This is a genomic window from Sphingobacterium sp. 1.A.5 (assembly GCF_002734235.1).
Taxonomy (GTDB): domain Bacteria; phylum Bacteroidota; class Bacteroidia; order Sphingobacteriales; family Sphingobacteriaceae; genus Sphingobacterium; species Sphingobacterium daejeonense.
In genome coordinates, this window is sequence record NZ_PEBA01000065.1 from 1 (window position 1) to 57671 (window position 57671).

The 57671-nt window shown below is 37.1% G+C and carries 52 protein-coding genes, 5 tRNA genes and 1 pseudogene (1 of these 58 running past the window's edge); 23 read left to right on the top strand and 35 right to left on the bottom strand.

Features of this window, described 5'->3' with window-relative positions:
* The 6 genes and pseudogenes from CRT24_RS18815 to CRT24_RS18840 all read right to left on the bottom strand — a co-directional run.
* Window positions 1-229, bottom strand: a pseudogene (locus CRT24_RS18815) (transposase); the annotation flags it as partial.
* Between the two features lie 145 nt (window positions 230-374).
* A tRNA-Val gene (locus tag CRT24_RS18820) sits at window positions 375-449 on the bottom strand.
* Window positions 450-458: 9 nt separating this feature from the next.
* A tRNA-Val gene (locus CRT24_RS18825) sits at window positions 459-536 on the bottom strand.
* Window positions 537-712: 176 nt separating this feature from the next.
* The gene (locus CRT24_RS18830) at window positions 713-1036 is read right to left on the bottom strand and encodes a DUF6686 family protein (protein WP_099372648.1); all 324 of its coding nucleotides are present in this window, start codon (window positions 1034-1036) and stop codon (window positions 713-715) included.
* Between the two features lie 288 nt (window positions 1037-1324).
* Entirely contained in the window at window positions 1325-2041 is a 717-nt protein-coding gene (locus CRT24_RS18835; RefSeq protein WP_099372649.1) for a DUF1080 domain-containing protein, read from the bottom strand.
* Window positions 2042-2165: 124 nt separating this feature from the next.
* Window positions 2166-2687 carry an NADPH-dependent FMN reductase gene (locus tag CRT24_RS18840; RefSeq protein ID WP_099372650.1) on the bottom strand — a complete coding sequence of 174 codons (522 nt, stop codon included), beginning with the start codon at window positions 2685-2687 and terminating at the stop codon, window positions 2166-2168.
* A gap of 215 nt (window positions 2688-2902) precedes the next feature.
* Between CRT24_RS18840 and CRT24_RS18845 the strand changes: the two genes are divergently transcribed.
* Genes CRT24_RS18845 through lepB form a run of 5 tightly spaced genes read left to right on the top strand, consistent with a single transcriptional unit; the run spans window position 2903 to window position 7573 of the window.
* Window positions 2903-3700 carry a ParA family protein gene (locus CRT24_RS18845; RefSeq protein ID WP_099372651.1) on the top strand — a complete coding sequence of 266 codons (798 nt, stop codon included), beginning with the start codon at window positions 2903-2905 and terminating at the stop codon, window positions 3698-3700.
* 1 nt (window position 3701) lies between these two features.
* Complete coding sequence (locus CRT24_RS18850; RefSeq protein ID WP_099372652.1) at window positions 3702-4622, top strand: ParB/RepB/Spo0J family partition protein; 921 nt, start codon at window positions 3702-3704, stop codon at window positions 4620-4622.
* The gene (locus CRT24_RS18855; RefSeq protein WP_099372653.1) at window positions 4622-5368 is read left to right on the top strand and encodes a DUF5683 domain-containing protein; all 747 of its coding nucleotides are present in this window, start codon (window positions 4622-4624) and stop codon (window positions 5366-5368) included. Before CRT24_RS18850 ends, CRT24_RS18855 begins: the two co-directional genes overlap by 1 nt.
* A 15-nt stretch (window positions 5369-5383) precedes the next feature.
* On the top strand, window positions 5384-6127 hold the full coding sequence (gene dapB / locus CRT24_RS18860; RefSeq protein ID WP_099372654.1) for a 4-hydroxy-tetrahydrodipicolinate reductase: 744 nt from the start codon (window positions 5384-5386) through the stop codon (window positions 6125-6127).
* A gap of 3 nt (window positions 6128-6130) precedes the next feature.
* Window positions 6131-7573, top strand: a complete 1443-nt coding sequence (gene lepB, locus CRT24_RS18865; protein ID WP_099372655.1) for a signal peptidase I — start codon at window positions 6131-6133, stop codon at window positions 7571-7573.
* Window positions 7574-7637: 64 nt separating this feature from the next.
* On the opposite strand, the gene CRT24_RS18870 is transcribed toward lepB, so the two are convergent.
* A complete protein-coding gene (locus CRT24_RS18870; RefSeq protein WP_099372656.1) occupies window positions 7638-8354 on the bottom strand; it encodes a pyridoxine 5'-phosphate synthase in 717 nt (238 codons plus the stop codon).
* Window positions 8355-8462: 108 nt separating this feature from the next.
* Here CRT24_RS18870 and cdaA point away from each other — a divergent pair, with 108 nt between their 5' ends.
* The 3 genes from cdaA to CRT24_RS18885 all read left to right on the top strand — a co-directional run bounded on the left by cdaA (window position 8463) and on the right by CRT24_RS18885 (window position 13195).
* Window positions 8463-9257: a diadenylate cyclase CdaA gene (cdaA, locus tag CRT24_RS18875; RefSeq protein WP_180269172.1), complete on the top strand. Its 795-nt coding sequence runs from the start codon at window positions 8463-8465 to the stop codon at window positions 9255-9257.
* 104 nt (window positions 9258-9361) lie between these two features.
* Complete coding sequence (locus CRT24_RS18880; protein ID WP_099372657.1) at window positions 9362-10270, top strand: DUF1338 domain-containing protein; 909 nt, start codon at window positions 9362-9364, stop codon at window positions 10268-10270.
* A gap of 3 nt (window positions 10271-10273) precedes the next feature.
* On the top strand, window positions 10274-13195 hold the full coding sequence (locus tag CRT24_RS18885) for an FAD-binding and (Fe-S)-binding domain-containing protein (protein WP_099372658.1): 2922 nt from the start codon (window positions 10274-10276) through the stop codon (window positions 13193-13195).
* A gap of 78 nt (window positions 13196-13273) precedes the next feature.
* Here the strand turns inward: CRT24_RS18885 and CRT24_RS18890 are convergent, their stop codons facing one another.
* From CRT24_RS18890 to CRT24_RS18910, 5 genes are all read right to left on the bottom strand, one after another.
* Window positions 13274-14119, bottom strand: coding sequence for a DUF2911 domain-containing protein (locus CRT24_RS18890; RefSeq protein ID WP_099372800.1), 846 nt, complete (start codon window positions 14117-14119; stop codon window positions 13274-13276).
* A gap of 87 nt (window positions 14120-14206) precedes the next feature.
* Complete coding sequence (locus CRT24_RS18895; RefSeq protein ID WP_099372659.1) at window positions 14207-15481, bottom strand: sugar MFS transporter; 1275 nt, start codon at window positions 15479-15481, stop codon at window positions 14207-14209.
* 204 nt (window positions 15482-15685) lie between these two features.
* Window positions 15686-16111 (bottom strand): hotdog fold thioesterase, encoded by a 426-nt coding sequence (locus CRT24_RS18900; RefSeq protein WP_099372660.1) that lies wholly within the window; start codon window positions 16109-16111, stop codon window positions 15686-15688.
* Entirely contained in the window at window positions 16101-16637 is a 537-nt protein-coding gene (locus CRT24_RS18905; protein WP_099372661.1) for a DinB family protein, read from the bottom strand. The genes CRT24_RS18900 and CRT24_RS18905 overlap by 11 nt, the downstream gene beginning before the upstream one ends.
* Complete coding sequence (locus CRT24_RS18910) at window positions 16618-17850, bottom strand: HAMP domain-containing sensor histidine kinase (RefSeq protein WP_099372662.1); 1233 nt, start codon at window positions 17848-17850, stop codon at window positions 16618-16620. Before CRT24_RS18910 ends, CRT24_RS18905 begins: the two co-directional genes overlap by 20 nt.
* Window positions 17851-17928: 78 nt before the next feature.
* On the opposite strand from CRT24_RS18910, the gene gltX reads away from it, so the two are divergent.
* Together gltX and CRT24_RS18920 are read left to right on the top strand one after the other, a co-directional pair.
* The gene (gltX, locus tag CRT24_RS18915; RefSeq protein ID WP_099372663.1) at window positions 17929-19458 is read left to right on the top strand and encodes a glutamate--tRNA ligase; all 1530 of its coding nucleotides are present in this window, start codon (window positions 17929-17931) and stop codon (window positions 19456-19458) included.
* Window positions 19459-19480: 22 nt separating this feature from the next.
* Entirely contained in the window at window positions 19481-20359 is an 879-nt protein-coding gene (locus CRT24_RS18920; RefSeq protein WP_099372801.1) for a sugar phosphate isomerase/epimerase, read from the top strand.
* Window positions 20360-20429: 70 nt separating this feature from the next.
* On the opposite strand, the gene CRT24_RS18925 is transcribed toward CRT24_RS18920, so the two are convergent.
* The 3 genes from CRT24_RS18925 to dapF form a co-directional block, all read right to left on the bottom strand.
* Window positions 20430-20909 (bottom strand): hypothetical protein, encoded by a 480-nt coding sequence (locus CRT24_RS18925; RefSeq protein ID WP_099372664.1) that lies wholly within the window; start codon window positions 20907-20909, stop codon window positions 20430-20432.
* Window positions 20910-21229: 320 nt separating this feature from the next.
* Window positions 21230-24112 carry a DEAD/DEAH box helicase gene (locus tag CRT24_RS18930; protein ID WP_099372665.1) on the bottom strand — a complete coding sequence of 961 codons (2883 nt, stop codon included), beginning with the start codon at window positions 24110-24112 and terminating at the stop codon, window positions 21230-21232.
* Window positions 24113-24189: 77 nt separating this feature from the next.
* Complete coding sequence (gene dapF, locus CRT24_RS18935; RefSeq protein ID WP_099372666.1) at window positions 24190-24978, bottom strand: diaminopimelate epimerase; 789 nt, start codon at window positions 24976-24978, stop codon at window positions 24190-24192.
* A 192-nt stretch (window positions 24979-25170) separates the two neighbouring features.
* Here dapF and CRT24_RS18940 point away from each other — a divergent pair, with 192 nt between their 5' ends.
* The 10 genes from CRT24_RS18940 (at window position 25171) to CRT24_RS18990 (ending at window position 37554) form a co-directional block, all read left to right on the top strand.
* Window positions 25171-26712, top strand: coding sequence for a Do family serine endopeptidase (locus tag CRT24_RS18940; RefSeq protein WP_099372667.1), 1542 nt, complete (start codon window positions 25171-25173; stop codon window positions 26710-26712).
* A 161-nt stretch (window positions 26713-26873) separates the two neighbouring features.
* Complete coding sequence (locus tag CRT24_RS18945; RefSeq protein WP_099372668.1) at window positions 26874-27308, top strand: low molecular weight protein-tyrosine-phosphatase; 435 nt, start codon at window positions 26874-26876, stop codon at window positions 27306-27308.
* Between the two features lie 14 nt (window positions 27309-27322).
* Window positions 27323-27670, top strand: coding sequence for a hypothetical protein (locus tag CRT24_RS18950; protein ID WP_099372669.1), 348 nt, complete (start codon window positions 27323-27325; stop codon window positions 27668-27670).
* A gap of 3 nt (window positions 27671-27673) precedes the next feature.
* Complete coding sequence (locus CRT24_RS18955; RefSeq protein ID WP_099372670.1) at window positions 27674-28435, top strand: peptidylprolyl isomerase; 762 nt, start codon at window positions 27674-27676, stop codon at window positions 28433-28435.
* 2 nt (window positions 28436-28437) lie between these two features.
* Window positions 28438-29202, top strand: a complete 765-nt coding sequence (locus CRT24_RS18960; RefSeq protein ID WP_099372671.1) for an exodeoxyribonuclease III — start codon at window positions 28438-28440, stop codon at window positions 29200-29202.
* Between the two features lie 375 nt (window positions 29203-29577).
* Window positions 29578-30609, top strand: a complete 1032-nt coding sequence (gene proB / locus CRT24_RS18970; RefSeq protein WP_099372673.1) for a glutamate 5-kinase — start codon at window positions 29578-29580, stop codon at window positions 30607-30609.
* A complete protein-coding gene (locus tag CRT24_RS18975; RefSeq protein WP_099372674.1) occupies window positions 30609-31868 on the top strand; it encodes a glutamate-5-semialdehyde dehydrogenase in 1260 nt (419 codons plus the stop codon). Before proB ends, CRT24_RS18975 begins: the two co-directional genes overlap by 1 nt.
* 2 nt (window positions 31869-31870) lie before the next feature.
* Window positions 31871-32254 carry a hypothetical protein gene (locus CRT24_RS18980; RefSeq protein ID WP_099372675.1) on the top strand — a complete coding sequence of 128 codons (384 nt, stop codon included), beginning with the start codon at window positions 31871-31873 and terminating at the stop codon, window positions 32252-32254.
* 547 nt (window positions 32255-32801) lie between these two features.
* A complete protein-coding gene (locus tag CRT24_RS18985) occupies window positions 32802-36047 on the top strand; it encodes a SusC/RagA family TonB-linked outer membrane protein (protein WP_099372676.1) in 3246 nt (1081 codons plus the stop codon).
* A 4-nt stretch (window positions 36048-36051) separates the two neighbouring features.
* Entirely contained in the window at window positions 36052-37554 is a 1503-nt protein-coding gene (locus CRT24_RS18990; RefSeq protein WP_099372677.1) for a RagB/SusD family nutrient uptake outer membrane protein, read from the top strand.
* A gap of 85 nt (window positions 37555-37639) precedes the next feature.
* On the opposite strand, the gene CRT24_RS18995 is transcribed toward CRT24_RS18990, so the two are convergent.
* Window positions 37640-38776, bottom strand: coding sequence for an acyl-CoA dehydrogenase (locus tag CRT24_RS18995; protein WP_099372678.1), 1137 nt, complete (start codon window positions 38774-38776; stop codon window positions 37640-37642).
* 259 nt (window positions 38777-39035) lie between these two features.
* On the opposite strand from CRT24_RS18995, the gene CRT24_RS19000 reads away from it, so the two are divergent.
* Window positions 39036-39671, top strand: a complete 636-nt coding sequence (locus tag CRT24_RS19000) for a peroxiredoxin (protein ID WP_099372679.1) — start codon at window positions 39036-39038, stop codon at window positions 39669-39671.
* 402 nt (window positions 39672-40073) lie between these two features.
* Here CRT24_RS19000 and CRT24_RS19010 read toward each other — a convergent pair whose 3' ends face one another.
* The 3 genes from CRT24_RS19010 to CRT24_RS19020 all read right to left on the bottom strand — a co-directional run bounded on the left by CRT24_RS19010 (window position 40074) and on the right by CRT24_RS19020 (window position 42295).
* Window positions 40074-41147, bottom strand: coding sequence for a S1C family serine protease (locus CRT24_RS19010; protein WP_232046181.1), 1074 nt, complete (start codon window positions 41145-41147; stop codon window positions 40074-40076).
* Window positions 41148-41162: 15 nt separating this feature from the next.
* The gene (locus tag CRT24_RS19015) at window positions 41163-41744 is read right to left on the bottom strand and encodes an RNA polymerase sigma factor (RefSeq protein WP_099372682.1); all 582 of its coding nucleotides are present in this window, start codon (window positions 41742-41744) and stop codon (window positions 41163-41165) included.
* 191 nt (window positions 41745-41935) lie between these two features.
* Window positions 41936-42295, bottom strand: a complete 360-nt coding sequence (locus CRT24_RS19020; protein ID WP_099372683.1) for a DUF4870 domain-containing protein — start codon at window positions 42293-42295, stop codon at window positions 41936-41938.
* Window positions 42296-42410: 115 nt separating this feature from the next.
* Here CRT24_RS19020 and CRT24_RS19025 point away from each other — a divergent pair, with 115 nt between their 5' ends.
* Complete coding sequence (locus CRT24_RS19025) at window positions 42411-42638, top strand: (4Fe-4S)-binding protein (RefSeq protein ID WP_099372684.1); 228 nt, start codon at window positions 42411-42413, stop codon at window positions 42636-42638.
* 70 nt (window positions 42639-42708) lie between these two features.
* On the opposite strand, the gene CRT24_RS19030 is transcribed toward CRT24_RS19025, so the two are convergent.
* From CRT24_RS19030 to CRT24_RS19060, 7 genes are all read right to left on the bottom strand, one after another.
* Window positions 42709-42785, bottom strand: a tRNA-Asp gene (locus tag CRT24_RS19030).
* A gap of 52 nt (window positions 42786-42837) precedes the next feature.
* Window positions 42838-42911, bottom strand: a tRNA-Asp gene (locus CRT24_RS19035).
* A gap of 53 nt (window positions 42912-42964) precedes the next feature.
* A tRNA-Asp gene (locus tag CRT24_RS19040) sits at window positions 42965-43038 on the bottom strand.
* Window positions 43039-43111: 73 nt separating this feature from the next.
* Window positions 43112-44185, bottom strand: a complete 1074-nt coding sequence (gene prfA / locus CRT24_RS19045) for a peptide chain release factor 1 (RefSeq protein ID WP_099372685.1) — start codon at window positions 44183-44185, stop codon at window positions 43112-43114.
* Between the two features lie 89 nt (window positions 44186-44274).
* Entirely contained in the window at window positions 44275-44604 is a 330-nt protein-coding gene (locus CRT24_RS19050; RefSeq protein WP_099372686.1) for a multidrug efflux SMR transporter, read from the bottom strand.
* A gap of 69 nt (window positions 44605-44673) precedes the next feature.
* Complete coding sequence (locus CRT24_RS19055) at window positions 44674-45237, bottom strand: Crp/Fnr family transcriptional regulator (RefSeq protein ID WP_099372687.1); 564 nt, start codon at window positions 45235-45237, stop codon at window positions 44674-44676.
* The gene (locus CRT24_RS19060; protein ID WP_099372688.1) at window positions 45219-45974 is read right to left on the bottom strand and encodes a UDP-2,3-diacylglucosamine diphosphatase; all 756 of its coding nucleotides are present in this window, start codon (window positions 45972-45974) and stop codon (window positions 45219-45221) included. Before CRT24_RS19060 ends, CRT24_RS19055 begins: the two co-directional genes overlap by 19 nt.
* Before the next feature lie 102 nt (window positions 45975-46076).
* Between CRT24_RS19060 and CRT24_RS19065 the strand changes: the two genes are divergently transcribed.
* Entirely contained in the window at window positions 46077-48224 is a 2148-nt protein-coding gene (locus CRT24_RS19065; protein WP_218962667.1) for a prolyl oligopeptidase family protein, read from the top strand.
* 307 nt (window positions 48225-48531) lie between these two features.
* On the opposite strand, the gene CRT24_RS19070 is transcribed toward CRT24_RS19065, so the two are convergent.
* The 9 genes from CRT24_RS19070 to lptC form a co-directional block, all read right to left on the bottom strand.
* A complete protein-coding gene (locus CRT24_RS19070; protein ID WP_232046182.1) occupies window positions 48532-49761 on the bottom strand; it encodes a thioredoxin family protein in 1230 nt (409 codons plus the stop codon).
* A gap of 101 nt (window positions 49762-49862) precedes the next feature.
* On the bottom strand, window positions 49863-51044 hold the full coding sequence (locus tag CRT24_RS19075; protein WP_099372690.1) for an aminopeptidase C: 1182 nt from the start codon (window positions 51042-51044) through the stop codon (window positions 49863-49865).
* 129 nt (window positions 51045-51173) lie between these two features.
* Window positions 51174-52229 (bottom strand): TerC/Alx family metal homeostasis membrane protein, encoded by a 1056-nt coding sequence (locus tag CRT24_RS19080; RefSeq protein ID WP_099372691.1) that lies wholly within the window; start codon window positions 52227-52229, stop codon window positions 51174-51176.
* Between the two features lie 3 nt (window positions 52230-52232).
* Window positions 52233-53207, bottom strand: a complete 975-nt coding sequence (locus tag CRT24_RS19085; RefSeq protein ID WP_099372692.1) for a polyprenyl synthetase family protein — start codon at window positions 53205-53207, stop codon at window positions 52233-52235.
* A 53-nt stretch (window positions 53208-53260) separates the two neighbouring features.
* Window positions 53261-53827 (bottom strand): DUF3109 family protein, encoded by a 567-nt coding sequence (locus CRT24_RS19090; RefSeq protein ID WP_099372693.1) that lies wholly within the window; start codon window positions 53825-53827, stop codon window positions 53261-53263.
* A 3-nt stretch (window positions 53828-53830) separates the two neighbouring features.
* Window positions 53831-54622 carry a DUF3108 domain-containing protein gene (locus CRT24_RS19095; RefSeq protein ID WP_099372694.1) on the bottom strand — a complete coding sequence of 264 codons (792 nt, stop codon included), beginning with the start codon at window positions 54620-54622 and terminating at the stop codon, window positions 53831-53833.
* 30 nt (window positions 54623-54652) lie between these two features.
* The gene (locus CRT24_RS19100; RefSeq protein ID WP_171017518.1) at window positions 54653-55168 is read right to left on the bottom strand and encodes a DUF2480 family protein; all 516 of its coding nucleotides are present in this window, start codon (window positions 55166-55168) and stop codon (window positions 54653-54655) included.
* A gap of 65 nt (window positions 55169-55233) precedes the next feature.
* Window positions 55234-57333, bottom strand: a complete 2100-nt coding sequence (locus CRT24_RS19105) for a SurA N-terminal domain-containing protein (protein WP_099372696.1) — start codon at window positions 57331-57333, stop codon at window positions 55234-55236.
* Window positions 57334-57437: 104 nt separating this feature from the next.
* Window positions 57438-57671: the 3' portion of an LPS export ABC transporter periplasmic protein LptC gene (gene lptC, locus CRT24_RS19110; protein ID WP_257214097.1), read on the bottom strand. The gene runs 333 nt beyond the window's last position; the window shows 234 of its 567 coding nt (coding positions 334-567); the start codon falls outside the window, past its right edge; the stop codon is at window positions 57438-57440.

Below are 57671 nucleotides of genomic sequence, written 5' to 3' on the forward strand. Positions count from 1 at the left end.
TATGTAGCGTAACTTTCTGGCCTCGAATGGGAAAGTCTGAAATTTCAGTAGAAGGCATAAAACCCTTTGACTCCAACTTGCTGTTCTCATAGCCTGTCGGAGCAATATTAAGTTCATCTAAATAAATATGGAGTTGATTGTCGACCTGATCGACTTCTAAAATCTGGAAGTATTCCAAAAGCCCTTCCGGCATCAATAAGGATAGTAATTTACGTTCGGCTTCTTGCAAGGGATATTTGTATTAAGGACGCTAAACTAAGAAATTTTTAACACTCCCCCCAAGAATTCAGCTTGATCCCCTTGAACCAGCTGAGCTCCAAAAAAACACCAAAAACGAAAAAAGCACCAATTTCTTGATGCTTTTCTTTCGGTAGTGGAGGCTACTGGATTCGAACCAGTGACCCTCTGCTTGTAAGGCAGATGCTCTGAACCAGCTGAGCTAAGCCTCCTTTTATTTTTGGTGGAGAATACTGGATTCGAACCAGTGACCCTCTGCTTGTAAGGCAGATGCTCTGAACCAGCTGAGCTAATTCTCCTTTTCGCTGTTGCGGTGTGCAAATATAGGGGTTAATTCTGATTTACAAAATATTTTATGGATATTTTTTGGGGCATTAATAGCAAATAATTCAAAGCCAAATAATTAATTTGAAATTATCGAATAATAAGTTGGATTAGCAGAGCAAAATTTGAATGATATAAATCGTGTAAATACTTATTGAAGGTATGAATAAATTCTTTCCATGTAATATGCCTCATCTAAGGACCTAACTAATTCCGCCATCTCAATCTGGTTAAAAGAGAAATTTATTCCTTGATAAGGACTGTTCAGAAGTATTCTTTCTCTGCCATCAGGAAAAGAAATAGGCTCATTTTCTTTGAAAATGTCTTTTACAATTCTTCTAAAAGTGAAAAAATCTTCTTTACTAAAATTGATAAGAATATTATTAAAACAAAGGTGGATGATGTTTTGATTTTCAGGCATACTGATGAAGCCCAAGTCATTTTTTGAAAGAATTTTTAGGCTACATTTATTCATATTTGCCAATGGAATTATTGTGCCTGCATTACCCGCACGCCTATCTCATGCGGGTAAACAGGACTTCTGTATAATTGAAACTGTTTTTTCTTTGCGGTAGTAAAGGTATATATTATTTAGAATGATTATAAATAATATGTTGTTTATGACATTGGGATTATATTTTATCGTAAAGGTTAATTCCAGATGTATTGTTAGAATGTATTAACCTTACTCAATCTCTTTGGAAAGCAATTTTTTTGTTAGGATTAAAGGTTGGTGAGGACACCAACCATGGCAAAGTCTTTTTTACAATTCTTTGATTGCGATATTCCTGAAACTAACTGAGTCTGTATGGTTTTGGAAGGCGATTTTTCCTTTAGGGTATGTTGCAAAGGCTGGGTAATTCTTCATATTGCTGTTTGCAATTTTTTGTTTGAAAGCTGGTGTATTGATACTGTCCTGAAAGGTTATTTTGTCGTTGAGCCAAAATGTTACCTGGCCGTTTTGCTGTTTGATCTTGCCTTTGTTCCACTCACCGTAAGGGTTTGGTTTTGAATTTGAGCCGATGCATTCTACCGAATACAAGCATCCTGCCCAATGAGTTGAGTCAACTTGGTGCCTTGGTTCAGCCTTGGCATTATCGAGAAGTTGCATTTCTAGTCCTGTCGCAAATGTCGCTGCATAAGTGCTGTCTTCTTTAACATTGATAAATACACCACTATTGCCCCCTTTTTTTACTTTCCATTCAAAGTCAAGTTCGAAATTTTCATATTCTTTGTCACTTATCAAGTCTCCAAATTCTCCTTTACCTTTAGGGTCACAGATCAACTCGCCATTTTCGACTTTCCATTTGGACTCTAGAATGCCTCTGTTGTACACATGCCAGCCATCCAGATCTTTGCCATTGTAAAAAGTAGTAGAGTCATTGGAGGTTTCCGTGCTTTTATTCGTGTTGGGTTGGTTGCAGGAAGCAATTCCCAATGATAGTGAAAGTGCATAGATTGAAAGGTTCTTGATTGACATGCTGATTGATTTTTATGTTATAAAATTAAATGTAGAAATAAAAATCAATAATATCTGGGTACGAACCTCAGTTATGGGATGTATAAAGAAATTATGACAAACGATGTGGTAGAATTGAATTATTCTAATACCTTGCTATCTCATCTATTTGTTCCAGGATGAATTTTAATGAAAGGGGGTCGTGAAATTCCTCCTCTGTATTCAATTCAGTTTGGATCAGTGGGATATGTATTTTTAGGGGCAGCACATGCATTCTGAGGTAATTGCATACTCCTGTGAAGTGGTCTACTCCCCGAACATTTCCATATTTCCCGGTTGCTACTCCCACTAATGCTGCTTTTTTATGGAAGAATGACGAGGGAAATGCGCAAGCATCAATAAAGACTTTTAGGACTCCGGGATAGCTGCCATTATATTCGGGTATGATAAAGACAAAAACTTTGGCCGCGGATACTTTTTCTTGGATCTCGGCGAATGCTTCACTACGTTTTCCATAAAGGTCTGTTACAATAATATCAGAAGGAAGATCTTCCAGTGAAAGAATTTCAAATTCTTCACCACGTTTCATCAATTCTTTTTGATAGAATTTAGCAACTTTTAGGGAGTTTGAGTGTTTTCTGTTTGTGCCTGAGATAATTAAATTCATTGTTTGTTGTTACTTGTGAAAAGCAATAGTGTTCGGTATAAATACCTAAATCTATTTTTCGTATCTTAGCATCCTGAGTTGGCAGAATGTGTTTCGCTTCAAAATTAACAAATTTAACATCATTTAAGTGTCTAATATCAATAAGGTGTGTTAATTTGCATGTCGAAGCGGAGTAATGCCAATTTGAATTATTTTCAAAAATTTGAGGAATCACAATGGGAAAGATTATTGCCATAGCCAATCAAAAAGGAGGAGTTGGTAAGACAACCACCTCCATCAATCTTGCTGCGAGTTTAGCTGTGTTAGAGTATAAGACCTTGTTGGTGGACGCGGATCCGCAAGCAAACTCAACATCTGGTATTGGATTTGATCCTCGAGCAATCAAAGCGAGCATTTACGAGTGCTTAGTAAATGACGTAACAGCCAAAGAAGCTATACAACAGACAGATACTCCGAATCTTGATTTATTGCCAGCGCATATCGACTTAGTTGGTGCTGAGATTGAGATGATCAACTTGGATGAGCGTGAATATAAAATGAAACGTCTTTTGGACGAAGTTAAGGATGACTATGATTTTATCATCATTGACTGTTCTCCTTCCTTGGGTCTTATTACAATCAATGCTCTTACAGCGTCGGATTCAGTTATAATTCCTGTTCAATGTGAGTATTTTGCATTGGAAGGATTGGGTAAATTGTTGAATACCATAAAAATTGTTCAAAACAGGTTGAACACTGAGTTAGAGATTGAGGGGATTTTGTTGACGATGTATGATGTACGTTTGAGGTTATCGAATCAAGTTGTGGAAGAGGTACGCACTCACTTCAATGATTTAGTTTTTGACACAATTATTCAGCGTAATACACGTTTAAGTGAAGCTCCAAGTTTTGGAATCTCAGTGATTATGCATGATGCTTCATGTAAAGGTGCGATCAATTATTTGAATTTAGCACGCGAGATTCTACAAAAGAATGGATTATTAAAAGAGAATAAGCAAACTGTAACAGTATAGTATGGCAGCACAACAGCGGAAAACAGGATTAGGTAGAGGTTTGGGGGCATTGCTTCAGCAAGAAGCAGTTGAAAGTCCTAAGAAACAGACTGCTGAAACTCCTGCAAGTAAAACACCGAGCTCTCCTGCCGGTAGCATAAACTTCATAAAAGTAGATCAAATATCGATAAACCCATTTCAGCCACGTACAGATTTTGACGAAACTGCCCTTCGCGAATTATCAGAATCCATTGAAGTTCAGGGTTTAATACAGCCTATCACTGTGCGTCAAGTTGGTAAAAATGAATATCAATTGATTAGTGGTGAGAGAAGGTTAAGGGCGTCTAAACTAGCTGGTATTACTGAAATTCCTGCATATGTTCGTACAGCGAACGACCAACAGATGTTAGAAATGGCATTGATCGAGAATATTCAGCGTGAAAACCTGAATGCTATTGAAATTGCACTTAGTTTCCAACGGATGATTGAAGAGTGCAGTTTGAAGCAGGAGGAATTGGGAGATCGTGTTAGTAAAAACCGTTCTACGGTAACCAACTATTTACGTTTATTAAAACTCCCACCCGTTATTCAGGCGGCTATTCGTGATGGGGATCTTTCCATGGGTCATGCTAGAGCATTGATTAATGTTGGTGAGATCGAGAAGCAATTGTTTATTTTCAAGGAAATCGTTGAGAAGGGCTTGTCTGTTCGAAAGGCAGAGCAGTTGGTTCGTGAGGTGCAACAAGCGAAAGATAAAAAACAAAAGGGCAAGAAGGAGGCTGCACTTAATTTTCAATATCAAAAGATTGAAGATGATTTGGCTTCAAAATTTGCCACTCGCGTTAAATTGAACGTGAAATCTACTAAAGGAAAGGGAGCGATTGAGATTCCTTTCAACTCGGAAGATGATTTGAGCCGAATTTTAGAGTTGCTAGACTGGTAATGTATAAATATTTATTGCTCGTTGGGATGATTTTATCTTTTACTTGCTCAAAGAGCCAAGTAAAGGATACTATTCCTGACTCTACAAAAATGGTTCAGGTTCAGGATTCTCTTAAAAAGGGAGAACAGGATACCACAAAAAAGGAAACTCGCGCTGAGCGTCGGGCTCGCAAAAAGGCCGAAAAGGAGCGTGAGAAGTTTTACTATAAGGATATTTTGAAGGATTCTGCTCGATTGGAAATTGAAAGATTAAGTCGAGTAGCCTGGAAAAGATCATTGATTTTGCCGGGATGGGGACAATACACTAACGGAGGCTTATGGTGGGTTAAAGTACCGATTATCTATGGTGGTTTTGTTGGGGGAGCCTTGACTTTCAATTATTGGCAATGGTACTATAAGGAATTCTTGGGTGAGCTCCAATATCGAGAGGAATTTGGGCAACCTTCAAACCATGAATCTTTGGGGATCAACAGTAATTGGACTGTCCAAGGATTGGTTCAACAAAAAGATTACGCGCGAAGGAACCGAGATTTGACTATCTTAGTTACTGTGGGGTGGTATGGATTGAATGTTGTTGAAGCCTATGTAGATTCTATTTTGAAAAATCGTTGGAATATAAGTAATGACCTAAGCTTTAAATTAACACCTACTTTTATTCCTAATTATGCATATACACCAGGTATTGGTGCATTCTCGGGTGGAGGTTTTGCCTCTCCAGGGGTTAAGATGACCATTACCTTAAAATAAAAACCAATTAACTGTATGAAAATCGTTTTATTAGGATACGGAAAAATGGGGCAATTGATTGAACGCTTCGCCATGAAAAGAGGGCATGAAGTTGTTTTGATCGTTGATGAAAGCAATAGAAGTTCCATTACATCCGAGGATTTGGAAGATGCTGATATGGCCATTGATTTCAGTACTCCTGCTGCTGCCCTAGAAAATATTAGTTTATGTTTTGAGTCAGACCTTCCACTTGTTGTTGGTACCACTGGATGGTATGAGCACTTGGAGGAAGTAAAGGAAACTTGTCTAGACGCTGATCAATCTTTGTTGTATGGCTCAAACTTTAGTATTGGAGTTAATATTTTCTTCCATATCAACAAGATGTTGGCTAATGCTATGAATCCGTATAAGCAATATGATGTTCAAGTTGAGGAAATTCATCATATTCACAAATTGGATGCTCCAAGTGGAACAGCGATTACAATAGCTGAGGGAATTTTGGAGAATAGTGATGATAAAAAATCTTGGGTTAATTCTGTTGAGGGTTCTGGAGAAGAAATTATTCCTAAGGCGGATGAGTTGTTGATTGAAAGTTTGAGGATAGAGGAAGTTCCGGGCACCCATACTGTGTTATACAGTTCTGAGGTTGACCAAATCGAGTTTAAGCATACTGCTCATAGCAGAGAGGGTTTTGCTTTAGGTGCGGTTATTGCGGCGGAATGGCTTTTTGGTAAAAAAGGATTTTACCAAGTGACGGAAATGTTTGATTTTAATAAATAATATATGTGGTATATCATTTTAGCCATATACATCATAGGGTCTGCTTACGGTCTATTTTTATTATATAGAAAAGCGGGGAAACAAGGCTGGGAAGCTATCATTCCTATTTATGGACAATATGTGATGGCTCAGCTGGTTGGAAGGCCAACATGGTGGATAATTTGGCTTTTCGTTCCGATCGTGAATGTTTTTATTTTTTACGATCTGTTCTTGAATTTTATAAAGGCATTTGGTAAGAGAAGATTTTGGGAGAATGCCGCTGCGGTTTTAGTTCCTTTTATTGTATTGCCGATGTGGGGAAGAGATCCTAATGTTAAATATTTGGGTATCTCTACATCTGAGGAGTTCAAAAAGAAATACCCTTATAAAAAGTCTGTTGGCAGAGAATGGGCTGATGCAATCATCTTTGCGACAGTTGCTGCCACCTTAATCCGCGGATTTTTAATCGAGGCTTACATGATTCCAACGGGATCAATGGAAAGAAGTCTGTTGGTTGGGGATTTCTTGTTTGTAAGTAAGTTAAATTATGGTCCAAGAATTCCAATGACACCAATTGCATTTCCTTTTGCGCATCATACCATGCCAATTACTGGAGGTAAAGCCTATTCAGAGGTTATCAAACTTGATTATAAGCGATTACCTGGATTTCAGGAAATCAAGCGCAATGATGTCGTTGTATTCAACTATCCGATGGAAGCAGATGCTCCATTCAATAGACCAGTAGATAAACGGGAGAACTATATCAAGCGCTGTGTTGGTATGCCAGGTGACATTGTTTCTATGGAAAGAACAAAGTTATTCGTAAATGGCGAACCTGCATTTACTGACGATGATTTTCAGACCAACTATCTTGTTTTGACAGATCCTAATGGTTTGAATTTACAGCGGATAAAGGAAATGCGCATTGAGCTTGATCCTTTTTATACTGATCCAAATATGGGTCAATATGGAATGCATATGACGAAGGAGGAAGCTGAAATAGTGAAAAAATGGAGTAGCATTAAGGAATTCAAAGAGATAATCTATGAACCTGGTGATGCGAATCCTAATTTCACAGCATTTCCATTCTATACAAATGGTATTATCTGGAATTATGATAATTTCGGGCCAATTCAAGTGCCTAAGAAAGGCTGGACAGTCAAATTAGACAGTCTAACAGTTCCTCTGTATGAAAGAGCAATTACTGTTTACGAAGGAAACACATTTGATAAAAGAACTGATGGATATTATCTGAACGGCAATAAAGTAGACAGCTATACCTTTAAAATGGATTATTACTGGATGATGGGAGACAATAGACATAACTCTTTGGATTCAAGGGGATGGGGTTTTGTTCCAGAAGATCATATTGTTGGTAAAGCGTTATTTACTTGGTTGAGTTGGGATGAGGATGGTTCTTTCCTATCTAAAATCAGGTGGAATAGAATTTTTAGGCCTATTCATTAGGTAGCAAGAATAAAAAAAACGGGAGTCAATGATAAATTGACTCCCGTTTTTTTTGTGCTAAAGGCTATTTAAGGCAAGCTATATATCTTTTTATAGTTTCTTCTAATCCTAAGTATAAAGCATCAGCAATAAGTGCATGGCCGATACTTACCTCCAAGAGGCCTGGGATATTTTGTTTGAAATATTGTAGATTGTTAAGGTCAAGATCGTGGCCAGCATTTAGCCCTAAACCAACTTCTTGTGCTTTGATTGCAGCCTTAACATAAGATTCAATTGCTTGTTCTTTGTTTTTAGGGAAATCTGTAGCGTACGCTTCAGTATACAGTTCTATTCGATCGGTTCCTGTTTCAGCAGCTGCCTCTACCATATCTTCAACAGGGTCAACAAAGATAGAAACGCGAATGCCATGATTTTTGAACAACTTTACCATTTGTGATAGATAATCACGGTTATTTATGGTGTCCCAACCATGGTTAGAGGTTATTTGACCTTGTTCATCAGGGACTAATGTGACTTGAGCTGGAGTGTTCGCCAGCACAAGGTCTACGAACTTTTGTTCTCTACAATTTCCTTCGATATTGAATTCGGTTGAGATTTTTGATTTCAGGTCATAAACATCTTGATACCTAATATGTCTTTCATCTGGTCTTGGGTGAACGGTTATACCTTCTGCACCAAATCTTTCACATGCTAAAGCTGTCTCCAGGACATTTGGAACATTTCCTCCACGAGAGTTTCTCAGGGTTGCGATTTTATTGATATTTACTGATAGTTTAGTCATAGTTTAGTTCATTTTTACAAATTTACAGTTTTAGGGAGCCATATTCCTTATAAATTCTGATTTTAAATAGGTCTATCAATGGATAATATTTTTTAAATTGCAGGAAGTATGGATGGATTGGACTTTAATCTATTGAGTGGCTTTAGGCTGCTGGATTTCATTGATATATTGCTCGTTGCAATTATCATTTACTATGTCTATAGCTTAATCAAAGGTACTATTGCGGTCAACATCTTAATTGGAGTCGGTCTGTTTTATGGTATTTATTTGGTTGTTAAGCAAATGGAAATGCGCCTTTTGACCGAGATTTTCGGTGGTTTTATTTCCGTAGGATCCATTGCGTTGATTGTCGTATTCCAGCAGGAAATCAGGCGCTTTTTACTCCATATTGGTAAGAATATTTCCCTTAGACGTAAAAAATTCCTTTGGTCTATTTTTGGTGGCAAGAAATCCTCTCACAGGGATAATTCTGAATTTATTAAGCCTATTGTCGAGGCATGTCAAAATATGTCAAAATCTAGGACCGGTGCTTTATTGGTTTTTTCTAGGTATTTTGATGAAGAATACTATCAAACCAGTGGAACAATGATTGATGCGCCAGTATCTAAACGTTTGCTGGAAAGCATATTCTTTAAAAACTCTCCACTTCATGATGGAGCAGTTATTATTGTTGATGATCGAATAATGACCGCAAGTTCTGTTTTGCCATTGTCAGATAGTGAAGATCTTCCTCCACAATTTGGTTTGCGTCATAGGGCAGCGATTGGGGTTACAGAAGTATCAGAAGCTGTTGCTGTCATTGTATCTGAAGAAACAGGAGAGATCTCATTTGCTAAAGATGGCAATATCAATATGAATCTTACAGCAGACGAGTTAGAGAAGATTCTTGCGGAAGAACTGTAGTTTACTGAATATTATTTTTAGTTATCTGTTTTTTAGTGAACAAATGTTTTTGTTTGATAAATTTTAGATAACTTTATTCAAATTATAATACTAAAATTATTGTTATGCATTTCGACGAGAAAAAACCTATAGATATAGTGTTGAATGATTTGTTTGACCACTACCGTGAGAACGTTTCAGATGTTGATAAAATAACTGCAGCTCTTTTGGAACGTGGTGTCGTTCAATCCCAATCAGATATTGTTAATGATCATATTGCCTTTAGAACCCTTGGTGTACCAAACTTAGGAATCAATTCCTTCGAAAAGATATTTTTATCCTTTGGTTTCAAGAAAATGGACTATTATTATTTTGAGGGGAAGAAATTAGATGCTTATTGGTATGCTCCACCGAGTGATAACTATCCTCGAATATTCGTTTCTCAGCTTCGGGTTTCAGAATTGAGTCAAGCAGCACAAGATATTATTCTGAAATATACAGCACCTATTGTTTCAGACCCTGTTGATGATTTGGACCTGAACAATGGGCAGCAAGTTGCGGATTTTTTACAGAAGCCCTTATGGGATTTGCCGACATCGGAAGAATATGAAACTCTTTTGGCTGAAAGCGAATATGCCGCATGGGTAATCTATAATCGATATTATTTAAACCATTATACCATCTCTATCCATGAATTAAAGGATGGATATAACACCCTTGAAGAGTTCAATGCATTTTTGGAAAGCATTGGCGTCAAATTAAATACTTCTGGCGGGAAAATAAAAACGAGTGAGGACAACTTACTAAGACAGAGCAGTACTGTTTCTGCTCTATATGAGGCAAAATTCGCAGACGGCAAGTCTTTAGAGATTGCAGGGAGTTATGTTGAATTTGCGGAACGAAGTGTATTGCCCCAATTTAAGGATATCGCTAAAGAAGATATAAAACGAGAACATCGCCGTGATGGATTTGAAACCAACAATGCGGATAAAATATTTGAAAGTACATACACCTCACAAATTAAAGGATCATAGCTTATGGAAGAGCAGTTAACCCTGCTTTCAGAACAATTAAGTGGTGAGTTATTTTGGGATGAGAAGATGCGTCTGTTATATTCAACAGACGCTTCTGCTTATCGAGAAATGCCACTAGCAGTAGCTTATCCAAAAGATAAGCAAGATCTGTTGTTGCTTATTAAGTTTGCAAAAGAGAATAAAACCTCCTTAATACCAAGAACTGCGGGCACTTCTCTTGCGGGGCAAGTGGTAGGTAAGGGTATTGTTGTTGATGTCTCAAAATACTTCACTGAGATTTTGGAGGTCAACGAATCCGAGTCCTGGGTTCGCGTGCAACCTGGTGTTATTCGCGATGAACTAAATATGTTCCTCAAGCCTTATCAATTGTACTTTGGACCAGAAACTTCTACAGCTAATCGCGCAATGGTTGGCGGAATGGTTGGGAACAATTCCTGTGGCTCCAATTCATTAATCTATGGAAGTGCAAGAGAGCATACCTTAGAAGTGCAAGCTTTGTTAAGCGATGGATCTGAGGTGGTTTTTAAAGCATTGAGTTTTGATGAATTTGATTCCAAATGTCGCCAACAGGATTTAGAGGGGAAAATATATCAGCAGATTCGAAGTATACTGAGTAATTTCCAAAATCAAGTTGAGATAAGAGAGAATTTTCCTAAACCTTCCATTCATCGACGTAATACTGGCTATGCGGTTGATATGTTGTTGGAAACAGATCCATTTACTGCAGGAACAGAACCTTTTAATTTCTGTAAGTTAATATGTGGGTCAGAAGGAACCTTAGCTTTTATAACAGAGATAAAACTTCATGTTAATCCGTTGCCAATCAATCCTAGTGGTTTATTGTGTATACATTTTCATTCACTTGAAGATGCTTTAAAAGGGAACCTTATCATTCTAAAACATAGGCCATTGGTAAGCGAACTGATGGACCATTATATTTTGGAATGTACAAAGAATAACCTTGAGCAATCAAAAAATAGGTTTTTTGTAGATGGTGAACCAGCTGCGATTTTAATTGCTGAATATGACGGTAAGGATCAAGAGGAAATATTGGCTAGAGTAAAGTTGGTTGAGGAGGATTTATTAGCCCATGGCTTGGGTTATCATTTTCCATTGGTACTTGGAGAGGACAAGAAAAAGGTTTGGAATTTGAGAAAAGCTGGATTGGGTCTATTGAGCAATGTCCCTGGAGATGATAAGCCGGTTGCAGTAATTGAGGACACAGCAGTAGATGTTGAAGATTTGCCAAGCTACATTAATGATTTCGATCAAATACTAAAGAAATATAATCTCTATGCAGTTCATTATGCACATGCTGCTACAGGGGAGTTACATTTACGTCCTATTATCAATTTAAAAACTGAAGAAGGGAATAAGCTGTTTCGAGAAATTGCAACAGAGATTGCCCATTTGGTAAAGAAATATAGAGGTTCACTGAGCGGAGAACATGGGGATGGGCGGCTACGTGGAGAATTTATTCCATTGATGATTGGCGATCATAATTATAAATTATTAAAGGATATAAAAAACACTTGGGATCCTCAAGGGATATTTAATCCCGGAAAGATAGTTGATACTCCTGGGATGAACACTTTTTTGCGGTATGAACCAGGACAAACGGAAAGGCAAATAAAAACTGTTTTCCGGTATCCCAATCAAACTGTTCTTCAGCATGCAGAACAATGTAATGGATCTGGCGATTGCAGGAAGACTCATTTGTCTGGAGGGACCATGTGTCCATCTTATATGGCGACAAAAAACGAGAAGGATACAACAAGAGCTCGAGCAAATATTTTAAGAGAAATGCTGACGCACTCAGATAAAGCGAATCCATTTGACCATGTAGAGATCAAAGAAGTTATGGATTTGTGTTTGAGTTGTAAAGCCTGCAAATCAGAATGTCCCTCGAGTGTTGACATGGCAAAGTTAAAGGCTGAGTTTTTACAAGGCTATTATGACAGCCATGGAGTTCCTTTTAGATCCAGGATAATTGGGCATGTAGATTCAATGACTGAGTTGATGCAACCTATCGCTGGATTGTACAATTTAGTAGTTGGGAATAAGTTCACAGGAGACATCGTCAAGAATATTTTAGGATTTTCTCCAAATAGGAATATCCCGAAAATTTCATCTACTACACTAAGGAAATGGTTCCAACAAAAAGATAAGCCGTTTTCTGGAAATAAAACCGCTGTTAAGTCAGTTTATTTTTTCTGTGATGAATTCACGAATTTCAATGATGTTGAAATAGGGAAAAAAGCCATTCTTTTATTGGAAAAGCTAGGTTATGAGGTCTTAATGGTGCCGCATGCATTTTCAGGAAGAGCTTTATTGTCAAAAGGTTTGTTGCGGGATGCCAAAAAATTGGCCAACAAGAATGTAGAGATTTTCAAAAATCGATTGAATGCTGATACCAAACTTGTGTCCGTAGAACCATCCACCATCTTGACTTTTCGGGATGAGTATGTTGATTTAGTAGATGAACATTTGCTTGCGGATGCTGAAAGGATTGCACCCCTGGCCTTGACCATTGAAGAATATATCTGGGAAGAATACTTGTCTGGCAATATTTCTTCGACCCAATTTGTAAATCAGGAGGAGCAGATATTATTGCATGGACACTGTCAACAAAAGGCTTGGGGGCTTATGCCAATTGTCTCTAAGGTTTTGGAGATTCCTAGTAATTATAAGGTGAAGAATATTCCATCAGGATGTTGTGGTATGGCGGGTTCTTTTGGGTATGAGAAAGAGCATTATGATATTTCGATGAAGATAGGAGAATTAGTCTTGTTCCCAACTGTTAGGGAAAAGTCCGATTCTACCCTTGTTGCAGCTCCTGGCGCTAGCTGTAGGCATCAAATTATGGATGGAACGGGTGTAGCTTCAAAACATCCGGTTGAAATCCTTTATAAGGCTTTGAAATAGGTCAAATAGAATTGTCATTAAATAAAAAACGGGCATAGTAATCACGATGCCCGTTTTTTATAATGGATGTTACTTCAATTATTTTTTAGCTGCATTTAAAGCTTGAGTATTTAGTTTTACGTATTCTTGGTTATTAGCTGCTTTAGCCATTGCCAATCCTTCTTCTGCGGCTTTAATTGCACCAGCTTTATCTCCAGCTTTAGCAAGTACTAAGGATTTCCAATATTTTACGTGTGGAGCCTTTGTGTTGCCTTTATCGACTTCCTTCATCCATTCAACTGCCTTTTGCATATCTATATCATTTGCAAAGTAATACATGGCAGCCTGGAAATAAGGTTTCTTCTGTCCTTTCATGGCCTCGTCGATACTTGCAAGGATTTCTTGCTTTTGATCAACAGCGATATTGAAAGACACTTTTGTTTTTTCCCAGCTCAATGAAAGATCCAATGCTTGTTCATGAACATTGTCAAATTCAATGGTAAACGTTTCTACATGAGACGGCAGAGTTTGGGGCTTTACCTTTACTCTTAATACATCATCTGCTTCTTCATAGGTATATGCACCCCATTGTTTAGCATTGTTGTTAAAGACAATTGTCCATTCATCTTTTCCAGGGATAGTAAATAGGGCATAAGTTCCAGCAGGAAGTTTTTGTCCTTCGATGGAAACCTCGGATTGAAAAGTAATATTCGTGGCATCGTTTGCACCAGTACGCCAGATCTGATCGTAAGGCACTAAATCACCGAATACGGTCCTGCCTTTAGCACTAGGTCGTTGATAGACAACACTTACCTGTTCTATTCCCAAATCTTGAAGGATAAATTGTGTGCTACTCGGCTGCGGTAACTTTAACTGAGCTTCTGCTTGAAAAGAAGTGAAAACAAGCCCCGCCGCAACAAGGATAGTTAATGCTAATTTTTTCATAATCATTTTAATAGAATATCCGAAGATAAGAAACTCCCCTAAAAAAACAATGGAGTTAGATAACTAACTCCATTGTTAAGCTTTATTTTAAGCATTTGTTTTCTTTCTGACTTTATGCCCTGCGACTGCATAATATAAGATGTAAAGGTAACATGGTAATGCGATCCAGTATGCCTGATGAGAATTGGTTGCGTGTGCCAATTGGCCGTACAACAACGGAATAACAGCACCACCGGCAATACCCATTACTAAGATTCCTGATGCAGCACTAGTGAATTTACCAACACCTTTCAATGCAAGAGGCCAAATTGCTGGCCATACTAATGAGTTTGCCAATCCTAATAGACCAACTAATGTCAATGACACCATTCCATCTGTAAAAGCAATACCCACAGTAAGGATAATTCCTAGAATAGCACAAAGTTTTAATGCAGTTTCTTGTGCTAGGTATTTAGGGATAGCGATAATTCCGATGATATATCCGACTACCATTGCTCCCATTGTAAATGAGGTAAAGAATTTAGCAGTATTTAAAGGTATTCCCAAATAAGTTCCGTATGCAATAATAGTATCACCCGCCAAAACTTCAACTCCTACATAAGCGAATAATGCGATGAAACCAAGTAATACGTGAGGGAAATCAAATATACTATGTTTAGATTCAGTAAGATTATGGTGAGTTTCGTCTTCCTCTTCATCACCTTTCACTTCTGGAAGGTTAGATTTGGAAATCCAAAAACCCAAAAGAACTAATACCACCACTATACCGATATAAGGATTTACCACTTGGAGTGCAATTTTACCCAAAGCAAGGCTAGACTCTTCTGGTGTCATGCTTGCCAATTGGTTTTTCACGGCATCAGCTTCATCAAGTTTTAAGAAGTAACCCAAAATTATGGGAGCTAGTGCTCCTGCAAATTTGTTACATATCCCCATGATACTGATTCTTTTAGCTGCGGTTTCAACCGGCCCTAAGATTGTGATATATGGATTTGATGCTGTTTGTAGAATTGCAAGTCCACCCCCCATGATAAATAGTCCCAATAAAAATAGGATATAGGTTCTTGAATATGCAGCTGGAATAAACAAAAGTGCCCCAACAGCCATGATGCCTAAGGAAACAGCCATTCCGTTTTTGAAACCAAACTTGTTAAGTACCCAAGTAGATACTGGGGCCATAACTAAATAAGCGATGTAAAAAGCAAAAGTTACAAAATAGGATTGTACCTCAGTTAATTCACAAGCTATACGTAAATAAGGAATCAATAAAGAGTTTAACCAGGTCGCAAAACCAAAGATAAAAAACAAGGATCCAATGATGATCATAGGTCCTACGGTAGATTGATTATTTTGAGTTGTCATAAATTTGATTTACAGATTAAAAATAAGGTAGCCACAAGGCTAATAAAATAATTCGATATTTTAAAACGGAATTTGAAAGGCAATCGATTGCATTTGCTGTAAAAAAAGAGACACTACTAGCGTAATGTCTCCATAAAACCTAAACCGTATCTTAAAACCATATAGATATGATATTTGTTCAACACATGTTACAACAAATTGTTTTTAGATTTTCGGCTTTTTTATAACTGCAATGGTAAGTCTTGATATACAAACCAATTGATTTCTTTCATTGTGTATCTGAATATCCCATACATGGGTCGTTTTTCCGATATGATAAGCTTTACATGTCGCTCTAACGACCCCTTTTGTAACTGGTCTCAAATGATTGGCGTTGATTTCCAACCCTACTCCGGCGAATTCTTCAGCATCAATGACCATGTTTGATGCAATGCTACCTACCGATTCTGCCAGAACACAAGATGCCCCACCATGTAAAAGCCCGAAAGGTTGTTTTACTTTTTCGTTGACTGGCATTTCAGCAACCAAGGCATCAGGGGTGATCGACACCGCTTTTATCTCTAAAAAGCCGGTCATGTTAATTGCGAATAGACTATTGATTTCCTCTAAACTGTATTCTCTATACCACATCGTCGTTCAATTTTTGGTCTTTTAAGTAGCGTGCTTTTAAAATGATTACATGATGATTTAAATGTCCTGCGATAATATAAAGGAATGCTCTAACACTGATTAAACGGTCTGAAGCCATACCTTTTCTGTTTAATTCTGTTTCATCAAACGAATTGAACAGGTACATGTTTGCTTTGCGAAGGTGAATAAATTCTTCCGCAATATCAGCCAATTTGCGTTCATTATGTCTGCCATTGGCAACAAATTCATCTTGTTCAAATGGAGAAAGTGCCGTCATGTCATTTCTTCCAAATCTTAATGCCCTATAGGTCATGATTCTTTCACAATCAAGGATATGGCATAAAACTTCTCTGATGGTCCATTTTCCATCTGCATAGCTGAATGAACCCAATTCTTCAGGGATTGATGCAATAAATTCGGGGAATGTTTCGATTTGATCGTTTAGTTCTTCCATTACATCACCCGTTATGGTTTCGATGTAATCATTGAAAATGGCTGGATATTCGTCAGATTTGAGTGGGTTCATAGCGTAAATTACTTTTTAATACAATTCTAAATGTTGTACCTTTTCCTATTTCGGATTCTTTAACAAAAATTTGTCCTCGATGATAATATACCATTCTCTTAGTCAAACTAAGTCCTAATCCCCATCCTCTTTGTCTTGTGGTATATCCTGGTTGGAATATGGTTTCCCAATTGGACCTTGGGATTCCCTTTCCCGTATCGCTAATGTCTATAAAAATTTCTTCTTTTGCAATGTTTTCAGAAATGTTCACCGTTATCTTTCCTTCTCCTTCGATAGCATTTACGGCATTTTTCAATAGATTTTCAATGATCCAATCAAAGACTTGCACGTTCAATTTTGCCTCTACTTGTTGGTCCCCTGTTAATTCAAATGTCACTCTTTTACTTGTTCTAACTTTGAAATAGTTGACATAATCCTCGACGATCTTGTAGATCACTTGGGTAGAAAGTGATGGTGTTGATCCGATTTTTGAAAATCGGTCTGCAACAATTTCGAGACGTTTGACATCTCTTTCCATTTCATCCAATAATGAGTTGTCTCTGCCTTCATAAGTTGCCCTGGCTAACTCAAGCCAACCCATCATTGACGAAATGGGGGTGCCGAGTTGATGGGCAGCTTCCTTAGCCATTCCTACCCATACAAGGTTCTGCTCTGAGTCCCTGATGGAATTGAAAACAGTATAGGCTACTATTAAGAAGACTGCAATTAATGACAATTGGATATAAGGGAAAATCCTTAATTGACTTAAGGCTTTGGAATCATGGTAATATACGAGCCATTTTTCTCCATTGTCTAATGAAATCTGAATTGGGGGATGAGATTTCTTCATCCTAGCCAGTTGTTTTTCAAAATATGGTGGATCATAAACGAGATCGCTTGTTGAATCTTGTGTGGAAGGGTGAATATTTGTTTTTGTACTGTCGAGATCACGCCAGAAAATAATATCTCCGGATTCTTTGGTAATTATGGCTGGCAAGCTTAAACTATCTCTGACTGCATAGATAAAACTGATGAATTGATCGTCCACATCAGGCATCGAAACAATACTTTGCGTGCTCATTGCCCAAACTTCGGCTTTCGTACGTTCGGATTTAGACAATGATTTAACAAGATAATTGGTATAAAGAAGCGATGCTGCGGCGATTAATGCTGCAAATAAAAACAGAAAGAATTTCCATTGTTGTTTATTGTACCTGTACGGGTGTTGCTTCATAAATATTTAAGTGAACCAAAATAATCATTTTCAGATTGCTTCGAGAAAGAAAAGTAATAAATGCTTAATTTTGTGGTTATGAGTTCACAAAAAAACGTAAGGGTCCGTTTTGCGCCAAGTCCTACAGGCGGATTACATTTGGGTGGTGTCCGTACCGCTTTATTCAATTATCTTTTTGCTAAACATAATAATGGTGAGTTTATCCTTCGGATTGAAGATACTGACCAAACTCGTTTTGTACCGGGTGCTGAAGAATATATAATGGAATGTTTAGCATGGTGTGGGCTTAATCCTGATGAAAGTCCCAATAATCCAGGGAACTTTGGTCCTTATCGTCAAAGCGAACGTAAGCCTTCATACAGAAAATATGCTGAAGATTTGGTTGAAAAAGGATATGCTTACTATGCTTTTGATACTGCAGAAGAATTAGAAGAACAAAGAAAATTACAGCCAAACTTTAGATATGCTCATGATAATCGCATGAGTTTAAGAAATTCACTGTCTTTAGGGAAAGAAGAAACTGATCGTTTATTAGCTGAGGGGGCATCTCATACCATACGTATCAAGATGCCTGAGAATGAGGTCGTATCTTTTGAAGACATGATTCGTGGCCGTGTAAGTTTTGAAACGAGCTTGGTTGATGATAAAGTTCTTTTAAAAGCGGATGGAATGCCAACTTATCATCTGGCGGTTGTCGTGGATGATAGAGCTATGGAAATATCCCATATTTTTAGAGGTGAAGAATGGTTGCCATCTGCTCCAGTCCATATTCTATTATGGGATTATTTGGGATGGAAAGATGAGATGCCTAATTGGGCACACTTGCCTTTAATCCTAAAACCAGATGGTAATGGTAAGCTTAGCAAACGGGATGGGGACCGATTGGGATTCCCTGTTTATGCAATGAATTGGAAGGATCCAAAAACAGGAGATTTAACTACGGGTTTTCGTGAAAGAGGCTTTTTGCCAGAGGCATTTGTGAATATGCTGGCTTTATTGGGTTGGAACGACGGAACAGAACAAGAAATCTTTGGAATGGAAGAATTGATCCAGAAATTCTCTGTTGAACGTATCAGCAAAGCTGGTGCTAAATTCGATTTCGAAAAAGCAAAATGGTATAATCAGGAATGGATCAAACAAGCTCCAAATTCAGAGTTGATGCCAGAAATAAAGTCAGTTCTAGAAAAACACAATGTAGATGTGGCTGATTTTGGTGACAATTTTATAGAAACTATTCTTGATTTAGTCAAAGAAAGATTAACTTACATTGAAGATTTTTGGGAACAAGCTTCATTCTTTTTCCAAAAGCCTGAAACCTATGATGTTGATGCGGTTAAACCTAAGTGGAACGACGATAAGACCAAATTTTTTAATGAAGTGGCCAGCCTGTTTCAAGATCAACCGGTTTGGGAAGCATCTGTGTTAGAGCCATTATTTAAAAATAAGATTACTGAATCGGGCATGAAGATGGGTGAGTTGATGATGCCTTTCAGAATTATGTTGGTGGGAGGAAAATTTGGACCTGATGTATTTAAGATCACTGAAGTTTTAGGTAAAGATGAAGTAGTTGAACGAATTAAATTGGCAGTACCAAAATTTCAGAACTAAGAATCAACTTAAATCAAATTATATGAAACAACTAACTAAATTAATGCTAGGGTGCTTAGCGATTGCTATCGTGTTTTTCACATCCTGTTCAACTAATGGAAAGGTAAGTGCTGCAGGATCAACAAAGGCCAAAGGTCCATTCCCTGAAGAGAAACTGGGTTGGAAATTGGGTTCCCAAGCATATACATTTAGGCTTTTCAGTTTCGCAGAAGCCTTAGACAAAATCGCTAGTGCCAACCTTCGTTATGTTGAAGCATTCCCAGGGCAAACGATAGGTGCCGGAAGTACCGAAAAAATGACTTATGAGTTGTCTCTAGAAGGTAGAAAACTAGTAAAACAATTATTGAAAGACAGAGGAATTACAATTCATGCATATGGTGTTGTTGGAGCAAAAGATGAAGCTGAATGGGAAAAAGTTTTTCAATTTGCAAAAGACTTTGGAGTTCAAGTGATCAATGCCGAACCTTCTGAAGAACAATTGGATTATTTGTCCAAACTATGTGACAAATACGACATCAAGTTAGCTATTCATAATCACCCTGATCCTTCTCATTATTGGAACCCTGATGTAGTTTTAAAGGCACTTGAAGGCAGAAGCCCTCGAATGGGTGCTGCAGCAGATGTAGGTCACTGGATGAGATCTGGCTTAAATCCTATTGAATCATTTAAAAAATTGGACGGAAAAATCTTCCATGTCCACTTTAAAGATTTAAATGAGTTTGGAAACAAAAAAGCTCATGATGTAGTGTGGGGAACAGGAAAACTAGGTATGAAAGACGTCATTGCTGAATTGAAACGTCAAAATTATAAAGGAATGCTTTCAGCAGAATATGAATATAATTGGGAAAACAGCCTTCCTGAGGTAACAGAAAGTGTAGTGAATTTTAGAGCAGCGCTTTAATAAGATTTAAAATTTGGAGAAGGGTGCTAATGGAAATTAGTGCCCTTTTTTCTTGAGTATTATTTTTCTGTTAATAATTTGAAATCCATTGTTTCAAGACTTTATTAGCTGAAAATGATTCTTTCCAGATTTCAATACGATATTTGTCGATAGGCATTTGATCATCAACACCTTGGTAAGCTTCATCGAGATTGTAAGAGGATACCCTAACCCTATAACTGCCATTTTCTAGAGCTACGGTCTGGATAACAGAACTTAAAGGACAATCTTGAATTTCTAAAGTACCTGATTTAATTTCAATACTAGCTTCTACGATATGATCAGCATTTGGATCTTCGTTCACTGGTGGACTGTTTAATATTTCCAAATCCCCCATCACTGTACAATAATCATTTTCAATTGAAATACCTAAAATTCCATTTTCACAAGCTAATCTTTCATGAAGTGCTGCATCACTCCAGAATTCTAAGTCGTCTGTTTCTCCATCGGTACCTTTGTCCACGACATAAAATTGGCCATATTGTGTGAAAAAATTTAAGTTATATATCATTCTTATATTGGTTATTGTTTCATTAAAATAAATAAATCCTAACTAATTACATTGAGTAATTGATAAAAAAATAAAGAAAACCGATATATAAAAATAACCTTTATTAAAAATATTAATCTTAGATATTATAATATTACCCTAAGTAAAAAAATAGCGTAAAAAAGATTTTGTAATAATTAAGAATAATTAAGGTGGTTTTTTAAAATTTTATAAAAGGTGAAAAGAGAATAGCTTCACTAAAATGTTGCTTATTGTAGGTAACTAAAGAAAATTATTAAATAATTGATAATCAGTTTTGAAGATTGTTTTTTATAGCATTTTTAACTGAAAAGCTCACTTATATCTTCTTTACTAAGAGATTTTACAAAACCTTCTTCAGTGGTTATTAAGGAACTTGCCAATGATTTTTTCATTCCTTGCAATGCTAAGATCTTTTCTTCGATCGTATCTTTTGCAATGAATTTATAGATAAATACATTTTTGGTTTGACCTATTCTGTGGCTTCTGTCAATTGCCTGTTGTTCAACCGCCGGGTTCCACCATGGGTCTAAAATAAAGACATAGTCAGCTTCCGTAAGGTTCAAGCCAACACCTCCAGCTTTTATAGAAATTAAGAAAACTTTTGTTTGTTCATTCTCTTTAAAATCTTTTACTGCAGTGTTTCGATCTGTTGTTGATCCGTCTAAGTATGCGTATTTGATTTTGTTTTTGTCGAAGTATTCTCTGAAAATTTGCAGATGTCTTACGAACTGTGAGAATATTAATACTTTATTTCCTTCTTTTAGGATCGATTGCATTGTTTCGATGGCGGCCTCAAACTTTCCTGAGCCATCGGTATATTGGCTATCAATCATTAAAGGGTGATTTGCTAACTGTCTTAATTTTGTCAATCCTTGCAGCAGTGCGATTTGGGAAGCCTTACCGGAAAAGGCACCGTCTAAAAGTGCATTCCTATATTCTGATTTTACAGTTTCATAATATTCAGATTGCTCATCTGTCATGCTACAATAAAAAATCTGCTCTGATTTTGGAGGCAATTCCGTGGCTACCTGTGACTTTGTCCTTCTTAATACAAATGGTTTTATGATGGCCTGTAGTCTTCGGGCCTTTTCCTCATCTTTTTTCTTCTCGATGCTGTGGACAAATTCCTTTTGAAAATAAGTGTAGTTTCCTAGTAAGCCAGGGTTTACAAATGACATTTGCGACCAAATATCTGCTACTGAGTTCTCTACAGGAGTACCACTCAAGACTAGTTTGTTCTTGCCTTTGATATGTTTGATTGCCGAATAAGATTTGGACCTAGGGTTTTTAATATTTTGGCTTTCATCTAGAATGACATAGTTGAAATAAAACCCTGATAACAACTCTTCATCAATACGTGCAACTCCATAAGTTGTGATAATAAGGTCGAAATGACTGAAAGCAAAGTTATCTTTACTTCGATAGGTGCCAGTATGTAATAGCACTCTCAATTTGGGTGTAAATTTCTCGGCTTCTTTCTGCCAGTTGAATATCAATGAGGTTGGGACGATCAGTAAAGATGTCTTAGGTTGGTCTGTTCCTGTTAGTTGTTCCTTTTGATGTTGTAAAAGAGCAAGCGTCTGAACTGTTTTTCCTAAACCCATATCATCAGCAAGTAATCCTCCAAAACGATATTCTCCTAGAAAATGAAACCAATTGTATCCTGCTTTTTGATAGGGTCTTAAGGACCCTTTGAAACCTACTGGAGTGTCGACATCGTTAATTTCGTCAAATTCACCAAGTTTGTTGAGCTTGCGCTGCAGGGTTACTTGAGTGTGCTCTGAAATATCGTGTACTAAACCTATGTGTGCACGGCTTAATCTGATGCCTTCTTTTTGAGAAGAGAACTGGAATAAATGCTCATATTGAGAAAACCATTCTTGTGGAATGATTGCTATTTCTCCATTTGGTAATTCGAATTCCTGAATTTTATTTAAAATATGCTGACGTAAATTGATGAAAGGAATTTCATAATCGCCAAATCTTACAATAGCGCTGATATCAAACCAGTCATTCTTTTCTGAAACCTCAATGCTAATGCTGGTTTTTCCAATCAAGAATTTCTTGTCACTATCGGATTGAACAATATGAAAACCGGCATCCGTCAATTCTGATATATGATCATTTACCCATTCAATGCTAGAAGGACGCAATCCGGAAAGTGTGGATTTGGGGTGATAAGATCCAAATAGGGCATCAGCTTTTTCTAGGCCAAAATCCTCCAAAGTATCTGCTTTATTTTCTTCCCATTGTAAGGATCTTTTTATTCTAAAGAACTTGTGGGATTGATTTTCCTTGTCAAAGACATATCTGACAGTAACGGGGTGTTGAGCTCCAGCAGGGAAACAGTATTCTCCATATTGAAAAAATAACTGCAACTGCGCCTCCTGGTCTGGACTGTAAACAATTCGAAGTTGAGGAACTGCTTGCTCCCTATAATTGATAATGTCTAATCCTTCAGCATAGACATGGTATTTTTCAATTAATGTGGTAACAAAAGTTTCGAAATATTTCTTTTCTGTATTTCGGGGAATTGAAATATATCTTTTATTTAAAAATGGAGTTAACTTTTTGCCTTCCAGCTCCTCATCAAAATGGTAAAGTACGTTTTCAAGTAATAGCCAAGCTTGTTGATTAACAATGACATCAGCATTTTTAAACATAAATTCCATTCTGTGGCCATCGTATTTCAATGTTGGGAAATACCGAGTTTCATTTTCGTTCCTGCGGAAATGGAATAATATGCTGGTTGATTTTTCAGCAATCCTAAGTTCTTGCTCTGCAGGATAGCCATCTTTGCTCATTAGAAACAATGGTTTGTCACCAATGTTATTTAAGATCTTGAGAAGTCTATTTTCAATTTTAGGACGAATATGATCGAATAACTTGTCGTTGAATATTTTGCTGAAATAGTCTGCCGGTCTTACTGCTTTTTTATGAAAACGCTTGATGACTTGAGTCTGCTCAATCTCATCACATAGTCTGATTAATTCATAGTCAACATCATCCAGAGCATTGGCAAATTCGTCGACTGTATTGCTAAAAACTCTTTTGTAGGAGAGGGAATAGGAGCCATTTTGATTTAAATGGACAATATGAGGTTCGATAAGATAACCCAAATAGGGATGTTTCCCTAATGAGTAGACTAAACGGTAAGAAGTTATAGTATCGACCTGCTGCATCCTATTATTCCTGCTAAGAAAAGCTACTAATATACGTGTATTAGGTCTTTTTCTCCAAAATTAAGCAGGTTAAATTATTATGAAATATTGATTTTTCCTTCAAATACTTGAATTGCAGGTCCGGAAAGATAAACATTGCTAAAATGATGACCGTTTTTATGGAAAGAAATTTCAAGTTGGCCGCCAATTACTCGGATAGGGATTGTAAAGTCGCCGTCTTTCCCAGATTGTAGGGCAACACTCATGGCAGATGCTACAGCACCAGTTCCACAGGCATAAGTCTCATCTTCAACACCACGTTCAAAAGTTCTTACGAAATAACCCTCACCTTCTTCTTCTATGAAATTAACATTGATTCCTTTTTCGCCATAGGTAGCATTGTTTCTAATAGCATAGCCATCTTGGTAAACATTTTTGCTTGCTAAATCTTTCACAAACTCTACATAGTGAGGTGATCCCGTATTTAAAACAAAGGCATCACGGTCCATGCTATATTCTTGAACGTGTATCATGCCAAGATTTACGGTATGGTCTTCAATACTAGCTTCATGCCTACCGTCAACTGCCAAAAAGACAGTGTCGTTCGTGATGATTCCGAGGTCTCTTGCAAAAGCAACTAAGCATCGGCCCCCGTTTCCGCACATAGTACCCTCTTTTCCATCAGCATTGAAGTACAACATTTGGAAATCATAATTATTTATATTTTGAAGGAGCATCAATCCATCACCACCAATTCCAAACCGGCGGTCACACAGATTTTGAATTAAATGATGGTTATTGCTATCAAATTCAGAATTTCTGTTGTCGATTAGAATAAAATCGTTGCCTGCTCCTTGGTATTTATAAAATTTGATTTCTTTTAACATTTTGTTGGGTTTCTGCTGTAAATTTAATATTCTTGTTACAATTAACCGAGCTTTTGTTAAATCATGTTAAATGTTTGACAAAGCAGCATCCTGTTAACATTTTTTAACTGACAAAACTCGTTTCTGCAAATCGAATGGTATTACATTTGACTTAACAAACATGAATTAAAAATAGTTAGATTAATTATATATATGAAAAAAATAGGAGCAACATTATTAGCAGCCATCGTGGGAGGAGCCATAGCCGTGGGAGGGTTTAAGCTCTTTGAAAACAAACAGATGGACAACATGACGTTCGAAGAGCGTCAAAAAGTATATTATGCAAACAACCCAGGGGAGGAGATACTTTCTTCTACTGGAAATCCAGATTTTACACAAGCAGCAGCAGCAGTTACTCCCGGTGTTGTGCATATCCAAGTGACCATGACTAGTCGTGGCTCTCGTGGTGGTGGCAGCGGTTCTCCTTTCGATATGTTCGAAGAGTTCTTTGGTGTACCACAACAACGTGGACAAGCGCGTCCGCAAACTGCATCTGGATCTGGTGTAATTATCTCGCCTGACGGTTATATTGTAACAAATAACCACGTGGTTGAGGAAGCAGACAAAATCGAAGTGGTTTTGACTGACAAGCGTAAGTTTGAAGCAAAGGTGATCGGTAGAGATCCTAACTTTGACTTGGCGTTAATAAAAGTGAATGCGAACAACTTGCCTATTGTTAAACTAGGAAATTCTGACAATGTTCAGATTGGAGAGTGGGTTTTGGCAGTAGGGTATCCACTAGGATTACAGTCTACCGTGACGGCAGGTATTATCAGTGCCAAAGGACGTAGGATAGGAATTCTAGATGAGCCGACTCAAGGCCGTGGTTATGGCAATATGGGTCAACAAGAACAAATGATTAGCAACGCTGTTGAGTCGTTCTTGCAAACTGATGCCGTTATTAATAGAGGTAACTCAGGTGGTGCATTGGTAAATGCAAGAGGTGAATTGGTAGGTATTAACTCTGCTATCGCATCTCCAACCGGAACTTATGCTGGTTATGGTTTTGCAATTCCAATCAACTTGGCGAAGAAAATCGTTGACGACTTCAAAGAATTCGGTAGTGTAAAACGTGGTTATGTAGGTGTAACATTTACTGAGATCAACGATGCATTGCGTGCTGAAAAAGGAATTGATGATGTAAACGGACTTTATGTACGTGATGTGTTGAAAGGTGGAGCTGCGGAAGCTGCAGGACTTAAACCAGGTGATATCTTGACTAAAATTGAAGGACGTGTGATTTATAGTACTCCTGATCTTCAAGAATATGTGGCAAGATTGCGCCCTGGCGATAAAGTGAAAATCACCTATAAACGCGATGGCAAAGAGAAAGATGTGTCATTGACTTTGAAAGGCGAAGAAGCAAAAGCAAAAACTGAAGATGATAAACCTAGTGCATCAGCTACAGAAATCTTCAATAAATTAGGAGCTAGCTTTGTGCCTGCATCTGATGCTCGCAAAAAAGAACTTGGAATCAACTCAGGTGTTGTAGTTTCTCAAGTGCATAGAGGTGGTGTTTTTGAATACTTCGGTGTAGAAAGAGGCTTGGTAATTACTGAAGTTAATGGAAAACCAGTAAATAATGTTGATGACGTTGAGTCTGCTTTAGGAAGCACTCGAAGAGACATCGTCAGAATAACTGGAGTGCCAGAAAAAGGAAGTACAGTACAATTCAATGTTCCATTGAGGTACTAAAATAGAAATCAATAAAAAACGGACTGCCCATAGCAGTCCGTTTTTTTATTGATTGCGATATGAGTATTGAGATATGAGATATCAAAACGCTATTTGCCTTAATATCACATATCACATATCTCACATCTCAATACTAATTACTAATTCCTATATTTGAAACCATGAAAATATTAATGGTGTGTTTAGGGAATATCTGTCGTTCTCCTTTGGCTCATGGTATTATGGAGTTTATGGTTAAGGAAAATGGCCTGGATTGGGAGATAGATTCGGCAGGAACTGGAGACTGGCATGTTGGTCATGCTCCGGACAAAAGATCGGTACAAGTGGCAAAAGATAGGGGTATTGATATTTCCGGTCAACGAGCACAATTGTTTGATCCAGCATTCTTTTCAAGCTATGACCGTATCTTGGTTATGGACAGACAGAATTACAATGATGTTGTGTCAATGGCGGGTTCACAGGAAGAAAAAGAAAAAGTAACATTGTTTTTGGACAATGATATTGTTCCTGATCCATATTACGATTCGAATATGTTCATTCCAGTCTTTGAATTGATAGAATCCCGTTGTAAGCAACTAATTAAAGACTGGGCATAAAAGGATAAAATCAGATGCAGGCTGCAGAAATAAATAAGAAGTGGAAAGCGTTACAGGAAGCTGTAGCAGAAAACTTTGATATGGACATCCCTGATATTAAGGTGATGCTCTTTTTAATCGGAGTTCAAGAATTGGGAAAAGGGCCAAAAGAATTTTCTAAGCGCGAGAAGGAGGAATTGATGCACATCGCAACATGCAGACTCTTCAGCAGTTTGGGTTTTTATGAACTGGAAGGACAAGATGAGCAAGGATGGCCACATTGGAAACTTGTCAAACCTATTCCAAATTATACCTTAATGGAACAGGAAATGATTATCAAATCCCTGATAATTGATTATTTTGAAGAATTAAATTTCATTTAATATATGAGAAGAATTGTATTATTGTTCGCCTTTGTGATGGGCTTGAGTTTTGTTTATGCACAAACTCCTAAAAACTATTATGTTGAAGTAAAGACCGGTAAAGGCAACGGTATCATAAAACTTTATAATGAAACAAGAAAACACAGAGACAACTTTGTCAATCTTGTAAAAGAAGGATATTTCGATTCTTTATTGTTTCACCGTGTGATCCATAATTTCATGATTCAAGGTGGTGACCCGGATTCTAGGTATGCCGCAAGCAGACAGAAATTGGGAAATGGTGGACCAGACTATAAGGTCCCAGCAGAAATTCAAACAGGATTGATCCATAAAAAAGGTGCCTTGGGTGCTGCTCGTGACAATAACCCAGCAAAAGAATCCTCAGCATCACAATTTTATTTAGTACATGGTCGTGTGTTTAGCGAAACAGCACTAGATTCTTTGGAAAGATTCAGACTAAAAGGTAAAAAACTAAGCCCTCAGCAGAGAGAAACTTATTCCACAATTGGCGGTGCTCCACATTTAGATGGAGAATACACTGTGTTTGGAGAATTAATCGAGGGTATCGGAGTAGTTGACAGTATTGCAGCAGTAAAAACTGATGACAATGACCGACCTTATAATGATGAAAGGTTTGCTATGAAACTTTTGGATAGAAGACAAGCGTTAGATCTTGAGCGCAAATTGCAAGGTCTTCCTCCTAAAAAAGGATTCTTTACCAAGCTTTTCGATTCAATGAAATCAAGAACCTATAAACTTCCATAATCATGAAGATTATAACATATAATGTAAATGGTATCCGAGCAGCCTTAAAGAAAGGGTGGTTAGATTGGTTTAAAGCTGAAAGTCCTGATGTTATTTGTATACAAGAGATCAAGGCTTCACCTGACCAAATACCGGAACTAGTCTTATTAGAAGAGATGGGTTACGAGCATTATTGGTACCCAGCTCAGAAAAAAGGCTATAGTGGAACAGCCATATTTACCAAAATTACCCCAAATCATATTGAATATGGTTGTGGCCATGAGGATTATGATTTTGAAGGGAGAGTGATTAGGGCAGATTTTGATAAGGCATCAGTGATGAGTGTGTATTTTCCTTCGGGAACTACTGGAGATGTTAGACAAGATTTCAAATATAAGTTCCTGGACGATTTTCAGCTATATAGCAATGAACTATTGAAAGAAAAGCCAAATCTTGTTGTTTGCGGCGATTTCAATATTTGCCATAGAGCAATTGATATCCATAACCCGAAATCAAATGCGAATAGTTCCGGATTTCTTTCGGCAGAAAGAGAGTGGATGGAGAATTTCATTAATTCAGGATATATAGATTCTTTCAGACATTTGAATCCTGATCCGCACCATTACACGTGGTGGTCCTACAGAGCTGGAGCTCGTGGCAGAAATCTGGGATGGCGGATTGATTACAACATGGTCTCCAACAACCTTAAAGACAATATAATTTCCTCAAGAATAATTCCCCAAGCAGTGCACTCAGATCACTGTCCTGTTGAATTGATTCTAGGATAGAGAAGAAAAGTAGACTGAATAAGTCTACTTTTCTTGTTTTATTCCTATATTTAAGTATGGGAAGGAAAACAGCAATTTTCTTATTAATAGTTACCTACTTAATGTTGGTTTGGTATGCTGTAGCTATTTTTCAAGATTATAAAACGGGGCAACTTTCCTATAAGCTTTTTTTGACACCTATTTCATTAATGCTCACAGCTTATATTTTCCATTCTCAATTGCATCGACCCACAAAGCAAGACTAGAAATCCCAATTCCAAAACAAATTTGAATTCATAATATTCAAACAAAGGTTCTGTTTATATTATTATATTTATCTTTAAATATTGTTAATAATTTTGCAATGTTTAAATCAATTTTTGATTAATTCCTAAAATGAAAAAACCTATACTCGTCATAAAGTTTGGTTCCGCTGCTATAACAACCGATGGTGAAATTGATGAAAGAATCGTTCTGGAGATAGCTAGACAATGTGCTCAGTTGCAACCTAAGTACAACATTGTAATAGTGTCTTCTGGAGCCGTCGCAGCCGGCAAAAAATATATTCCTAAATATGCAGGAACTTTGGCTCAGAAAAAAGCTGCCGCTGCAATAGGGAATCCTCTATTAGTAAGAACATATGGTACATATTTTAAACCTTTTAAAATTGCGTTAGCCCAAAGTCTTTGTGAAAGACATCACTTTGCAAATCGGGGGCAGTTTCTACAATTGAAAAGTACTTATGAAACGCTATGGAAAAATAATGTAATTCCAATTGCCAATGAGAACGATGTGGTAAGCAATAAGGAACTCAAGTTTTCTGACAACGATGAACTCGCAACATTAATTGCAGTTGGATTTGGAGCTGAACAAATCCTCTTCAGCACTTCAGTTCCTGGAGTTTTGGATGAGAATAATTCTGTGATTCCCGAACTTAAGGTCATTGATAAAAATGCATTGGCACTAGCTAGATCTGAAAAATCAACTGTGGGATTAGGTGGTATGATTTCGAAACTGAATTTTGCCAGGTTAGCAAATCAGATGGGAATTAAGGCTGTCATTTTCTCTATGAAAACAGAAGATGGAATTCTTAAAGCTGTTGCTGGAGAAACTGGTACAGTATGTCTAGCGCAAGAGAAAAAAGTATCTTCCCGAAATAAATGGCTGGCCAGTGGAAGTCTGATTACGGGTCTTGTTCAGGTTGACAAAGGTGCTATTGCTGCTTTAAACAAACGGAAAAGCCTCTTGGCAGTAGGTGTTAATAAAATAATCCAAGACTTTGAAGTAGGAGAAGTATTTCAGATTGCTGATGAAGATCACGTAATACATGCCGTGGCTAAATCCAAGATTGATTCAATATCATTAAAGTCGAAATCCGAAAAGAAGAATATTGAAATTGCACATGCAGATGATATTGTGCTATTATAATGGATAAAATGGAAAAAACAATATTACCTCAATTAGAAAACAGTAGGATAGCGAAAAGAGCGATTTCCAAGCTAAATATTTCTCAAAAGTCACAAATCCTGAATGCTATTGCAGATGCGTTGCTGAAGAATTTAGAAGAAATTCTTATCGAGAATAAAAAGGACTTAGAAAGAATGGACCCTCAAGATGCAAAGTTTGACAGATTGAAATTGACGAAAGCTAGAATTGAAGATATAGCTGAGAGTGTTCGTTCGGTGTCCAAGCTAGAAGATCCTACAGGCAAAATGTTGAATACTAAGATTTTGCCAAATGGCTTGTTGGTTGAGAAAAAGACTGTCGCATTGGGGGTAGTGGGTGTTATTTATGAATCTAGACCCAATGTAACGATTGATGTTGCGGTTCTGTGCATTCAATCTGGTAATGTCTGTTTATTGAGGGGAGGTTCAGATGCCTGGTACAGCAATACCTATTTGGTAGGATTAATCCAAGACGTATTGGAAAGTTTTGGTACTGATCCTAATATCGTCCAATTGTTGCCAGCAGATCGCGAGTTGGTTACAGAATTATTAACTGCCGTTAAATACGTAGATATTATCATTCCTCGAGGTTCACAAAGTCTGATTGATTTTGTTCGTGAAAATGCTAAGGTTCCGGTAATAGAAACAGGTGCAGGAGTTTGTCATACGTATATCGATCATACCGCTGACCTTCAACAGGCAGCTAAAATAGTAGCTAACGCTAAAATATCAAGGCCCTCTGTTTGTAATGCTCTAGACAGTATTCTGGTTGATAAAGAAGTATTGGATGAATTTGTTCAAAGACTTGCCCCGTATTTTGAAGAGGCTGAAGTGAAAGTATTGGCAGATGAGAAATCTTATGCTGTATGGAAAAACCAGAACTTCAAAAATCTGGACAATGCTGAACAAGATGATTTCGGACGGGAATTTTTGGATTTAATCTGCTCAATGAAAGTGGTTAATGGGCTTGACGAAGCTTTAGACCATATAGCAAGGTATTCGTCCAAGCATTCTGAATGCATTGTTTCTTCGGATGCAGGAAATATTGCGAACTTTATGAATTCAGTGGATGCTGCTGCAGTTTATTCAAACGCTTCTACTAGATTTACTGATGGAGGTGAATTTGGGTTAGGCGCAGAGATTGGGATATCCACACAAAAATTACATGCAAGGGGACCATTTGCACTAGAAAAACTAGTCACAGAAAAATGGTTCGTCACAGGCGATGGACAAATAAGATAATTATGGGAATTAGATTTGAAAAGGATACAATACTGAATTGGGTTAATGATATGGCCAAATATTTAAGGCTAGTGGTGGATCATTATGAACATTTTGATAAAGAAAAAGAAACGCTGGATATTGAAAAGGGATATACAGAATTCTTTAAAAAAGAAAGGTCATTTTTTCAATCCTCAGATACCTCAGAGATAGAAAAATTCATTAGTTCCTTGGAGCCGGAACAGCTTAGACCTTTAGCTCAATTACTTATGTATGACGGAATAATCCATAAAGATAAAGCGCTTTTGAAAAACGCAAGGTATATTTTTGAGTGGAATATGAATAAAACCAATTCATTTTCTTTTGATGATTATGGATTTTTGGCAATGATTGATAAAGAATTGTAAATAACCCTTTGATTCAACAAAATGAAGGATACAATTAATGTATTATAAATTGAAAGAAGCAGCAGTAATACAATTTACTGCTGCTTTTTTTATGAATTTGAAATATGTCTAGTTTATATCCAATTAGGATGTGAATAAATCAATCTCATTTTTTATTGATTGATATGAAAATTTGGCAATGATTGATAATATTTAATGAAAATTATATTTATAAATCATTTATTTGTTAAATAAATGGCAATTTTTGATAAATTAAATATAGTAAAATGGAGTTTTAAGCTCCATTTTTTTTGTTTGTGGAATCTTAAAGACAAAAACACCTCCCTATGTTACACGAATTATTGAAATTCCTTAAAAATTGAATTATCTAAGTCCTTCAATTGTAATTTTTTAGCTAAAATATTATCAAAGATTAAAATTAGTTGTATAATTTTTCCTGTTTTTGCAAAAAATCTGTTATTATTGAAAAATTAAGCTAATTATTATAGGTGAGCTGACCACTCACTTAGAAGTACAAAGCAATTATTCAACAAACAAACAATTTATTATGAAACACAATTTACTCAGCTTTGTTCTGCTGTTTATGCTCTCCATTGGTTTGGTAAACGCGCAGAATCGTCAATTGAGCGGAAGGGTAACAGATTCAGGAGATGGTTCTCCATTAGCAAATGTATCTGTAAGAGTGGTAGGTGCATCCACGGCAACCCAAACTAATGCTCAAGGAAATTACACCCTTACTGTAAGTGAAAACTCAAAAGTAGAATTCTCATTTATTGGTTACCAATCACAAACACAATCTGTAACAGGTAGGTCAACAATTAATGTTTCATTAGTTTCATCTTCAGATGAACTTGATGAAGTAGTTGTAGTAGCTTATGGTACAGTAAAAAAATCTGATTTTACAGGTTCTGCTACACAGATCGGGTCGAAAGAAATTGATAAAAGACCTATTTCAAACGTCTTGACCGCATTACAAGGTGCAGGTCCTGGTATTCAAACTAGTACACCTTCAGGTGCACCAGGTTCATCACCAACTATTCGTATTCGAGGTCTAGGTTCGTACTCTGCTGGACAAGGTGCATTAGTCGTTGTTGACGGAGTTCCATTTGATGGTGGAATGGCCAATATTAACCCTGCTGATGTTGAATCAGTAACTGTATTGAAAGATGCTGCTACAATTGCTATGTACGGCTCTCGTGGTGCAAATGGGGTAATCATGGTTACAACTAAAAAAGGTAATGCCGGAAAATCAGAACTTAATGTCTCTGCACAGTATGGTTTTAACGAAAATGGTGTACCTGCATATAACACTGTAGACGCTGGCCAATATTATGAATTAATGTGGCAAGCATACACTAACAACCTTGCTTACGGATCAACTGCAATTCCGATCGATATCGCTAGACAACTTGGATCTGGTGTTCTGCCAAGAAATGATAAGGGTTTACAGTTATATAACGGTAAAACTTACCAAGATATCGTTCAATATTTAGGTAACTATAATGCATTTGATGTTAGCAATGAAACTTTAGTAGGAGTTGACGGTAAATTAAACCCGGCAGCTAAATTCAGATATGAAGGCTTTACTTCATGGGAAGATGAAGCATCTAGAAAAGGTAATCGTAATGAATACAATGTTAACTATTCAGGTGGTTTTAACTCAACAGATATCTACTCTTCATTAAACTATTTGAAAGATAATGGATGGGGATTACGTTCATCTAATGAAAGATTCCAAGGAAGACTAAACGTTAATACAAAAGTAACGGATTGGTTAAAAACTGGTATCAACATCAATGCAGCGACCATTAACTACAACTTTGCAGCTGATGGTGCTAGCAGTATCAATAACCCTTTCTATTTCTCTAGAGCAATTGCTCCAATTTATCCTGTTTATGTACATGATCCAGCTACTGGTAAATTAGTATATGATGAGTTTGGTGCAAAAAGATACGATTACGGTAACTTAGTTTCTGAATTCGGATTATCTAGACCTTTCAATAGTGGTCGTCATGCAATTGCGGAAACAATGTTTAATTCAAGCGCTGCAAATCGTGATTTCTTCGGTGCAAGAGCGTATATTGATATCAATATCCTCCCTTGGTTGACGTTTTCAACAACTTTCAGCCCAGATATTCAAAACTACAAATCTGAAGGTTATGAAAACACAATTGTAGGTGATGGTGCTCCAGCTGGTCGTTATAACCAATCTTGGAACAGACAACTTTCTTATACATTCAACCAATTGTTAAGAGCAAATAATACATTTGGAAACCATAATTTAGAAACTGTATTAGGACACGAATTCTACTCTTATAAATATGAAAGTATTTATGGTATGAGAACTGGTCAAGGATTCCAAGGAGTTAATATTTTCGAAAACTTTACAGACATCAGTTCATTAACTTCTGGTATCAATGAAAATACTATTGAAAGTTATTTTGGACGTGTAAACTATAACTACAACAGCAAATACTATTTAAGTGCAATGATCAGAGCAGATGGAAACTCTAAATTCCCTTCTAACTTGCGTTGGGAAGAGTTCTGGTCATTAGGAGCTGCTTGGAGATTGGATCAAGAAGATTTCTTCAAAAACGATTATGTTAACTTGTTGAAATTAAGAGCTTCTTATGGTAAATTGGGTAACTCTGATGTGGGTTATTATCCTTACCAAAATGGTTATGAAATCGGTTATAACAATGCTTCAACTCCAGGTTCAATCTTCGCATCTTTAGGTAGTGATAACCTAACTTGGGAAACTCAAAAACCTTTGGACTTCGGAGTAGACTTTAGCTTATTTGACAATAGATTATCAGGTAGTTTTGAATATTATTACAGAAACTCTGATGGTTTGTTATTCAGTGTAAACCAACCATATCATAATGGTGGTACTTGGGCTGGATCATTTGCTGTTCAACAGAACGTGGGTGCTATGACAAACAAAGGTATTGAAGCAACTGTAACAGGTAACTTAATAAGAAAACCTGAGTTTAACTGGAACCTTACATTCAATGTGACTACTGTAAAAAATGAAATCACTAAAATGCCAGTTGAAACTCCTGAAATTGTAAGCAGCCCATATAAACGTGCAGTTGGAAGATCATTATATGATTTCTATACTAGAACATATTATGGAGTTGATCCTGAAACAGGAGAAGGTTTGTACCTTGGTTTAGAAGATGGTGTAGAATTCGACCCTGATAACGCTACTCACCGTTTAATTGATAATGGAAATGGCAGAGTAGATACAGTTACAACTAACCAAAATGCTGCTAGACAGTCTTGGTTGAATAAATCAGCTCTTCCTCCAGTTTACGGAAGTATTATTAATGACTTCACCTACAAAAACTTCGACTTTAGATTTGTCTTAACATATAGTCTAGGTGGACATTTCTATGATGGATACTATGGAGGTTTGGTAAGTTCTGGACCAGCAAATGGTGCTAACTTACACCAAGATCTATTAAATGCTTGGAAAGAACCAGGTGATATTACAGATGTGCCAAGAATGGATGTTGGTAGAACAGCTCAACATGGTGCTACGTCTTCAAGATACTTAACAAAAGCTTCGTATTTGAATATTAGTGCAATCAACGTTGGGTATAGAATTCCTGAAGTATACTCTAATAGAATTGGAATTAAAAGAGCAAGAGTTTATGCAAGTGCTGAAAACTTGTTCTATTGGTCTGCTAAAAAAGGATTCAATCCACTAGGTGGAATTACTGGACCAACTGGTAACAGTTCATATACTCACGCAAGGACTATAAACTTTGGTATTAACTTCGGATTATAAGGAAATGAAAATATTAAATAATACAAATATAAAGCTGCCTGTTTTAGGGACAGTATTTACAGCACTCCTGTTGTTTACAGGGTGTAAAAAGGATGCTTTGCAAAAGGATCCAAGTGAAATGATTAACACTGAAATCGTATTTGCAACTACTGATAATGCATATTCAGCAATTAATGGTATGCACAGATTGATGTATTACCAATGGTATAGCAATCAAGCAGCAGGTGGACAATCAGGAAACATGATCTATATGGACGCGTTGGGTGAAGATTTTGTAATGACTGCCCAAGCTAATGGATGGTTCATTTCTGAATATAAATGGCAATCTCATAGAAGTGCAACTTCGTCGATTAACCAATTCAATTACGGCTTTTATTATGCATTAATTGGTAATGCCAATGAAATCATTAATAATATTGATAATGCAGTAGGACCAGACGAAGACAAAAACTTCATTAAAGGACAAGCTTTAACCTATAGAGCATGGTCATATTTCCAAATGATCCAATTATTTGGAAACAGATATGTAAAAGGTGGTGATAATTCAGGTTTAGGTCTTCCGTTGATTCTGGAAAGAACAAAAGGTGCTAAACCAAGAAATACTGTAGAAGAAGTATATGGTCAAATTAACAAAGATTTGGATGATGCAATTGCATTATTTGGAAATGCAGCTTCTAGACCAAATGTATCCCACTTAAATATCGATGTTGCAAAAGGGGTAAAAGCAAGAGTTGCTTTGACTCAGCAAGATTATGTCGCTGCAGCAAAATTTGCTAAAGAAGCGCGTGCGGATTATACTTTGATGACCCAAAATCAATATCTGAATTCATTTGTTAATATTGATAATCCAGAATGGATTTGGGGTATACACCAAAGAGAAGATCAACCTACTTATTTCTATTCATTTTACGCATATGTTGGTAACTTTAGCTCAACCAATACTCGTGGTAACCCAAAAGCTATCAACTCTCTATTGTACGATAAAATCTCTAGTACAGATGTTAGAAAAAGATTATGGGACCCAACTGGAGCAGACAATAGCTTCCCATTAGCAGCAAGTGGAGTTCGTAAACAGTATATGACCAGAAAATTCACCCTTCCAAATCCTGGAAATAGTAATGGTGATTTGATGTTCATGCGTGCTTCGGAGATGTTTTTAATCGAATCTGAAGCTTTGGCAAGAACTGCAGGAATGGAAAATCAAGCAAAAGAAGTTTTGTTAGAATTAGCTAAGACTAGAGATGCTAACTACACCTTATCTACAAATACTGGTGCAAATTTAATTGAAGAGATCTTGACTCAAAGAAGAGTTGAGTTATGGGGAGAAGGTTTCAGATTTTATGATTTAAAAAGATTAAATCTGCCATTAAATAGAAATGGAGCCAACCATATCGCTTCTTTGGCAGTAGAATTCTCTGTCCCTGCTGGCGCTAAAGAATGGCAATTCTTAATCCCTCAAGGTGAAATCGACAGAACATTAGGTGTTGTTGTCCAAAATCCTTTGTAGGTAAAAATTAACAATACAATAAAAGCCGGGCAATTGCCCGGCTTTTTGTTTTAGTCACTATTGTTTATTATTAATTATACCTGTTCTATCTCAAAACTTCTCTTGCGATTACCAGTCTCTGAATCTCTGAAGTTCCTTCATAGATCTGTGTAATCTTCGCATCACGCATCAATCTTTCTACATGATATTCTTTTACGTATCCATAACCTCCGTGGATTTGTACAGCCTCAACCGTATGTCTCATAGCCACTTCAGAGGTATTCAGCTTGGCCATGGCAGCTACCTTTCCATAAGGTAATCCTTGGTCTTTTGTCCAAGCCGCTTTATAGGTCAGCAATCTGGCGGCCTCAATATCCACTTCCATGTCTGCCAGTTTAAACTGAATCGCTTGATGATCAGAAATGGGTTTTCCAAAAGTCTTTCTTTCTTTGGAATAAGCTAAAGCCAGGTCATATGCCCCAGCAGCAATCCCCAAAGCTTGTGCTGCGATACCAATCCTTCCGCCATCCAATGTTTTCATGGCAAACTTAAATCCAAAACCATCTTCACCTATTCTATTTTCTTTAGGCACCTTGACATCAGAAAACATTAAAGAATGTGTATCCGAACTCCGGATCCCCAATTTATTTTCCTTAGGACCAATGCTGAAGCCTTCAGTTCCTTTTTCAACGATTAGGGCATTGATGCCCCGATGGCCTTTTTCTGGGTCCGTTTGTGCAATGACAATATAAATATCTGCATTCCCTCCATTGGTAATCCAGTTTTTGGTGCCGTTCAACAAATAATAATCTCCTTTATCTTCAGCCATCGTGTGCTGTGATGAAGCGTCAGATCCCGCTTCTGGTTCTGATAAAGCAAATGCTCCCAATTTCTCACCAGAAGCTAGAGACTTAAGGTATTTCTGCTTTTGTTCCTCAGTTCCAAATTCGTTTAGTCCATAAAGGACCAATGAATTGTGAGCTGACATAATAACTGCAGCGGAAGCATCAATCTTAGCAATTTCCTCCAATGCCAAGACATAAGCCATCGTATCCATTCCTGCACCACCATATTCCTCGGGAACCATGATCCCCATAAACCCCAATTCTCCCATCTTCTTTACAAATTCTGTGGGAAACTTTGCTGCTTCATCCCGCTCTATAACTCCGGGCTTAAGCTCTTGTGCAAATTCACGAGCAGCATCTCGAATCATTTTATGCTCTTCTGATAGTTCGAAATTCATATGATTGTTTATATGGTATAACCAAATATAATTAAATAATGTTATGCAAGCATAATAAATTCAAAAAATAAATGCTCATATCAAGAATTTTTTAAATTCTACTAAACCAATGTTCTCGCTTGAACGTTATATAGTTAAGTGTATTTTTTAGTAAAGAGAGTGTAAGATTTGAAGTTTCAAATTTTCAATTTTGCGTTTTTCAATAAAATCTACTATATTGGTAGAGTAAATAAATTTGTTCATTATAAACAATTAAGATATGAGTTTAAGATTAGGTGATGAAGCACCAAACTTTCAAGCTAAAACAACAGCAGGAGATATTGATTTCTACGATTATATAGATGGCAAATGGGCAGTGTTATATTCCCACCCTTCTGATTATACTCCTGTATGTACGACCGAACTTGGCAGAACAGCGCAATTGAAGTCTGAATTTGATAAAAGAAATGTTAAGGTTTTGGCATTAAGTGTCGATTCAGTCGAAGATCACAATGAATGGGTGAAAGATATCAATGAAACCCAAAATACAGAAGTTAATTTTCCGATCATTGCAGATGAGGATAGACATATTGCCGAATTATATGATATGATCCATCCGAATGCTTCCGCAACGGCAACAGTGCGTTCTGTATTTGTTATTGGCCCAGATAAGAAAATTAAATTATCATTGACCTATCCAGCATCAACAGGAAGAAACTTTAATGAGATTCTGCGGGTGATCGATTCTTTGCAGCTTACGGATCAATATCAAGTGGCAACACCTGCAGATTGGAATGATGGGGAGGATGTAATTGTGGTACCGGCAATCAAAACAGAAGATATTCCTGCGAAATTCCCTAAAGGATTTAAAGAAATAAAGCCTTATTTGAGAACAACGCCTCAACCCAACAAATAGTTATCCATTAAAAATCATTTAATAGAATATAATAAAGGCCAGCTGTGATCAGTTGGCTTTTTCTTTGAAGGGATTTTTCTTTTTCCGAGGTACGATGTAAGAAGTGATCAAAGCAATCAAAAATACCAATGAAACCTGTTTCAATAAAACAGAGTAATTAAGTTCAAATGTATTGTTTGATGAGAAGTATTGAAAAACCTGAATAAAAACAACCAGGGCTAAGAAAATGAAAAAATAGGTCCAGAAGGTCCTCATATATGATTTTATTAATTTTTATTAAATATACCGAATAAGTTGTTTAAAATCAAAGAGATATATTTTGTTTTGTTTAATTGTGCCGAAAAACAAAACGAGGTGCTACTTTTCGTAACACCTCGTTTGATACAAAAGTCCAATTTATTTTTAGTATACCTTCACCATGTAGATGTAGTCTTGCAACTTCTTGATCTGCTCAGTGCGCGGTAAATTTGATAGGCTGTTTTTATTGTTTAATACAATATTTCCTTTTAAAGATTCCTCAGGGATTCTGTTCAATGTTTCGATCAGTGCTTTAGTTTTGATCGCAAAAGCTGCACCGTCTATACCTTTTTGTTTCCCGGAGATAATACCGATGATATTTCCGTTTTTATCCAATACAGGACCACCACTATTACCCGGGTTTACAGGAACAGAAATTTGATAGGCTGTGGTATCACCGCTATATCCAGTTGAAGAACTTAAATATCCCTCACCGTATACAGCTTCATCACGTGGGTAACCAATCGTATAGATTCCTTCACCTAAATCCATATTCTGCTTTTTGAATGTATATGGAATGTTTGGTGCTTGAGCTGCAAAACTAGAATCCGAAATATGTAAAATCGCTAAATCTTTTTCAGGATCTGTAAAGATTACTGAAGCTTTAAATGAATTTCCTTTACTGTTTTGTAGATGTATAGAATCCGCTCCACTAACAACGTGATAATTAGTTACTGCATAACCATCTTTCGTCAACATAAATCCTGTTGCTCCAAATTGTAAAGGGTCCTTAGGCGTATTTTCTTTATTGTTGATATTGCGGATGGCATTGTTGTGAGCATTAACATTGCGTTTAACATTGTTAATCTCTCTTTTAAGCGCACTATAATCAGAATTGGTCCTACGCAGTGTCGAAAAGTATCCGGTTGAATACAGCGTAGCTAATGAAGAAAGAACAGCAACAGCCGCAGCTGCAACAGCATTTATCTTCAATTTCTTCCACATACGTACGATGATAGGGGCAGAAGGTTGTTCTTGTATAGTCGTAGCCAATTGATTCTTGAACTCAGCGCGGGCATCGTGACGCTTCATGGTCTGCACGAATTCTGCATGCGATAAGTATAAAGCATTCAACTCTTGGTCTTGATTGCACAATAATTCGAACTCTTCCCTTTCTTTAGGACTCATTTGCCCATTGAGGTAGCGGTCTGCTAATTCTAAAAATTCCTGCTGTCTCATGTCAACTATTGCTAATCAGATTTTTTGATCAAAGAACAGTTTCTTCAATCGTTGTAAACATTTGTACTTCTGAGTCTTTGCATTATCAGTATTTGTGTAGCCAAATTTCTCGCAGATTTCGTTCATCGACTTATTACGAATGTAGAAATCTCTTAAGATAGTTTGGCAGGGTTCGCCTAATTGATTCATTGCAGAATCCATCTTGGCAAACTCATGTTCTTTTTGGAGATGAATCTGAACATCGCTCTCAACATCTGCAATTTCCAAACCACCGGAGTCCGAGGTACCCATTGCATTTTCTCTTTTGTTTATCTGCTTCAGCCATAATCTCCTGCTCACAGCATAAAGAAACGTACTTAATTTGCTGCTTAATTCAAAGTTCTCATGAGTAACTTTGTCATACAATACCATAACCGCTTCTTGAAAAACATCTTTGGCTTCGTCTTCGGAACCATTGTTTCCAGTTATTAGATGCGAGACAGATGGATAACAAGTTTTGTATATGTAGGATATAACTGAGTTGTCCCCACTGCGTAAACCTTCTAGTAACTCCCTGTCATCGCGGGTTTTTGGTAATATTTGCCTTATTTTACTCACTTATTAATACCCTTATTTTCAAATAGTAACCCAAGAATCTTTATTTTTTTTCTTATTTACAATTTCGTTTCCAAACGTAAGAGATTTTTTATGGATTAACAATGCCATATGAAATCTATTAAAATTTTTTAAAAACAAAAGACACCTACCTATTCAGCGGGTGTCTTAAACAAGTTTTTATATCGTGGACTCTACAATCCTGAAAATAAACTGTTATAATATTCCCCCAAAATTGGAACAGGCTTCTTATTTCCATTGGCAGCATTGATCACGCCAACAATCCATAATACGACCATCAAAATAACAACAACAATGGAAAGCAACCAACCTATTAGTGGGATATAGCGCAATATACCTCCTACAAATAAGGTTAAGAAGATACCCAATGACTGACGGATATGATAGGTCGCAAAATCATTACGCTTCTCGTTGTTCAATACAAAGGCAATAATAAGACCAATGATGGTGAGATAGGCGATTATGGCAATGTTTTTACCATCGTTCACAGAATTGCTCCCGCCATTCTCTAGAGGTGTTTGTGGATTTTCCATAAGATTAAGGTTATAATGTTGATTAAAATTAAGATAAAATTTTTGATTTTTCCCCAAAACCTATTTTAGAAACAAAACATAAACTATGTTTGTTGCTAATTGTAAAAGGAAAATTATGGAGGAGAAAATTATTAAATATGATCACCCAAACGGGCAAATTACCGTTCTGTGGAGACCAAAAAAATGTATCCATTCTGCAGTATGTGTCAATATGTTGCCTGCAGTGTATGATCCTGGATCTAGACCTTGGGTAAAACCGGAAAATGCAACCACCCAAGAATTAGTCGATCAGATAAATCGATGTCCTTCCGGGGCATTGCAATATGAACTCCATAACAATTAAGGAGCAGCGATTTAAAAACCGATAAAAACAAAAAAACCTTGAAAATTATCTTTTCAAGGTTTTTGTTTTTTGGCGGTCTGGACGGGACTCGAACCCGCGACCCCATGCGTGACAGGCATGTATTCTAACCAGCTGAACTACCAGACCAAAAAATATGTAATAAAGAACAAATTGAAGCTGTGCTTCATTTTAATTTTAGCGGTCTGGACGGGACTCGAACCCGCGACCCCATGCGTGACAGGCATGTATTCTAACCAGCTGAACTACCAGACCTAAAATCTTAAAATTAAAAAGAACTCTTTGAAGCAAGGCTTCGCTTTTTCTAGCGGTCTGGACGGGACTCGAACCCGCGACCCCATGCGTGACAGGCATGTATTCTAACCAGCTGAACTACCAGACCCTTTCCCTTCTTTTTAGAAGGTGTGCAAATATAGTGTTTATTTCCTTATCTGCTAATAAATTTTTCAAAAATCTTACTCTACAGCGCCCTCTTTCATCTTTTCAGCATTCTCAGCAAACTGCAATGCATCGATAATCTCCTGAATATCACCATCCATAATAGACGGAAGGTTGTACATCGTCAATCCAATACGGTGCTCAGTCACACGTCCCTGAGGGTAGTTGTAGGTACGGATTTTTGCCGAACGGTCACCCGTCGAAACCATTGTCTTACGCTTGGCGGCAATATCCCCGTGTTTTTTCTGAACCTCAAGCTCATATAATTTGTTGCGAAGCATCTCCATCGCCAACTCACGGTTAGCAAGCTGTGAACGCTCTACTTGACAAACAACAACAATACCCGATGGCTTATGCGTCAACTGAACCTTAGTTTCTACCTTGTTCACGTTCTGACCACCAGCACCTCCCGATCGTGATGTTTGCATCTCAATATCTCCTGGGTTCAATTCTACGTCCACCTCTTCCGCTTCAGGCAAAACCGCAACAGAAGCCGCTGATGTATGAACACGACCCTGAGTCTCTGTGTCTGGAACACGTTGAACACGGTGAACTCCAGATTCATACTTTAATTGACCGTAAACATCTTCTCCAATGACCTTTAAGATGACCTCTTTATAACCGCCAGAAGTTCCTTCGGTGACATCCATAACCTCATTTCTCCAACCTTTCGTCTCGAAAAATCGAGTGTACATACGGTATAAGTCCCCAGCAAATAATGCAGCCTCATCACCTCCTGTACCTCCGCGAATCTCAATAATAGCATTCTTAGCATCCTCCGGATCCTTTGGAATCAACATTAAGCGAATCTCCTCTTCTTTCTCCTCCTTCTCAGTATATAAAATATCTAACTCCTCTTTGGCCATCTCCCTCAATTCCTGATCCTTCTCATTGATTAAAATATCCTTATTGGTGTCGATATTGCTAACCATATTCTTGTAAATATGGTATTGTTCCACAATCTTGCTCAAGTCTTTGTACTCCTTGTTCAATTTTGCAAAACGCTTCATATCGCTGATGGTATCCGGATTGCTTAACTCTCTTTCAACTTCTTCCCAGCGCTCTTTTATTGCTTGTAGTTTCTCTAACATAATTTTTGCATGTATATAGATAAACCAAAATGTGTTCGGTCACTATAATTAATCGACAAAAATAAAGATTTTTATGCGCTTTTAAAGTACTAATGCGAAGAAACTGCTTTTAACCCCACGATAGAACCAATCAAAGTCATAATAAAGAAGATACGCCAGAAATCTGTAGGCTCTTTAAAGAAGAAAATACCCATTAAAACAGTTCCTACGGCTCCAATACCAGACCATACGGCATAAGCAGTTCCTAAGGGTAATGTGCTGGTGGCTTTGATCAACAAACCCATACTAATAGTTACGCTAACCAGAAAACCAAGGTACCAAAGATACATTTCGTTGCCGCTCGAATCTTTCGCACGGCCAATACAATAAGTAAAGGCGACTTCAAATAGACCGCCTATAATCAATAATATCCAATTCATGTTTAAAATAAATATGAGGGGCAAATGTCCTCTTAATTTAAACAGAAACCTTTTACAAATGTTAAAAAATTATTTTTTTATCCCTCTAATTCGACTTAAGGTAACTTGAGAGATCCCTAGATAAGTGGCAATATAGCCCAATTTGATCCGGTTGGTAATGTTGGGAGCCTTTTTTAACAGCTCTTCATAACTTTCCGATGATGATTTAAAAAGCCTTAACATCAATCTTTCTTCAATCTTTAATGCTTCAATCTCTGCTAAGCGGCGACCCCAATTACAGATTTCATTATTAGATTTATATAATTCTTGAAGTTTCTGAGTTGAAATCCTGTATAATTGAGACTTCTCTAATGTCTGGATGGTCTCATAACCCGGTTTTTGATGAATATAACTGTTTAGTGAGATGAGAACTTCACCAGGGAAAGTGAAACCTAGGATAATTTCTCTTTCTTCCTTGTGGTAATATATTCTGCAAATACCTTCTTTTTGAAAATAGAGATAAGGACTTGTTTTGTCTGCATAAATAACGGTCTGATTTTTTGGAACTTCAATAAGCTCAGAGATACCCTCTAAAAGTGAATAATGTTCATCATTCAAGGTGTAGACAGCATTTACTATTTCTCTGAATTCCATTTTTCAAGCTTTAATTCTTCACCATCCCAAACTGCATAGGTGTGAAAATTAATCCATTCTCCGAGATTAACAATCCTACTGTTGTTCTTGAGCAATATATCATAAGGATAATGTCTATGACCAAAAATAAAATAATCATAATGCTGTTGCTCCAATATTTCTTTGGCATAAACAATCAACCATTCATTTTCTTCCCCCAAAAACTGTTCTTCACTGTTGTTTGATATTCTGCTATGTTTTGACCATCGTTGGGCAATCCCAATGCCCAGATTTGGATGAAGTCGAGCAAATAACCATTGACAAACCGGACTCCTAAAAACTTTCTTTAGAAATTTATACTTGGCATCGCCAGGACCCAAACCATCACCATGGTGAATATAGAATGACTTTCCGTTCAGATCTAAGATTTTTTCATTCGATACAATCTCTGCATTTAGCTCATCTTTCAGATACCCAAACATCCACATGTCATGGTTACCCTTGAACAAGGTGATTTTTATCCCCAAATCAGCCAATTCAGCCAATTTTCCCAAGAATCGAATATAACCTTTCGGAACTACAGTGCTATATTCAAACCAAAAATCGAAAATATCTCCTACCAAATACAGCTCAGATGCATCCTTTTTTATGAAGTCCAACCAAGAAATAATATGTTGTTCCCTAATCTTGGAATTTTCCATCGGGTAGGAACCAAGATGGAAATCAGAAGCAAAATATATTTTATTTCTTGTATTCATGCGAGTCAAAACTAACATTATAATTACTTATTAACAAGATTTGTAGATTTCGTAGAGTAAAATAATTCCTTAGTTTTGTTATGGACTAATTATATTATAATAATGATGAAATATTTAAGCCTTGGCGTGCTTGTATTCGGACTTACCGCATGTCAACAAGAAAAAGTAATTGAATCAAAAGCTGATATTAGTGTGAAACAGTATCCTCAGACCAAAAAAATCGAACAAAAAGACAATTTCTTCGGAACTGATGTAGAAGACCCTTATAGATGGTTGGAAGATGATCTTTCCCAAGAAACCAAAGATTGGGTAAAAGCAGAAAATGAAGTAACTGAAGATTACCTTAGCCAAATCCCTTTCCGTGAAAACATCAGAAAAAGATTGGAACATCTTTGGAATTATGAGAAAGTATCAGCACCGTTTAAAGAAGGTGATTTTATATATTTCTATAAAAATGATGGCTTGCAGAACCAAAGTGTCCTATATCGCAAAAAAGGTGAAGATGGAAAAGAAGAAGTGTTTCTTGACCCAAATAAATTGTCTAGTGATGGCACAACTTCATTAGCAGGTGTATCTTTTAGCAAAGATGGTTCATTGGTGGCTTATCAAATTTCCGAAGGAGGTTCAGATTGGACAAAAGTAATCATCCTAAAGGCTGAAGATAAATCAATCGTTGGTGATACCTTGCAAAATGTTAAGTTCAGCGGCATGGCATGGCGTGGGAATGATGGTATCTATTATAGTTCTTATGATAAACCTAAAGAAGGGTCGGCTCTATCAGCAATGACTGATCAACACAAACTCTTCTTCCATAAACTTAATACCCCACAGAATACGGATGAATTAGTGTTTGGAGGGCCAGAAACACCTAGGAGATATATTGGTGCCGGATTGACTGAAGACGAACGTTTCTTGGTCGTTTCTGCAGCGAACTCAACTTCTGGAAATGAACTGTATTTGAAAGACCTTTCAAAACCTGATTCAAAGTTCGTGACAGTTGTCGGTAATATTGAAAAAAACAACTACATCCTGGATAATGATGGCGATAGATTGTTGATCTATACAGAACTGAATGCTCCTAATGGCCGTATTGTTGAAACAAATGTTGCTACTCCAACTTCTGAAAACTGGAAAGACCTGATTGCTGAAACAGAACAAGTATTGAGCCCATCTTTAGGAGGTGGAAAAATATTCGCAAATTATCTTAAAGATGCAACTTCCCTTGTGAAACAATATGACCGAAATGGTAAACTTGAGCATGCTATCGAGCTTCCAGGTGTAGGTTCTGCCGGTGGATTCGGAGCTAAGAAGGATGATAAAGAACTGTATTATTCTTTCACAAACTATGTGAATCCAGGGACAATATATAAATATGATATTGCATCCGGAAAATCTGAAATCTACAGAAAACCAGAAGTACAATTTGACCCAACCAAATACGAATCAAAACAAGTTTTCTATACTTCAAAAGATGGAACCAAAGTACCTATGATCATTACCTATAAAAAAGGAATAAAATTGGATGGTACCAATCCAACCATGCTATATGGCTACGGAGGTTTCAACATATCTTTAACTCCATCATTTAGTATCAGTAATGTTCTTTTATTGGAACAAGGCGGTGTTTATGCTGTAGCCAACTTGCGTGGAGGTGGTGAATATGGCGAAAACTGGCACTTAGCAGGTACAAAACTCAAGAAACAGAATGTATTCGACGACTTCATTGCTGCTGCTGAATATCTGATTTCTGAGAAATATACATCCTCAGAAAAGTTAGCTATATCTGGTGGTTCCAATGGAGGACTATTGGTAGGTGCATCAATGACCCAAAGGCCTGAATTATTCAAAGTAGCATTCCCTGCGGTGGGTGTTTTGGATATGCTTCGTTATCATAAATTTACGGCAGGAGCTGGATGGGCATTCGATTACGGTACTGCCGATGACAATGCTGAGATGTTCAATTACCTGTTGAAATACTCACCTTACCATGCACTGAAGCAAGGAACTGACTATCCTGCAACAATGGTAACAACGGCGGATCACGATGACCGTGTCGTACCGGCGCACTCATTTAAGTTCGCCGCGAGATTGCAAGAATACAATAAAGGCACAAATCCAGTCTTAATCAGAATCGATACCAAAGCTGGCCATGGCGCCGGAAAATCTACCGCAATGGTCATTGCCGAACAGACCGATAAATGGTCATTTATGTTCCAAAACATGAACGTTGGTTATAAGGAGGTGAAATAAAACAAAATGGCTCGGACGAAAATCCGAGCCATTTTGTTTTTAGACACAAGACATAAGACACAAGACATTAGAATTGGCAGGGCGAGCATAGTTTGATTTAGACCTAAGACACAAGACACAAGACATTAGAATGGGCAGGGCGAAATATATTAAATAATAATTCTTAAATATGAATAACATGTTAGGCGCAGGAAATACCCTTGCTTTCCATAAAATCTATCCCATAAAATAAGGGCCATTATTGGCCCTTATTTAATATCAATCATACAAAGCCTAATGTCTTATGTCTATTGTCTAATGTCTAAAATTACCAAGTCGGTTCACCTTTTTTCATTTTTTCAAGGGTAGCTTGATATTCAGCTTTGCTAGCTTCATCAACAGCAGCAATTGCTTTTTCTTGCCATTCGATTGCTTCTTTAGTTTTGCCTACTTTATGCAACAAATTAGCGTAAGTATCCATTAATGCCGGTTCTTGTTCGCCTTCCAATGATTTTTTACTCCAAGCAAGTGCAGATTCAACACATGCTGGATCATCACAGTTTTCAAAAATTGCCCATGCAAATGAGTTTAATTGACTAGGGCTAACTTTAGAAGGGTCAAGATTGATATACGCTTGAACTGCATCTCTAAATGCTGGCCAATTTTTCTTTCTAGCATAGTAGTTTGTCTTGAAACTTGCAGCAATGTTAGTAAGTTCCACGTTCGGGTATTTTTTGCTTACCTCATCGATAGTTTTATCAAAAATATCCTCTTCAGATTTTAAAACGATAGGAGCAACCTCATTGTTGATAACTGCAATAGCCAATACCTCATCAGCTTTGCCTGCACCAAGTTTTTCATCTACTTTAGCTTTGTTTTCAAGAATAGTATTGAATGCTTTAGAGCCTGGTTTGCCAATGTTTTTGGTAATTATGGCAAGCATATCATCAGCCATCAGCTCTTCAGGAGTAGAATTGTTGATCAATGATTCCACAGCTTTGGCTGTAAGGTCACGGTCATATGCTTTCACTGCTGCAGAAGCTGTTGCTTTAGCAATCGCCTTATCTCCAGGGTTTGCATTGAATTTCTTAACCAAGGTCTCATATTGAGTGTCAGGGTTTAGACCTTCTTTTGCCATAGCAATAAATTGATCGGCTTCTGCACCTCCAACAATACGGTGAACCAATTCTCCATCTGGATTGAAAATCAAGAACGTCGGATAGGCATTTACACGGTAGTCTTTAGCGAATCTCTTCGCTTCACTGCGCCATGATTTAACATCGTCATTGTCGCCTTCTGTCTCATCCATCTGGATCTTCAAGTTCACAAAATTCTCATTGAAGAAGGTACCCACTTTCTCCTGCGGAAAAATATTAGCAGCCATCCATTTACATGGACCACACCAAGTCGTAAAAGCATCAACGAAAATATGTTTGTTCTTTTTTTTAGCTTTTTCTTTAACCTTCGCCCAAGTCGTATTGTGCTCAAATGTTATTCCGGGTTCCTGAGCAACGGCCAAGAAGGGAATAGTGAATAATAATAAAAGTAGTTTTTTCATAATCAGTGTTTATAAACCAAGTATTCTAATAATACTAAGTTAATTATTTAAATGAAAAAGTCCCGATATTGTTCGGGACTTTTTAGGTTTTTTAATTAAGATTAAATTCCTAGCTGTTTTTGCATATTTTTATCCAAAGCCTTTTTGTGAAGCATTAAAGAAATGGTCTTGTATCTTACAAACTCTTTTGTAGCATACATGTAGCCTTGATAGTCATTGGATACTCCCCATGAGTTTTTCACGATATAATATTCCTTTCCAGTCTGGTCTTTTACGATTCCTACGATATGCATACCATGGTCATCGGTAGTCTCATAATTGTCAAATGCCTCCTGTCTTTGTTCAGCAGTGATTTTAGCCTCTGGTTTTGGACCATTGAACAATACATCAATTTCTTCTTTCGTCATTTTTTCAATCGGTTTTTCTGGAACAAATGCAACTCCATTCTTCCAACTGAAACTTTTTTCAGAAACGTCGGTTGCCCAAGCTACTGTAAAACCTTTTTCTAGTGCGTGGTCAATAATATCTGTCAGATCATTGATCTTTACATTATAGAAGCTCTCAAATGACCAGTTGTCTGGAATCAAAAGCACAAATGGTTTATAGTATGCATGCTCCTCAAACGAAGAGATTCCTACATAATCATCTGGATTGATACCGATCACTTGATCAGCGAAAGTTCTTGGAGTATAAGTTTTGCCTTTGTATTCGAATGATTCTGGAACTTCACCTAAGTATGAATCCATAGCGCCGGTGAATGCTTTAAGCCAATTTTTGGTTGGTTTCTTGCTCTCGGCTACACTTTCAGTAATAGATTGCAAAATTGGGCTCATCTCGCTGAAATTATTCCTTGTCTGACCTTCCGGTAACCCAGTATAAACTTCATAAGGAACAGCACCATATTTCCTGAATATGGTCAATACATCATGTAATTGTCCGCCATCACCCTGCGCTTGCTTACCGTGCAGGCGTACGAAGTTCTTTGCTTTCTCAACATACGTGTTGCGTGCCGTATAAATCTGTGAAATCTCAACTGGCTGTTTGCCCATACGAATCATCTCTGATTCCAAAAAAGAGTTTCCTGAATATGACCAGCAAGTCCCTGATGACCCTTGGTCCTTGATTGAAGTCTTCCCTAAATTGATAACTTCTGTAAATTTGAATCCCTCTTTGCTGTTGTCGCTGGCATTGCCTTTTAGGGAGTTTATTAGGTTGTCTTGAGCTTGAACCTGTGTTGCTGCAAAGAATGCCGCAGCAATTAGAATAGATTTACTCCAATTCATATGATTTGTTTATTTTTTTTAATTGTGCACGAATTTATCAATTTATAATCTCGCACAAAGGCGGTTTGTGTAAAATTATTAGCACAAAAAAAAGAGGCCTCAACTTGAGACCTCAAAAATTTTTTGAAATTAAGCTTTGTCAAAATCCTGTTTCTTCGGAAATACCAAAGATGCGATGATACTCAAGGCCAGAATACCTACAATGACAATCAATGAGTGTGTAGTGGTGAAGCCCCAGTCTTTCAAATAACTGTGCAACAACATCTTTAATCCTATGAAAATTAATAGGAAAGCTAATCCAACTTTCAAATAATGGAATTTGTGGATAATATTGATCAATAAGAAGAACATCGACCTTAATCCCAAAATCGCAAAGATATTGGAGAAAAATACAATGTATGGGTCTTTAGTGATTGAAAATATCGCTGGAATAGAGTCTACCGCGAAAATTAAATCTGTAAACTCAATTACTAATAATACCAAGAATAATGGAGTCATGTATTTTTCACCATTCTCAATATGGAAAAATCTTCCTTGGTCAAGCTTATGGGTTACTTTAAAATGCTTGGAAGCAAACTTAACAACGGGATGGTTTTCAGGATCAACTTCTTCCTCCTTGTTGCGGTTTATGTACATGTTAAATCCTGTATACACTAAGAATGCTCCGAATACATAAAGAATCCAACCAAACTTCGTAATTAGGGCTGCACCAACGAAGATAAAGATACAACGCATGATGATAGCTCCAAGGATACCCCAAACCAACACTTTGTGATAGTATTTCTCAGGAATACCAAATGAGCTGAATAAAAGTACCATGACAAAGATATTATCCACAGAAAGCGCATATTCAACAACGTAACCTGTCAAATACTCAATGGTTAAGTTTTTGTTGTAAATCTGTAAACTGGCGGCAAGATCATTTTCATTAATGGTAATATTATGAAAATGCTTGGCGACGACTTCTTTGAGCCGAGCAATATCATGTACATTATGAAGTTCGTTTCCCCAATAATATAGCAAGAGAGCAAATAAAAGGGCAAAAGTTACCCATATTGCACTCATGATCGCGGCAACTTTTAAAGATACTGGTTTGTCACTTTTAGAAAATAGACCCAAATCTATTGCTAGCATCAGAATTATAAATATTATAAATCCGATCATAAAAAGTGCTTCGTGGCTCATGTTTTATTTTTTTCTTTCTGTAGTGTAACGTACTAATTGTTCTAATCCCTTTTTATACTCTCCTCCGTTAGGAATGGTATCTAATATATCAAATGCTTCTTGTTGATATTTCAGCATTTGCTCCGTAGCATAATCCAATCCGCCATTTATTTTGACGAAGTTGATAACCTCTGCTACTTTTTGTGAATCCTCGTTATGATTTTTAACAAGGTTGATAATCTTTCTTTTTTGACTCTTATCAACGGTAGATAACGAATGGATCAATGGCAATGTCATCTTCTTTTCTTTGATGTCATTTCCTACTGGCTTGCCTACATCATCCAGTCCAAAATCAAAAAGATCATCTTTAATCTGAAAAGCAATCCCCACTTTTTCACCAAACAACCTCAGTTTCTCTATGGTTTCCTGATCTGCACCTGCAGATGATGCACCAATAGCACAACAGGACGCTATCAAAGAAGCTGTCTTTTTCCGGATAATATCGTAGTAGATAGATTCTTCAATATCTAAATGCCTAGCTTTTTCTATTTGCAATAGCTCACCTTCACTCATCTGTTCAACCGCCTCAGATGCCAATCGCAATAAGTCATGCTCGTTGTTTTTTACCGATAAGAGCAAACCCTTCGATAACAAAAAATCGCCTACCAAAACTGCAACCTTGTTTTTCCATAATGCATTGATGGAAAAGAAACCACGGCGCTCATTCGCATTGTCTACAACATCGTCATGAACCAAAGAGGCAGTATGCAATAATTCAACTAATGATGCTCCATGGTAGGTAGATTCAGTAATGGCTCCAGAAACTCCAGCTGAAAAGAAAACAAACATAGGACGCATCTGTTTTCCTTTTTGCTTAATTATATAGCGGGTAATACGATCTAATAAGGGGGCTGAACTCTGCATAGAAGCCTTGAATGTCTTTTCAAAGCGCTTGAGATGTTCTTTTATAGGCAGCTGTATTTCGTCTAATGTTAACATGTATTGGGTATAAGACCGTTAGTCCAATCTGAATCGCAATAAAAATACTAAAATTATGCTTTAGAAGCTAAGGTATTTTCAAGGTCTTGATACCATTTTTCCCCATATTCACGAATTAAGGGATCTTTCAGAAATTTATAGACTGGAATTTTCAATTCTTGACCAAAACTGCATGCATCTTTACAGATATACCAGCGATCATAATGTAAAACATCAAACTCAGGATAATGCGTAGCTCGGATAGGATAGAGGTGACATGAAATAGGCTTCTTCCATTGAACATCGCCCATCTCATAGGCTTTTTCAATCCCACACTTGGTAATCCCATTTTCCCATGTCACATAGGCACATTCTTTATTCCCGTCAACACATGTCGTGGTTAGGTCCCCGTCTGCGTCAACGACCGAAGTACCCTGAGCCTCAATAGCCTTTATACCAGCATCAGTCAAATATGGCTTTACCTTTGGATAGATATCAGCCAAAACCTTGGTCTCAGACTCAGTCAATGGAGCTCCAGCATCACCCTCAATGCAACAAATTCCCTTGCATTTACTCAAATTACATACAAAGTCATTGTTGATGATATCCTCATGAACAAGGACATTTCCTACTTCTATCATTTTTTATTTTGAATAACTAACTCGTTTCCCTAATGGGTATTTAAGGCCGTCGGCACTAACTAAATCCATGGTAACCGAACCAATTAAGATGTCAACCTGAGCCTTAACAGGAATACGATTGCCATCATTGGTAACCCAAAGATACAAACGACTATTCTTTTTAAAGATTCTTCCAGGAGAAATTTCTGGACTTAACTTGATACACTCCAATTCACCCAACACAGATTTTACCTTCTCAACACCGATATATTCTACGCCTAATTGTGCAACCTCATCATTTAAGAAATATGTAATCTTAAATTTATCCCCAGATTTTAAACCTGAAAAATCTAGGTTCCTAGAAAAATAATAGGCAGAAACTAAATCAAAGGTTTGCGCAGTAGGACTCTTAAAAGTTCCTTTCTTCCCCTTTACCTGTTTGATCTTATGATCAAAAGTCGCATATTCTACACGGCGATAATTGTTCTCGCGAATATTCTCCGTATATAAAATCGGCAAAAAATTTGATTGATCAATATATGAATCATACTGATTTTTAACGGTATAAAATTTTGAAAAGGCCCCAGAGGTCTGCCCAAAAGCAGATAAATGGATAGCATCGTTTACACCAAAACTATATTTGGACTTCTGTACAGAAAGAGTGCCTGTCGCAGCAGAGATAAAACCATATCTTAACTTGTATTTCAGGACCTCACCAGGTTGGAAAGTCGGATCTTTTAAATAAGGTAATGTCTGGGCAAAGCCAACCGTAGTCAGCATCATACTCAGAAGGATAAATGAAATAATTCTTTTCATACAGTTTTGACAGCAATTATAGAGGAAAGTTTAAGATTTTCGCTTGAATACTGGAACAGTGGAACATGGCTCTCCATACATCACACTTTTTGCAACTTTACTCAACTGAGTAGTAAATGTAACAAAAGCTGACTCTGGAACTGGAATATCACCACAACCTTTAACAACTATACGTTGATCTTGATATTGGCTGTAATCCAATGTCGATAAGGCATGGTCGAATAAAGTCTTGCGGACATATTCTTCATCACCAAAATGAATAGATAGCGCATAATCAGCCAATTTAGTAGATAATAACATATAAGCCCATGTAGGGACTATCGCATCAGCGGTACATACAATGCCAATGTGCTTATCCTTATATAGAGACCAATCATGGGTCTTAATAAATTCTCGGAAGTCCTTCTCCTTTAAAATCAAGCCATGGAATAAATTATCCTTGATGTCATAGATCTCAATCGGTGCCTTCGGAGCATGGTTGGCTAAATCAATAGTGATCAATCCACTTTGTGCAACCTTATTTATGATGTTTTCTTGAATGTCCATTTCTATAAAAATAAAAAAAGCTGGATAACTATTGTTACCCAGCTACAAATTTAGTGAATTCTATGTTAATAGAATTTAATGCGATTGTCAACAATCTTAGCATTGTCTTGTAGGGCTTTCAAAATAGTGCCCCAAGAACGCTGAGCTTTTGCTTCTGTGATTTGCTTTTGTTGTGTCGTCAATTCCTCACCAGCCAATGCTTTTGGATTAACAAAACCGTTTACTTGTACTGCATAAACACCTTGTTTTCCTTCAATCGATTTTGATGGTTTGTTTGGTTGCAAACCAAATACAGTACCTACTACTGCATTTTCTACTGCAACACCTGGAATTACTGGGTTAGCTAATACTACGTTGTCTACACTTTGAACATTCTTGCCTAATTTCTGTGCTACTTGATCTATAGATCCCGCACCAGATAATGCATTGTTCATTTTCTCCTTCAACATACGCGCCTTAACCATATTCTTAACCACCGGCTCAATTAATGTCTTAACAGATTCTAATGGTTGGATACCTTTTGGTTGAACTCCTGTTACACGAGCAACAATAAAGTTATCGTTAGTTTCATAGATCTTATCGCTTACTTCTCCTTTTTCTGCTTCAAAAGCCCAACGTAACAATTCTCTTGGAACTTCAACACCACCAATCATATTGTCCATAGCAACTGTACGGTCATTTTTAAGAACCTCTACATTTTGTTGCTTAGCGATATCATTGAAATTGTCTTTGTTAACTGCTGTATAGAATTGATTTGCTTTAGAATAAGCGGCATCTGTAGTTTCTTTACCAGAGTGGATACTCTTGTCTACTATCGCCAATTTTGCAATAGGAGAGTTTCCAATTACTCTATTGATTTTTACGATATGAACGCCATAATTCGTTGAAACTACTTTTACATCGCCTGCAGCACTTTCGAATAAAGTCTCATCCAATTCTGGAACCATACCACGTGTAAGCGTTCCGATTTCACCAGCATTGTTTTTGCTGTTTGGATCTGCACTGAATTCAACAGCTAATGCCGCAAAGTTAGCACCACCTTGAATTAGGTTTTTGATAGAATCTGCTTTTGCTAAAGCTTTATCAACACCACCCTCAGTAGCTGGATTGATTACGATATGACTAGCATTTACAGAGTCAGGACTATTTTTAACAGAAATAACCTTAGCTATTTCGTAAACGTTCTGGGTAAGGAAAGGACCTACAACTGTTCCAGGTGCAGTCTTGAAAACTACTGAATCCAATGCAGGACTCAATTGACCTTTGGTGTAATATCTTACAGGATATTTGTTCTCCGAATTGATCGTTACAAAACTTGAATCATTCGTTGAAGCCTGAAGTTCAGTTTTCAACTTCTGAATATCGCCTGATACCAATGCTGAATCTGCTGCGTTTGGTCTAGCATCAAATAAAACATACTCAATGGTGCGAATCTCTTCAGGATTTTTGAATGCGTTTTTGTTCTTGTCGTAATATTCTTTATAATCAGCGTCAGTCAATTTGATCTCTGAATCTTTAACTGATGCATAATCCAACATCACATACTTGAAGTTTGCCAGTTTGTTACGAGCGTTATAATCGTATTCAGCCTCTAATGAAGTTGTATAAATACTGTTGTTGATAAGGTTCGTATACTTTTGGTTCAAACGCTCGTTTTTCACATTTTGCAATAAACCTTCCCATTGTTGATTTACTTCTGGGTTAGTTTTTGCTTCTTGTTGTACACCTGCAAGGTAATTTCTGTCGAATTGACCCGTTTGAGGATTTGTGAAGGCTTGAACGATTTGAGGCGAAGGATTATTACCTGTCACCATGCTGTTCATCTCGTCACCACCAACTTGAAGACCAATTTTTTCAATCTCTTGGTTTAAAAGATTCTGAGTTAAAAATTGATTCCAAACTTGTTGAACTGCAAATGAACGCATTTGAGGTGAAGACTGTCCACCCATTTGTTGTTGATACATTTGGCTTGCTTGATCCACTTGACCATTGAATGTAGGGTAGTCCATGGCCTCGCCATTTACACTTCCCACCTCATTTTGGCTTCTCGCCCAAAATGGGGTACCAACATTGATGGCATCACCTAATAAAAATGCAACAATTGCTAAACCAATCACGAAAATGACTAAGCCCGCACGGTTTCGCAAAGAGGTCATTAATCCCATAACGATATTCTATAATTTTATGCTAATATTTTTAATAAATTGTTTTTTCGTAAAAACAAGGCGCAAGATACAACTTTTATAAAAAAAACAGTAAAAAATTTCTGCTAGTTCCCAAATGAAGGCAATTGTGAGTCCGAACTAGGATAATGGATTGCTGTACCATTCATAAAACGGATGTCATTAAAGTCTTCATTCGCAGTAAAGGAGGTCCCCTGTGCTGAGGTGCGACCATCGTTGTACTCCGCTGTAATTGGTTGGCTACCGTAATACTTCTTGTTGTTTTCGTCGTAAATCAACTCCTCCGTCTTAATAACAGTCCCATCAACCTTAGTGATCAC

Excerpts from the sequence above, each read along its gene's own strand:
- CRT24_RS18830 (WP_099372648.1), bottom strand. The coding sequence starts at position 1,036 with ATGAATAAATGTAGCCTAAAAATTCTTTCAAAAAATGACTTGGGCTTC.
- CRT24_RS18835 (WP_099372649.1), bottom strand. The coding sequence starts at position 2,041 with ATGTCAATCAAGAACCTTTCAATCTATGCACTTTCACTATCATTGGGA.
- CRT24_RS18840 (WP_099372650.1), bottom strand. The coding sequence starts at position 2,687 with ATGAATTTAATTATCTCAGGCACAAACAGAAAACACTCAAACTCCCTA.
- CRT24_RS18845 (WP_099372651.1), top strand. The coding sequence starts at position 2,903 with ATGGGAAAGATTATTGCCATAGCCAATCAAAAAGGAGGAGTTGGTAAG.
- CRT24_RS18850 (WP_099372652.1), top strand. The coding sequence starts at position 3,702 with ATGGCAGCACAACAGCGGAAAACAGGATTAGGTAGAGGTTTGGGGGCA.
- CRT24_RS18855 (WP_099372653.1), top strand. The coding sequence starts at position 4,622 with ATGTATAAATATTTATTGCTCGTTGGGATGATTTTATCTTTTACTTGC.
- dapB (WP_099372654.1), top strand. The coding sequence starts at position 5,384 with ATGAAAATCGTTTTATTAGGATACGGAAAAATGGGGCAATTGATTGAA.
- lepB (WP_099372655.1), top strand. The coding sequence starts at position 6,131 with ATGTGGTATATCATTTTAGCCATATACATCATAGGGTCTGCTTACGGT.
- CRT24_RS18870 (WP_099372656.1), bottom strand. The coding sequence starts at position 8,354 with ATGACTAAACTATCAGTAAATATCAATAAAATCGCAACCCTGAGAAAC.
- cdaA (WP_180269172.1), top strand. The coding sequence starts at position 8,463 with ATGGATGGATTGGACTTTAATCTATTGAGTGGCTTTAGGCTGCTGGAT.
- CRT24_RS18880 (WP_099372657.1), top strand. The coding sequence starts at position 9,362 with ATGCATTTCGACGAGAAAAAACCTATAGATATAGTGTTGAATGATTTG.
- CRT24_RS18885 (WP_099372658.1), top strand. The coding sequence starts at position 10,274 with ATGGAAGAGCAGTTAACCCTGCTTTCAGAACAATTAAGTGGTGAGTTA.
- CRT24_RS18890 (WP_099372800.1), bottom strand. The coding sequence starts at position 14,119 with ATGAAAAAATTAGCATTAACTATCCTTGTTGCGGCGGGGCTTGTTTTC.
- CRT24_RS18895 (WP_099372659.1), bottom strand. The coding sequence starts at position 15,481 with ATGACAACTCAAAATAATCAATCTACCGTAGGACCTATGATCATCATT.
- CRT24_RS18900 (WP_099372660.1), bottom strand. The coding sequence starts at position 16,111 with ATGTGGTATAGAGAATACAGTTTAGAGGAAATCAATAGTCTATTCGCA.
- CRT24_RS18905 (WP_099372661.1), bottom strand. The coding sequence starts at position 16,637 with ATGAACCCACTCAAATCTGACGAATATCCAGCCATTTTCAATGATTAC.
- CRT24_RS18910 (WP_099372662.1), bottom strand. The coding sequence starts at position 17,850 with ATGAAGCAACACCCGTACAGGTACAATAAACAACAATGGAAATTCTTT.
- gltX (WP_099372663.1), top strand. The coding sequence starts at position 17,929 with ATGAGTTCACAAAAAAACGTAAGGGTCCGTTTTGCGCCAAGTCCTACA.
- CRT24_RS18920 (WP_099372801.1), top strand. The coding sequence starts at position 19,481 with ATGAAACAACTAACTAAATTAATGCTAGGGTGCTTAGCGATTGCTATC.
- CRT24_RS18925 (WP_099372664.1), bottom strand. The coding sequence starts at position 20,909 with ATGATATATAACTTAAATTTTTTCACACAATATGGCCAATTTTATGTC.
- CRT24_RS18930 (WP_099372665.1), bottom strand. The coding sequence starts at position 24,112 with ATGCAGCAGGTCGATACTATAACTTCTTACCGTTTAGTCTACTCATTA.
- dapF (WP_099372666.1), bottom strand. The coding sequence starts at position 24,978 with ATGTTAAAAGAAATCAAATTTTATAAATACCAAGGAGCAGGCAACGAT.
- CRT24_RS18940 (WP_099372667.1), top strand. The coding sequence starts at position 25,171 with ATGAAAAAAATAGGAGCAACATTATTAGCAGCCATCGTGGGAGGAGCC.
- CRT24_RS18945 (WP_099372668.1), top strand. The coding sequence starts at position 26,874 with ATGAAAATATTAATGGTGTGTTTAGGGAATATCTGTCGTTCTCCTTTG.
- CRT24_RS18950 (WP_099372669.1), top strand. The coding sequence starts at position 27,323 with ATGCAGGCTGCAGAAATAAATAAGAAGTGGAAAGCGTTACAGGAAGCT.
- CRT24_RS18955 (WP_099372670.1), top strand. The coding sequence starts at position 27,674 with ATGAGAAGAATTGTATTATTGTTCGCCTTTGTGATGGGCTTGAGTTTT.
- CRT24_RS18960 (WP_099372671.1), top strand. The coding sequence starts at position 28,438 with ATGAAGATTATAACATATAATGTAAATGGTATCCGAGCAGCCTTAAAG.
- proB (WP_099372673.1), top strand. The coding sequence starts at position 29,578 with ATGAAAAAACCTATACTCGTCATAAAGTTTGGTTCCGCTGCTATAACA.
- CRT24_RS18975 (WP_099372674.1), top strand. The coding sequence starts at position 30,609 with ATGGATAAAATGGAAAAAACAATATTACCTCAATTAGAAAACAGTAGG.
- CRT24_RS18980 (WP_099372675.1), top strand. The coding sequence starts at position 31,871 with ATGGGAATTAGATTTGAAAAGGATACAATACTGAATTGGGTTAATGAT.
- CRT24_RS18985 (WP_099372676.1), top strand. The coding sequence starts at position 32,802 with ATGAAACACAATTTACTCAGCTTTGTTCTGCTGTTTATGCTCTCCATT.
- CRT24_RS18990 (WP_099372677.1), top strand. The coding sequence starts at position 36,052 with ATGAAAATATTAAATAATACAAATATAAAGCTGCCTGTTTTAGGGACA.
- CRT24_RS18995 (WP_099372678.1), bottom strand. The coding sequence starts at position 38,776 with ATGAATTTCGAACTATCAGAAGAGCATAAAATGATTCGAGATGCTGCT.
- CRT24_RS19000 (WP_099372679.1), top strand. The coding sequence starts at position 39,036 with ATGAGTTTAAGATTAGGTGATGAAGCACCAAACTTTCAAGCTAAAACA.
- CRT24_RS19010 (WP_232046181.1), bottom strand. The coding sequence starts at position 41,147 with ATGAGACAGCAGGAATTTTTAGAATTAGCAGACCGCTACCTCAATGGG.
- CRT24_RS19020 (WP_099372683.1), bottom strand. The coding sequence starts at position 42,295 with ATGGAAAATCCACAAACACCTCTAGAGAATGGCGGGAGCAATTCTGTG.
- CRT24_RS19025 (WP_099372684.1), top strand. The coding sequence starts at position 42,411 with ATGGAGGAGAAAATTATTAAATATGATCACCCAAACGGGCAAATTACC.
- prfA (WP_099372685.1), bottom strand. The coding sequence starts at position 44,185 with ATGTTAGAGAAACTACAAGCAATAAAAGAGCGCTGGGAAGAAGTTGAA.
- CRT24_RS19050 (WP_099372686.1), bottom strand. The coding sequence starts at position 44,604 with ATGAATTGGATATTATTGATTATAGGCGGTCTATTTGAAGTCGCCTTT.
- CRT24_RS19055 (WP_099372687.1), bottom strand. The coding sequence starts at position 45,237 with ATGGAATTCAGAGAAATAGTAAATGCTGTCTACACCTTGAATGATGAA.
- CRT24_RS19060 (WP_099372688.1), bottom strand. The coding sequence starts at position 45,974 with ATGAATACAAGAAATAAAATATATTTTGCTTCTGATTTCCATCTTGGT.
- CRT24_RS19065 (WP_218962667.1), top strand. The coding sequence starts at position 46,077 with ATGATGAAATATTTAAGCCTTGGCGTGCTTGTATTCGGACTTACCGCA.
- CRT24_RS19070 (WP_232046182.1), bottom strand. The coding sequence starts at position 49,761 with ATGAAAAAACTACTTTTATTATTATTCACTATTCCCTTCTTGGCCGTT.
- CRT24_RS19075 (WP_099372690.1), bottom strand. The coding sequence starts at position 51,044 with ATGAATTGGAGTAAATCTATTCTAATTGCTGCGGCATTCTTTGCAGCA.
- CRT24_RS19080 (WP_099372691.1), bottom strand. The coding sequence starts at position 52,229 with ATGAGCCACGAAGCACTTTTTATGATCGGATTTATAATATTTATAATT.
- CRT24_RS19085 (WP_099372692.1), bottom strand. The coding sequence starts at position 53,207 with ATGTTAACATTAGACGAAATACAGCTGCCTATAAAAGAACATCTCAAG.
- CRT24_RS19090 (WP_099372693.1), bottom strand. The coding sequence starts at position 53,827 with ATGATAGAAGTAGGAAATGTCCTTGTTCATGAGGATATCATCAACAAT.
- CRT24_RS19095 (WP_099372694.1), bottom strand. The coding sequence starts at position 54,622 with ATGAAAAGAATTATTTCATTTATCCTTCTGAGTATGATGCTGACTACG.
- CRT24_RS19100 (WP_171017518.1), bottom strand. The coding sequence starts at position 55,168 with ATGGACATTCAAGAAAACATCATAAATAAGGTTGCACAAAGTGGATTG.
- CRT24_RS19105 (WP_099372696.1), bottom strand. The coding sequence starts at position 57,333 with ATGGGATTAATGACCTCTTTGCGAAACCGTGCGGGCTTAGTCATTTTC.